Below are 55679 nucleotides of genomic sequence, written 5' to 3' on the forward strand. Positions count from 1 at the left end.
AGATGAGATTTCCCTTAGCGCAAGCTAGTAAGATCCCTGAAAGATGATCAGGTAGATAGGTTCGGGGTGGAAGCGTGGCGACACGTGGAGCTGACGAATACTAATCGATCGAGGACTTATCCTAAACGAAACGTTCAGGCATTGAACATGCCTGAACGGGACAAACGAATAACACCAAATGGCACGGTATTGCCGGTTACTTATACAACATATTATCCAGTTTTGAAAGAACAACTCTTTCAATTTTATACAGTCTGGCGGCGATAGCGAAGAGGCCACACCCGTTCCCATCCCGAACACGGAAGTTAAGCTCTTCAGCGCCGATGGTAGTTGGGGGTTTCCCCCTGTGAGAGTAGGACGCTGCCAGGCAAGTGATAAAGAACAGCGGAAGCTGTTCTTTTTTGTTATATAAACAAGTAGACGAGCATGATTAACTGCTTCAAAATGGCGATAAAACTTTGAAAGGAGAGATGGGGAACAAAACCCGCAAGTTGTCGAACAAGGCTCTTAAAGTGTCGAACAATCTCTCAAAGTCACCATGAAAATTCCGACATGTAAAATAATCGTCAAAGTATTGAGCTTCTCTTCAAGGCCTTAAAACTAGCAAAAAACGAAAAATATCCTCATGTTATTAAATAATATTCTGTTTTTTTTTGCATAGTTATAAGATATCATCTCTTGCTAAGGTTTAACTTCTTTTAACAGGTGGAATATAAAAATATATTTTAAAAGGATTAAAATTCTTGAAAAGCGTCAAAAATTAACATCAAGTACATACATTAAAATTGCCAATGGTTTGTGCTTTCATGTATAATTTATGTCAAATATAGTCAAAGTCAGAATTGGAGGAGGTTTGATGCGTAATATATCTGATATTATTGAGGACTATTTAAAAAAAGTTCTCGAAATGAGTGGAAGCGAAATTGTAGAAATTAAGAGAAACGAAGTAGCTGAAAAATTCCAATGTGTTCCCTCGCAGATTAATTATGTAATCAATACCCGCTTTACCATTGAAAGAGGATACGTAGTAGAAAGCAAAAGAGGCGGGGGAGGCTATATCCGAATTATAAAAGTGAAAGTGCATGACCAGTACGATTTAATCGATCAGCTCGTTTCACTGGTGGGGAATAAAGTTTCGCAATCAGCTGCTGAAAATTTGATTTACCGCTTGGTGGAAGAAGAAGTGATTTCAAGCCGGGAAGCAAAAATTATGATGAGTGTAATGGACCGTTCAGTTTTGTACATCGACCTTCCTGATAGAGATGAGCTTCGGGCAAGAATGATTACCTCTATGCTCATGGCTTTGAAATATAAATAACTAAAAGGGGGTGGTTCGTTTTGATTTGCCAGGAATGTAAAGAAAGGCCTGCCACACTGCATTTTACTAAAACATTAAATGGCGAAAAGACAGAGTTGCTTTTGTGTGAAAAGTGTGCGCAGGAAAAAGGGGAGCAGTATATGTTCAGCCATCACCCCGATTTTTCCATCGGTAATTTGCTTGGCGGTTTGTTTAATATTGAATCGTCATTTTCAACTAAACCTGCTCAATACCCCCAGCAGCAAGCTCTGAAATGTGAGAATTGCCAAACAACTTTTCAGCAGTTTGTAAACAGTGGAAAGTTTGGCTGTGCTCATTGCTATGAAGCATTTCGGGAGCAGCTTACTCCCATACTAAAAAGACTGCAAAATGGCAATAACATACACAGAGGAAAAATACCGGAAAGAATGGGCGGTACTCTGCACTTGAAAAAAGAAATAGAAGAATTAAAAACGAAACTTCAACAAGCCATTGCCCAGGAAGAATTTGAATTGGCAGCCGATATTCGCGATCAAATCCGCTCTCTCGAAAAAAAAATGATTTTTGAAGGAGGAGAGTCGTGATGTCTCTAGAAAGGTTTATTAATCAGGCTGTCAGCTCATGGATGAATAATGAAGGACCTCATTCGGATATTGTTTTAAGTTCGAGGATTCGTCTTGCAAGAAACTTAGCAGATTATCAATTTCCTTCGTTCTTAAAATCCGATGAAGCGGAAGAGATGACAAAGAAAATCAGTGAAGGGGCACAGAGAGAATATGCACTTGAGCTGCTCACGATGGAAAGTTTGTCTCAATTGCAAAAGCGGGTGCTTGTTGAAAAGCATCTAATTAGCCCCTACCTGGCCGATGCTTCCGCATACGGAGCAGTTCTTCTCTCAGAAACAGAAGATATCAGCATCATGATAAATGAAGAGGATCATATTCGTATTCAGTGTCTCTCTCCGGGCTTGCAGCTGAAAGAAACATTAGAGAAAACTAATGCTATTGACGATGCCATTGAAGCAAAAGTCAAATATGCTTTTGACGAACAGAGAGGTTATTTAACGAGCTGTCCGACAAACGTAGGAACTGGCTTACGGGCATCAGTCATGATCCATTTGCCGGGGTTAATGTTAACTCAGCAAATCAATCGTATTATCCCCGCAATCAGCCAGCTTGGTTTTGTAGTTAGGGGTATTTACGGTGAAGGCAGTGAAGTTTTGGGAAACATTTTTCAAATTTCCAACCAGTTAACACTTGGTAAGTCAGAAGCGGATATAGTGGAAGACTTGGTGAGTATAGTCCATCAAATTATTGCTCACGAAAAGTCAGCTAGAGAAGCTTTAGCCAACACGTCTTCCATCCATCTAGAGGATAAAGTATTCCGCTCTTATGGTGTATTAACAAACAGCCGAATTATTGAAACAAAAGAAGCAGCTCAGTGTTTATCTGATGTGAGGTTAGGAATTGATATTGGTTATATTAGCAATGTTTCCAAAAGTATTTTAAATGAATTGATGATTTTGACCCAGCCGGGCTTTTTACAGCAATATGCCGGAGGGCCGCTCCGTCCGGAAGAACGGGATATTCGGCGGGCTGCTTTAATTAGAGAGCGGTTAAAATTGGAAGAAAATTGTTGAGGTAAAGGAGAGGAATGGATATGATGTTTGGTCGTTTTACGGAAAGAGCACAGAAGGTATTGGCGCTTGCACAAGAGGAAGCACTTCGTCTAGGACATAGCAATATTGGCACAGAACATATTTTGTTAGGGTTAGTGCGTGAAGGAGAAGGCATCGCGGCAAAAGCTCTTTATGGCCTTGGGCTTAGTTCGGAAAAGATCCAGGAAGAAGTTGAGAACTTGATCGGCCGAGGAGAAGGAAATTCCCAAACTGTCCATTATACTCCCCGCGCAAAAAAGGTAACAGAGCTATCAATGGACGAAGCTAGAAAGCTAGGTCACTCCTATGTCGGTACAGAACACATTCTGCTTGGTTTAATCCGTGAAGGAGAAGGCGTGGCTGCTCGTGTTCTTAGCAATTTAGGTGTCAGCTTAAACAAAGCTCGTCAGCAAGTACTTCAGCTGCTTGGCAACAATGAATCAAACGGTCATCAAGGCGGCTCAACATCGAACGCAAATACACCTACGCTCGATGGCCTAGCGCGAGATTTAACAGTGATTGCCAGAGATGGCAGTCTGGACCCTGTCATTGGCCGCGGTAAGGAAATACAGCGTGTGATTGAAGTGCTAAGCAGAAGAACGAAAAACAACCCGGTGTTGATTGGTGAACCCGGTGTTGGTAAAACGGCAATTGCTGAGGGGCTTGCTCAGCAAATTATTAATAATGAAGTACCAGAAACACTCCGTAATAAGCGGGTTATGACACTAGATATGGGTACCGTTGTAGCGGGAACAAAATACCGGGGTGAATTTGAAGACCGCTTAAAGAAAGTGATGGATGAGATTCGCCAAGCAGGCAACATTATTTTATTTATTGATGAACTGCATACGTTAATTGGTGCAGGTGGAGCAGAAGGAGCCATTGACGCTTCTAACATTTTGAAACCATCTCTTGCCCGCGGTGAGCTGCAATGCATCGGCGCTACCACGCTTGATGAATACCGTAAGTATATTGAAAAAGATGCAGCCCTTGAACGTCGCTTCCAGCCGATTCAAGTGGATGAGCCAACGTTGGATGAATCGATTCAGATTTTAAAAGGGTTAAGAGACCGCTATGAAGCCCATCACCGTGTATCCATTACGGATGAAGCGATTGATGCAGCAGTGAAAATGTCAGACCGCTATATTTCAGACCGCTTTTTGCCGGATAAAGCGATTGATTTAATTGATGAAGCGGGCTCAAAAGTTCGGTTGCGCTCTTTTACTACACCTCCTAATTTGAAAGAGCTGGAAGTGAAGCTCGACGGCATTCGAAATGAAAAAGATGCGGCCGTTCAAAGCCAGGAATTTGAAAAAGCGGCTTCGCTTCGTGATGCTGAGCAAAAGCTTCGGGAAGAACTGGAGAAGACAAAGAATAATTGGAAAGAACAGCAAGGAAAAGAGAACAGTGAAGTAACAGTCGAAGACATTGCCAAAGTCGTATCAAGCTGGACGGGTGTTCCGGTTTCCAAGCTGGCACAAACGGAAACAGATAGATTGCTGAAGTTGGAAGAAATTCTTCATTCCCGCCTGATTGGCCAGGAAGAAGCAGTAAAAGCTGTTTCCAAAGCCGTCCGCCGGGCAAGAGCAGGATTAAAAGATCCGAAGCGGCCGATCGGCTCATTCATTTTCCTTGGGCCGACAGGTGTCGGTAAAACGGAACTGGCTAAAGCCCTCGCTGAATCCATGTTCGGTGATGAAGATGCAATGATTCGTATCGATATGTCTGAGTACATGGAGAAGCACTCAACGTCTCGTCTCGTTGGGTCGCCACCGGGCTATGTCGGTTATGAAGAAGGCGGTCAGCTAACTGAGAAAATTCGCCGTAAGCCATATTCTGTTATCTTGCTGGATGAAATTGAAAAAGCACATCCAGATGTGTTTAACATTTTGCTGCAAGTGCTCGAAGATGGTCGCTTAACCGATTCAAAAGGGCGGACAGTCGATTTCCGTAACACCGTGCTGATTATGACATCAAACGTAGGAGCTGATTCACTGCGACGCAACAAATTTGTCGGTTTTAATATTCAAGATGGTGAACAGGACTTCAAAGACATGAAGGGCAAAGTACTAGAAGAGCTTAAACGAGCTTTCCGTCCAGAATTCATCAACCGTATTGATGAAATCATTGTTTTCCATGCTTTAGAGAAAAAACACTTGAAGGAAATTGTTACTTTAATGTCTGATCAATTGTCAAGCCGTCTGAAAGAGCAGGACATTATTGTCGAATTATCCGATCGGGCAAAAGAAAAAATTACGGAAGAAGGCTACGATCCAGAATATGGAGCGCGTCCTTTGCGCCGTGCCTTACAAAAACAAGTGGAAGACCGCTTGTCAGAAGAGTTGCTGAAAGGCAAAGTTTTAACAGGTCAGCATATTTTAGTAGATGTTGAGGATGATGAATTTGTAGTGAAAACAAAAGAACCGTCAGCGGCACCATCTGCTACTTAAAACAACGAAAGGGCGCACACGCAATATATGTGTGCCCCTTTTTTTCAGAGAATAGATGAAGAGGTGTAATGAGCATGGCAAAGAAAAAAACGAAATTTATTTGCCAATCCTGCGGATACGAGTCGGCAAAATGGATGGGCCGGTGTCCTGGCTGCGGAGAATGGAACCAGATGGTAGAGGAAGTGGCCATTACAGGGACGCCTAAACGGACATTTATGCATTCTGAGCAAACGGTGACTTCTAAACCGGCAAAGATTACAGATATTGAGACTGTACAGGAACCGCGTGTGAAAACAAAGATGAAAGAATTCAATCGGGTACTTGGAGGAGGAGTTGTACCGGGGTCACTCGTATTGATCGGTGGAGATCCAGGAATTGGAAAGTCCACCCTGTTATTGCAAGTTTCTGCTCAACTGGCAGCAATTAAAAGCAGGGTATTATACATTTCCGGCGAAGAGTCTGTTAAGCAGACAAAATTAAGAGCAGAACGGCTGGCTGTAAAAGAAGAAGATCTGTTTATTTATTCAGAAACAAATTTGCAGCTGATTCATTCGGCAATTGAGCAGCTTTCGCCGTCGTTTGTTATTATTGACTCGATTCAAACAGTGTATCATCCAGAAGTAACGTCTGCCCCGGGGAGTGTTTCTCAAGTAAGAGAATGTACAGCCGAATTAATGAGAATAGCAAAAATGAATGGAATCGCCATTTTTATTGTCGGGCATGTGACAAAGGAAGGTTCGATTGCCGGTCCCAGATTATTGGAGCATATGGTGGATAGTGTGTTATATTTTGAAGGAGAGCGCCACCATACGTACCGTATTTTAAGAGCAGTAAAAAACCGTTTCGGCTCCACAAATGAGATGGGGATTTTTGAAATGAAGGAAGAAGGATTGGAGGAAGTAGAGAACCCTTCGGAAATCTTTTTGGAAGAGCGGTCGCAAGGTTCTTCGGGATCGACAGTGGTTGCTTCCATGGAAGCAACGAGGCCTGTGCTCGTTGAAATCCAAGCTCTTGTTTCTCCGGCTGTTTTTGGTAATCCCCGGCGCATGGCTACTGGCATGGATCATAATCGCGTAACGCTGTTGATGGCTGTACTGGAGAAGCGTGTCGGTCTTTTATTGCAAAATCAGGATGCCTATTTAAAAGTAGCTGGTGGCGTAAAGCTTGATGAACCGGCCATTGATCTTGCTATTGCCGTCAGTATTGCTTCTAGCTTTCGCGACCAAACGACGAATCCAACAGACTGTATTATCGGAGAGGTAGGTTTGACGGGAGAGGTGCGGAGAGTTTCAAGAATAGAGCAAAGAGTCTCTGAAGCTGCCAAGCTCGGTTTTACAAGAGTTATTCTTCCCGCAAATAATCTCGGAGGCTGGAAAGTGCCGGCAGGAATAGAAGTGGTCGGTGTTTCTACTGTTAATGAAGCGCTGCGGCTCATTTTTGGCAAATGATTTTACGGGCAGGTCAGAGGAACACATGTATACTTTTAGGATGTTTTTTCAAAAAAACGATTGCATGTGGAAAAAAGTGTTTATAATGATAGCAAGGAGGTGAAGTCAGAATGTTAAAACGTCTCGTACAGGCGGGTTTTATTATTTTAGGTGGAACGTTAGGCATTATTCTTATTCCGGACTTATTAACTTTAATCCATTTAGATCATCTGACTTTAATTAATAACCCGTATGCCGCGGTTATAATAGGAGCTATTATTTTCTATATGCTGACATTTTGGGCAGTGGATTATATTATTGATTTTGTTAAATGGCTGGAAGACCGAATTGTTACCGCGCCTTTGACGGACATTCTTTCTGGCAGTTTAGGGTTAATTTTAGGATTAATCGTCGCTTTTTTAGCAGGGAATACACTTAACTCAATTGAAATACCGATTGTTAATACGGTCGCACCAATTTTCTTGACGATCTTACTTGGCTACTTGGGCTTTCAGGTCGGTTTTAAAAAGCGTGATGAAATTACTGGTTTATTTTCGATGAACAAAAGCGGAAAAAAGAAAGAGTCAGATGTATCTGAAAGTCCCCAGTTTGTACAAAAGTCATTTAAAATCTTAGATACGAGTGTAATTATTGACGGCAGAATCGCTGACATTTGCCAAACTGGCTTCCTAGAAGGATGCCTAATTATTCCGCAGTTTGTTCTGGAAGAATTGCAGCACATCGCTGACTCTTCGGATACGCTGAAACGTACGAAAGGTCGAAGGGGACTCGACATATTAAACCGGATTCAAAAAGATATTCCGGTGGATGTGGAAATTATTGAGCGGGATTTTGAGGATGTTCAAGAAGTGGATAGCAAACTCGTCAAGCTGGCGAAAGAAATGAATGGAATCGTCGTTACGAATGATTTTAACTTAAATAAAGTATGTGAACTGCAAAAAGTGCAGGTTCTTAACATTAATGACTTGGCCAATGCTGTAAAACCATTAGTGATCCCTGGTGAGGAAATGCATGTTCTTGTTATTAAAGACGGGAAAGAGCAGCGGCAGGGTATTGCTTACTTAGATGATGGAACAATGATTGTCGTGGAAGAAGGCCGCGAGTATATCGGCAAGCAAATTGATGTGATCGTGACGAGCGTTCTGCAAACATCAGCAGGGCGGATGATTTTTGCCAAACCTAAGTTGATAGAAAAAGCGCTTTAAAGGGGCCCAAAAAGATGAATTATCAAGTGATTATTCCGGCAGCCGGTCGTGGAACTAGAATGAAAGCAGATAAAAATAAGCTTTTACTTTTGTTGCAGGACCGCCCGGTTATCATCCATACTTTGGAGGTTTTTGAGAAGGATCCGAATTGCAAGGGGGTTATACTCGTTGTTCAGCCAGAAGAAGTGAAGATGTTCTCTAATTTAGTTCGCGAATATGATGTCTCCAAAGTGCGCAAATTAGTTCACGGAGGCAGTGAACGCCAGCAGAGTGTTTATAACGGACTAAAAGAGGTGGATGATGCGGAAGTCGTTCTTATCCATGACGGAGCGAGACCATTTATAGAGGCTCCCATTATAAGCCGACTTGTTGAAAAAGCAGTAGAAAAGGGGGCTGCTATTGTGGCTGTTCCCGTAAAAGATACAATTAAGCGCGTTGAGAGCGGCACGGTTGCCGAAACAGTAGAACGCTCAAGCTTGTGGTCGGTTCAAACGCCACAAGCTTTTCGCGTGCCTTTGATTTTAAAGGCTCATGCACAGGCACAAACAGCCGGATACATCGGTACAGACGATGCATCATTGGCAGAAAGAATCAATATGCCGGTGCAAATTGTAGAAGGAGATTATGATAATATAAAGCTGACGACTCCGGAGGACCTTGTTTTTGCGGAGGCTATTATTCAAAAAAGAAAATCATCATAGATTGCGAAGGAGAAAAAATTATGTTTCGAATTGGACAAGGCTTTGATGTGCATCAATTTGCAGAAAATCGTCCGTTAATTATCGGAGGAGTAATGATCCCGCATGAAAAGGGGCTGATTGGCCACTCAGATGCCGATGTTTTGCTGCACACTGCAGCGGATGCTCTTCTTGGAGCTATTGGAGAAGGAGATATAGGACGCCATTTCCCAGATACAGACCCTGCCTTTAAGGATGCTGATTCCGCTGTATTGTTGCAGCGTGTATGGCAATTAGTGAAAGAGAAAGGTTTTTCTCTCGGAAATATCGACTGCACGATCATGGCGCAAAGACCAAAAATGGCTCCGCATATTGAGCGGATAGAACAAAGGATGGCAGAATTGCTGGATGCGGATGTGTCACAAATCAACGTGAAAGCAACGACAACAGAAAAGCTGGGATTTGTCGGAAGAGAAGAAGGAATTGCCGCACAGGCAGTTGTTCTATTGACAGCGGAAGAAAAGTAATCCACTTTCTTCTAGTAGCAGCAGGTGGTAAAATAAATAAAGTTATATGAACGACTTGAGGAGGAACGTGGAATGGCAAACGATATTCGTGTGCGCTATGCGCCGAGCCCAACAGGCCACTTACATATAGGCAACGCGCGTACAGCGCTTTTTAATTACTTATTTGCCCGCAGCCAGGGCGGGAAGTTTATCATCAGAATTGAAGATACCGATCAAAAGCGAAACATTGAAGGCGGGGAAGAAAGCCAGCTGAAATATTTGCAGTGGCTCGGAATCGATTGGGATGAAAGCGTCGACAGCGGGGGAGAATATGGTCCGTACCGCCAGTCAGAACGGAATGACATTTACAAAAAATATTACGATCAATTATTAGAAGAAGACAAGGCGTATAAATGCTACTGTACAGAAGAAGAGCTCGAAGCTGAACGGGAAGCGCAGCAGGCAGAAGGCAAAGACATGGCGGGTTATTCCGGCAAATGCCGTCACTTGACTGCAGAAGAGAGAGCGGAGAGAGAAGCAGAAGGGCGAAAGCCGAGCATCCGCATTAAAGTGCCGGCAGGGGAAATGTTGACATTCACTGATTTGGTCAAAGGTGAAGTTTCTTTCGAGTCGGAGGACATTAGCGATTATGTTATCGTGAAAAAAGACGGCACGCCAACGTACAACTTTGCGGTAGCTGTAGATGACCATTTAATGAAAATGTCGCACGTGCTGCGCGGAGACGACCATATTTCTAATACACCGAAGCAACTCTTAATTTATAATGCGCTTGGTTGGGAGCCGCCTGTTTTTGGCCATATGACGCTGATTGTTAATGAAAGCCGCAAAAAGCTGAGCAAGCGGGATGAATCTATTATTCAGTTTATTGAACAATATAAAGAGCTCGGGTATTTGCCGGAAGCATTATTTAACTTTATTGCTTTGTTGGGCTGGTCTCCAACTGGCGAAGAAGAAGTTTTCTCTAAAGAAGGGTTTATTGAGATGTTTGATGCCGGGCGGTTATCTAAATCTCCTGCGCTATTTGACCAGCAGAAACTGCTGTGGATGAATAACCAATACATGAAGAAGGTGGAGCTGGACCGAGTCGTGGGGCTAGCGCTTCCGCATCTTGTGAAAGCAGGCCGCGTCGATGCTGAGCGATCTGCTGAACAAGAAGAGTGGGTGCGTCAATTAATTGGCCTTTACCAGGAAAAAATGAGCTTCGGAGCAGAGATCGTTGAGATGTCAGAGTTATTCTTTAAAGGCGACATCAGCTATGAAGGAGAAGCAAAAGCGGTTCTTGAGGAGGAACAAGTACCTGAAGTAATGGCTTCTTTTCTTGAAAAAGTAGAAACAATGGATGAGTTTAAAGCAGACGAAATTAAGCAAGCGATGAAAGCTGTCCAAAAAGAAACAGGTCATAAAGGAAAAAAACTATTTATGCCGATCCGCGCTGCTGTCACTGGACAAACACACGGACCAGATTTGCCAAAAGCCATCGAATTGCTCGGCAAAGAAAAAGTTGTTGAACGGCTCCGCAAGATTAGCAGTTAACATTTTAGCAAAAATGTAATATATTAAAGATAGAAGAATTTTACTGAATCATAAATAAGTTAGCGTTGAAGAGGAGAAGTAAATAATTGAAGCTTTACAGAGAGAACCGTCACCGGCTGTAAACGGTTCAAGCCGCTCAATTATTGAAATGCCCCTCTGAGCCTGCCGCTGAAAGGCAACGAGTAAGCGGCGGCGGGAGCACCCGTTACCAGTTTAAAGTTGGAGAAATAGGCGTATGTCTATTTTTCAAACAGAGTGGAACCGCGTAAACATAACGTCTCTGTCTATACAGAGACGTTTTTTATTTTGTGAAAAATAAGTAAGTATAATTTTTTCGAATTAGGCAACTGTCTAGCTCCAGGCGCCATCGGCTCGAGGTCATAAGCCAATCCGTCAAGAAGGCTAAGAAGCAGCCTTCCCGCCGGCTCGTCTTATGCTTGTCGCCGATAAGCAGCGCCTTGCGCTTTTCTTATAAAAGGAGGATAGAAACAGGCATGTTTAAACTACTTAAAGAAGACATTGATACAATTTTTGAGCAGGATCCTGCTGCCCGAAGCTATCTGGAAGTCATACTAACTTACTCTGGATTGCATGCGATTTGGGGCCATCGGCTGGCTCACGGCTTTTACAAGAGGAAATTTTTCTTCCTTGCCCGAATTATTTCCCAAATAAGCCGCTTTTTCACTGGCATAGAAATCCATCCCGGCGCTAAAATAGGCCGCCGCCTGTTTATTGACCACGGGATGGGAGTTGTCATCGGAGAAACGTGTGAAATTGGTGATAATGTGACATTATACCAAGGAGTGACACTTGGCGGTACTGGTAAAGAAAAAGGAAAAAGGCACCCGACAGTACAGGACAATGCTTTAATTGCGTCAGGTGCCAAAGTGCTCGGTTCAATTACGATTGGGGAAAGCTCTAAAATCGGTGCCGGTTCGGTCGTCTTAAGAGACGTACCATCAAATTCAACCGTTGTCGGCATTCCAGGCCGAATTGTGATCCGCGACGGTAAGAAAATCCAAAAAGACTTTAATCACCGTGATTTGCCGGATCCGATTGCCGATCGTCTTTCTATTATGGAAAGAGAAATCATCCGGTTGAAACAGGAACTTGATGAAGCGAAGAAGGGAGAATATCAAAATGACCATTCGAGTTTATAATACATTGACACGAAAAAAAGAAGATTTTATTCCTCTTGAAAAAGGGAAAGTAAAAATGTATGTATGCGGTCCGACCGTATATAACTATATTCACATAGGTAATGCCCGCCCGGCCATCGTATTTGATACAGTCCGGCGTTATTTACAATACAGCGGGTACGATGTCACCTTTGTTTCCAATTTTACAGACGTCGATGACAAACTGATTAAAGCGGCAAATGAACTGGGAGAAGAAGTGCCGGTCATCGCCGATCGGTTTATTCAAGCTTATTTTGAAGATACGGGAGCTCTTGGCTGCCAAAAAGCGGATGTTCATCCACGCGTGACAGAAAATATTGATCTAATTATTGAATTTATTGACGCACTGATTGAAAAAGGCTATGCATACGTCTCAGAAGGTGATGTCTACTACCGTACGAGAAAGTTTGCAGACTACGGAAAGCTGTCCCAGCAATCAGTAGATGAATTGAAAGTCGGTGCAAGAATCGGAGTAGGGGAAAAGAAAGAAGATGAGCTCGACTTTGTTTTATGGAAAGCGGCAAAAGAAGGGGAAATTTCTTGGAACAGTCCATGGGGGAACGGGCGTCCGGGCTGGCACATAGAATGCTCAGCTATGGCACGAAAGTATTTAGGAGATACAATTGATATCCACGCAGGCGGGCAGGATTTAACTTTTCCGCATCACGAAAATGAAATTGCCCAATCAGAAGCACTGACCGAGCAACCGTTTGCCCGCTATTGGCTGCACAATGGCTATATTAATATTGATAACGAAAAAATGTCGAAATCACTCGGCAACTTTGTTCTTGTGCATGACATTATTCAACATATCGACCCGCAAGTGCTTCGCTTTTTCATGCTGTCCGTTCACTACAGACACCCGATTAATTATAACGAGGAACTGCTGGAAAACGCCAAAACGGCTCTTGACCGCTTGAAAACGGCTTATGAAAATTTAAAGCACCGCAAGCAGTCCAGTGCCAACTTAACTGATAACGATGAGAAATGGCTGGAAAAAATTAAGGAACTTCATGAGACATTCACGAAAGAAATGGATGACGATTTTAATACAGCCAATGCCATATCTGTCTTATTTGAACTTTCCAGACAGGCCAATTATTATCTAATGGAAAAAAATACATCTGAAAAAGTAATCGATACTTTTTTAAACGAGTTCGAAGACTTATTTTTTGTGCTTGGTTTGAAGCTGGAAGCGGAAGAAGCGCTGCTTGATGAAGAAATTGAAGCATTGATTGAACAGCGGATTCAAGCAAGAAAAGACCGCGATTTCCAGCTTGCTGATGATATTCGTGATAAGCTGAAAGAAATGAATATTATTTTAGAAGATACGCCGCAAGGCACTCGCTGGAAAAGAGGGTGACTATGCTGGAGTTTAAACCTTTAAAAGAAGCCAGGCTCATGAACAGTCTTGCCCTTGCTTATATGGGCGATGCTATTTATGAAGTTCACATCCGCCGCTACTTGTTGGAGCTTGGAAAAATCAAGCCGAATCAGCTTCACAAGGAAGCTACACGCTACGTTTCCGCAAAAGCACAGGCAAACGTTTTGTATCACATGATAGAAAGTGACTTTTTGTCGGAAGAAGAGCTGGCTGTTGTCAAAAGAGGGCGCAATGCGAAGTCAGGCACAATTCCGAAAAACACCGACGTCCAAACTTATCGGCACAGCACTGCTCTTGAAGCGCTGATCGGCCTGTTGTTTTTAACAGGAAATGAAAAGCGGCTCGCCGAAGTAATCGAATTTTGCCTTCAACAAAAAATTGAACAGAAAGGAGGAAATTGATGATGTCCAAAGAATTTATTGCCGGCAGAAACCCAGTGCTGGAAGCGTTACGGTCCGATCGGGAAATTAATAAAATTTGGATTGCGGAAGGAGCCCAAAGAGGATCGGTGCAACAAATCATTAAGGCAGCGAAAGAAAAAAATGTACTTGTCCAATTTGTGCCTAAGCAAAAAGTAGACCAAATGAGCGATGAAAATCATCAAGGTGTCGTCGCTTCTGTCGCTGCATATAATTATGCGGAACTGGATGATTTATTTGAGAAGGCTGAAAAAAGCGGAGAAGCGCCATTTTTTCTTTTGTTGGATGAAATTGAAGACCCGCATAACCTCGGGTCGATTATGCGGACGGCTGATGCTGTAGGCGCTCACGGCATTATTATTCCGAAACGCCGGGCGGTGGGATTGACTGCTGCAGTAGCAAAAGCGTCGACTGGAGCGATTGAATACATTCCAGTCGTGCGGGTCACGAACTTGTCGCGGACGATTGATGAATTAAAAGAGCGTGGTGTATGGATTGCCGGCACAGACGCCAAAGGAGCCGACGATTACAGACAGCTTGACGGGACAATGCCGCTCGGACTGGTTATTGGCAGCGAAGGAAAAGGCATGGGGCGCCTGATCAAAGAAAAGTGTGATTTTCTAATCCAGCTTCCTATGGCCGGCCGCGTGACTTCTTTAAATGCTTCCGTAGCAGCAGGCTTATTGATGTATGAAGTGTACAGAAGGCGGCATCCTTTAGGGGAGTAACTATGAACATCCTCATAGTCGACGGCTATAACATAATTGGGGCCTGGCCGGAACTTAGAAAGTTGAAGAATCATGATCTCGCATCCGCGCGCGACCGGCTGATTCAATTAATGGCTGAATATCAAGGTTTTACTGGTTACCGGGTCATCGTCGTTTTTGATGCCCATTATGTGAAAGGGACTGAAAAGAAATACCGGGATTTCAAAGTGGAAGTGATTTTTACTAGGGAAAATGAGTCAGCAGATGAGCGGATTGAAAAGTTGGCGATCGAATTGAGCAATATAAAAAATCAAATTTCAGTAGCGACTTCAGATTTTACAGAGCAATGGGTGATTTTCGGACAGGGGGCTTTGCGGGTTTCCGCACGAGAATTGCTTACAGAACTGGAACTGACAGGCAAAAAAATCGGCAAAAGCTTAAAGAAATTTCATGAAAGAAAGACGAATTCTAAAATTCCTCTTACGGATGAAGTGGCAGAAGTTTTTGAAAAATGGCGCCGCGGTGAAAAATGAATCATTGACGTTCAAAAAATTCGTACTGTATAATATTTCTATCTATGGTTTTGCAGGCGGAGGGGATGTGTGTGAGTTTGAACCGTTCAAATAGTACAGCATTGGAAACGCTTCAAGATGAGCAACTCATAGAACTTGTCCATAATGGTAATAGTGATGCTCTGGATTATTTGATTCATAAGTATAAAAACTTTGTCCGGGCGAAAGCACGTTCATATTTTTTAATTGGAGCCGATAGGGAAGATATCGTGCAAGAGGGGATGATCGGTCTCTATAAAGCTATTCGCGATTATAAAGAGGACAAGCTAACCACATTTAAGGCTTTTGCTGAACTTTGTATCACAAGACAAATTATTACTGCGATCAAGACAGCTACTAGGCAAAAACATATTCCATTGAATTCTTACATTTCGCTTGATAAGCCGATTTATGATGAAGAATCGGACCGAACGTTGATGGATGTGATCACAGGTGCAAAAATCATGAACCCGGAAGAATTGATTATTAATCGGGAGCAATTCAGCAGCATCGAAGATAAAATGAACGAATTGTTAAGTGATCTCGAACGGAAAGTATTAGCTTTATATTTGGATGGACAGTCGTACCAGGAAATATCGGAAGAACTTAACCGCCACGTAAAATCGATTGATAATGCCTTGCAGCGGGTCAAGAGAAAACTTGAACGCTATCTTGAGTTTAGAGAAATTACGATGTAGAGAAGGGCTTGACTAGTTTCGCTGATAATGTTACTTTTTACAATTGAGATAGATAAGGTGGTCTCATCACCGTGACAAACAAATTAATACTAGCTTGTTCAGAGTGCGGCTCTAGAAATTATTCCACTCACAGCAAAGCCAACAGTGAAGAACGTTTGGAAATAAAAAAATTTTGCCGCACATGCAACAGTCATACAATCCATAAACAGACTAAGTAAAAGCGGAAGTGGCTTTCAGCCGTGACAAGCATAAGCGAGCCGGCGAAATGGCGCTTTCTAGCCCATGCAGCAGGAAAAGACTTTACCTTTTGGAGGGTTCGAAATGTCGAGCATAACACAATTTTTCCGCAACGTAAGTTCGGAAATTAGAAAAGTCAGCTGGCCGAAGAAAAAAGAGCTGACGGGATATACAATGACGGTCCTTACGACTGTAGTCTTTCTGGCCATCTTTTTTGCGGTGGTTGACTTAGGTATCTCATCCATTGTACGGTGGGTTTTAGCTCTATAATTTGCAGCTTCATCGTTTCGGTTTGAATATACTGTTTTTCTATATGGTATAATGAAACATCATAGAGAAGAAAAAAAAGCCCGCTTCAACGGGTTTTTTCATTTGCTTTTCAAAAGTAAAGGAGGGAAGGACACTTAGTCCCTTTCTATGGAGAAGAATTGGTACGTGGTACACACATATTCAGGATATGAAAATAAAGTAAAAGCCAATCTGGAAAAGCGTGTAGAGTCAATGGGTATGCAAGACAAAATCTTTCGTGTCATTGTTCCTGAAGAAGAAGAAACTGATATTAAAAATGGCAAAAAGAAAGTTACGAAACGTAAAGTCTTCCCGGGCTATGTTTTAGTGGAAATTGTCATGACGGATGATTCTTGGTATGTGGTTCGCAATACACCAGGCGTAACTGGGTTTGTCGGTTCTTCCGGGCATGGATCAAAACCGACGCCGCTTTTGCCTGATGAAGTAAAAAACATTCTGAAACAAATGGGCATGGATGAAAAACGCAAAGAAGTTGACTTCGAAGTGAGTGAAACAGTAGTCGTGAACGAGGGGCCATTTGCCAACTTTGAAGGAACGGTCGAAGAAATCGACTTTGACAAAGCGAAGTTGAAGGTACTTGTGAATATGTTTGGCCGTGAAACTCCGGTTGAACTTGATTTTAATCAGGTGAATAAATTATAATGGAAAACAGCTTGAAATATTAAGTAAATAATGATAATATTTTTAAGTCAGTATGTCTTTAAGACAGACTAATTTTAATTGATCATCTTTATATATTAAAGATGTTATTGAGTGGGAGGGGGAAACCCCAAATACCACATCACGGACTTAAGGAGGTGTGTCTCGTGGCTAAAAAAGTTATTAAAGTTGTTAAGTTGCAAATCCCTGCAGGTAAAGCTAACCCTGCTCCGCCGGTAGGTCCTGCACTTGGTCAAGCTGGTGTTAATATCATGGGATTCTGTAAGGAATTTAATGCGCGTACAGCGGATCAAGCTGGTTTGATCATTCCGGTTGAAATTTCAGTTTTTGAAGACCGTTCATTTACATTCATCACAAAAACTCCGCCGGCTGCTGTTCTTCTTAAAAAAGCAGCAGGTATTGAGTCTGGTTCTGGTGAACCAAACCGCAATAAAGTGGCTACAGTGAAACGCGATAAAGTTCGCGAAATCGCTGAAACAAAAATGCCTGACCTTAACGCAGCTGATGTTGAATCGGCTATGCGCATGGTTGAAGGTACTGCCCGCAGCATGGGTATTGTGATCGAAGACTAATTGTTTGTAGATGTTGTTGTTCAAGGGTTGCGCTGTGAATGTATTTCCTATTACTTCACGCGCAACCTTTATTCGTGGGAGGTTATTCCGCTAAAACCACATAAGGAGGAAATTTTAACATGGCTAAAAAAGGTAAAAACTTTCAAGAAGCCGCGAAGCTTGTTGATCGTACAACAGCTTATGGACTTGATGAAGCAGTTGAATTAGTAAAGAAAACTAATTTTGCAAAATTTGATGCAACAGTAGAGGCAGCTTTCCGTCTCGGAGTTGATCCGAAGAAGGCTGACCAGCAAATCCGTGGAGCGGTTGTGCTTCCAAACGGTACTGGTAAAACACAAAAAGTTTTAGTGTTTGCTAAAGGTGAAAAAGCGAAAGAAGCAGAAGCAGCAGGTGCTGATTACGTAGGTGATGCTGATTTCATTACTAAAATCCAACAAGGTTGGTTTGAGTTTGATGTAATCGTAGCTACTCCTGACATGATGGGTGAAGTCGGTAAACTCGGCCGTGTGCTTGGACCTAAAGGTCTTATGCCAAACCCTAAAACTGGCACAGTTACATTTGATGTAACAAAAGCAGTGGAAGAAATCAAAGCAGGTAAAGTAGAATACCGCGTAGATAAAGCTGGAAACATTCATGTTCCGATTGGTAAAGTTTCTTTCGACAACGAAAAACTAGTTGAAAACTTTAACGCAATTTTTGAAACAATGTTAAAAGCGAAGCCGTCAGCAGCTAAAGGCACATACATGAAGAATGTTACAATCACTTCAACGATGGGCCCTGGCATTAAAGTAGATCCTTCTTCTGTAGTTGCTGTAAATTAAGTTGACAACAGATTTTATATGTGATATAATACATTCTGTTGTGAAATAATATGATCATTTATACCGTAGACAGCAGGAGCTGAAAAGCTTAATTTCCCGCCGAGGTAATACGAATATATATAGTGTGGCCGTTTGCCGTGCTTTTCGTAACCTCCATGTCTACCGGGCATGGAGGTTTTTTACTTGCATGTAAGGTATGAATGGACAGGCAGAATGGAAAAGTGCATACTTTTCCGCAGAAATCTACAGGAGGTGTAAAGATGAGCAATGTAATCGAGCAAAAGAAACAGTTAGTAAATGATATTGCTGATAAATTCAAGAACAGTGCTTCTACAGTAGTAGTAGACTACCGCGGTTTAACAGTGAGTCAAGTAACTGAGCTTCGCAAGCAGCTTCGTGAAGCGGGCGTTGAGTTTAAAGTATACAAAAACACTTTAACTCGCCGTGCAGCTGAAACTGCGGAAATTTCCGGATTAGATGAATTTCTAACTGGACCGAATGCGGTTGCTTTCAGTACAGAAGATGTAATTGCACCGGCAAAAATTCTTAACAGCTTTGCGAAAGAAAACGAAGCGTTAGAAATTAAAGCAGGTGTTCTTGAAGGGAACCTAGTATCGGCAGAAGAAGTGAAAGCTCTTGCTGAACTTCCATCCCGCGAAGGACTTCTTTCTATGCTACTCAGCGTGTTGCAAGCTCCAATGCGCAACTTCGCTCTTGCAACAAAAGCCGTTGCCGATCAAAAAGAAGAACAAGGCGCGTAAGCTGATTTTTTCAGAAGCCGCGTGAACGAATAAATTAGAATGTAAAAATAAGGAGGAAGTTTTAAAATGACTAAAGAGCAAATCATTGATGCGATTAAAGAAATGTCCGTTCTTGACTTAAACGACTTAGTAAAAGCTATCGAAGAAGAATTTGGTGTAACTGCAGCTGCTCCTGTAGCAGTAGCAGGCGGAGCTGCCGGCGGAGAGGCTGCAGCTGAGCAAACTGAATTTGACGTTGTGCTTACTGAAGCAGGCGCTCAAAAAATCAAAGTTATTAAAGTTGTTCGTGAAATTACAGGCCTTGGTCTTAAAGAAGCGAAAGAACTTGTTGATAACACTCCAAAACCAGTTAAAGAAGCTGCTTCTAAAGAAGAAGCTGAAGAAATCAAAGCTAAACTTGAAGAAGTTGGCGCTGGCGTAGAAGTTAAGTAATTTTGTATTAACAAACAACAAAAAGTCCGCTGGATCCAGCGGGCTTTTATTTGTTTGAATAAAAGTAAGGCTGTTGTCCAGCTGCAGCGCCTAGCCCTCGAGGCAAAACAGGCGCTTCCGCTTTTCTATTAAATTGCCGGAGTGGAGGAATGGGTGTGACTAACCATTATTTTTCGCAAACACCGGATAGTGAAAGTAACCCGGTATTTTGGGAGTATCCCCTGAAGGGCCGGACGTTCCGCTTTAAAACAGATGCTGGTGTTTTTTCTAAAAAAGAAGTAGACTTTGGCTCGCGCCTTTTGATTGAGACATTTCAAGCACCATTAGTTGAAGGGCCGTTTCTTGATGTTGGATGCGGTTATGGTCCGATAGGTCTGGCGGTTGCTGCTTCATCTGAAAGAGTGGTTCATATGATTGATGTGAATCAGCGGGCGCTTTCGTTGGCAAAGGAGAATGCCCGACTCAACAAAATAGGGAATGTTAAGATTTATGAAAGTGACCGGCTTGAAAGGGTCAGTGAGTCAGGTTTTGCAGCGGTGTTAACGAACCCGCCGATCCGGGCAGGGAAAAAAATTGTGTTTGATATTTTTCGCCAAAGTTATGAAAAGTTAACTGAAGGTGGAACGTTATGGGTCGTTATTCAGAAAAAACAAGGAGCTCCTTCTGCTATTAAAGAAATGGAATCGCTGTTTAAGGAAGTGGAAACGGTCCATCGCTCAAAAGGGTACTATATCATCAAAGCTGAAAAGCGTTGACTGGCAAAAGGCTCTATGGTATTATTATAAAATGCCAATATAATATTTGTGTCCATTTTTGCTAAAATAAATTAGTTTGTATAATTATTGGTTAAAATGGCTACGATGATAAAATAATAGTTCATCATGTGCAAAAATGAGGTTTTCTTTGAAAAACCCTTTTTCTTTTTGTCTTACAGCAAGACTAGCCGTCTGCTTAAGAGAGGTATATAGGCAACTAAAACGCTTGATTTGAGGGGTGAATCAGTTGATAGGTCAACTAGTTCAGTATGGACGACACCGCCAGCGCAGAAGTTATGCGCGCATTAGTGAAGTTTTAGAATTACCAAATCTTATTGAAATCCAAACATCCTCCTATCAGTGGTTTCTTGATGAGGGCTTGAGAGAAATGTTTCAGGATATTTCTCCTATCGAAGATTTCACTGGTAATCTTGCACTGGAATTTATCGATTACAGTCTCGGAGAACCGAAATATCCGGTGGATGAGTCTAAGGAGCGCGATGTAACTTATTCGGCTCCACTTCGAGTAAAAGTCCGTCTTTTAAACAAAGAGACTGGTGAAGTAAAGGATCAGGAAGTGTTCATGGGCGATTTTCCGCTTATGACTGAAACAGGAACATTTATTATCAATGGGGCAGAACGCGTTATTGTCTCCCAGCTTGTTCGTTCTCCGAGTGTGTATTACAGCGGAAAACTGGACAAAAACGGAAAGCGCGGCTTTACTGCTACTGTCATTCCAAACCGTGGAGCTTGGTTGGAATATGAAACAGATGCAAAAGACATTGTGTATGTTCGTATTGACCGCACGCGTAAATTACCAATTACGGTACTGCTGCGCTCTCTAGGGTTTGGCTCTGATCAAGAAATCATCGATCTTATCGGCGATAACGAATATATCCGCAATACACTTGAAAAAGACAACACGGAGAGCACGGAAAAAGCACTTATCGAAATTTATGAGCGGCTTCGTCCAGGTGAACCTCCAACGGTTGATAACGCCAAAAGTTTGCTTGTTTCCCGTTTCTTTGACCCGAAACGGTATGACTTGGCCAGTGTTGGGCGTTATAAAATGAATAAAAAGCTTCACACGAAAAACCGCTTGTTTGGACAGCGCCTGGCAGAGACGTTAGCTGACCCGGAAACTGGCGAAATTATCGCTGAGGAAGGGACGCTTCTTGACCGCCGTGCACTTGATAAAATCATTCCCAACCTGGAAAACGGTGTCGGCTTTAAAACATATCGCCAGTCAGGCGGGGTAGTGGAAGAAGACATCGTTGTCCAATCCATTAAGATTTACGCACCGAACAGTGAAGAGGAACGTGTTATTAACGTCATTGGAAACGGATTCCCTGAAGAAAATGTAAAACACATCACTCCAGCGGATATTATTTCATCCATTGGCTACTTTTTTAACTTGTTATATGGTGTTGGAGATACAGATGATATCGACCACTTAGGAAACCGTCGTCTTCGTTCGGTCGGAGAATTGCTTCAAAACCAGTTCCGAATCGGTTTATCCCGTATGGAACGTGTTGTTCGTGAGCGTATGTCCATTCAAGATACGAATACAATTACGCCGCAGCAGCTTATTAATATCCGGCCGGTTATTGCGTCCATTAAAGAGTTTTTTGGAAGCTCTCAGCTTTCGCAGTTCATGGACCAAACGAATCCGCTGGCGGAACTGACGCATAAGCGCCGTTTATCTGCTCTCGGACCTGGTGGATTAACGAGAGAGCGCGCGGGCTTTGAAGTCCGGGACGTTCACTATTCCCACTATGGCCGGATGTGTCCGATTGAAACGCCTGAGGGACCGAATATCGGGCTGATCAACTCGTTATCTTCTTACGCCAAAGTAAACCGTTTCGGCTTTATCGAAACACCATACCGTAAAGTAGATCCTGATACAGGAAAAGTAACGAGCCGGATTGATTATTTAACAGCTGATGAAGAAGACAATTACGTTGTAGCACAGGCAAATGTTCTGCTTAATGAAGATGGTTCATTCGTTGAAGAAGAGGTAGTAGCTCGCTTCCGAAGTGAAAACACAGTAGTTAAACGCGAGCGCGTGGACTATATGGACGTTTCACCAAAACAAGTAGTATCTGCTGCGACGGCTTGTATTCCATTCTTGGAGAATGATGACTCCAACCGTGCTTTAATGGGAGCGAACATGCAACGTCAAGCCGTGCCTTTAATGCAACCGGAATCTCCAATTGTCGGTACAGGGATGGAATATGTTTCAGGGAAAGATTCTGGAGCTGCAGTTATTTGTAAGCGCGAAGGAATCGTTGAGCATGTGGAATCCCGGGAAATCTGGGTGCGCCGCCTTGAGGAAGTGGACGGGAAAGAAGTGAAAGGTGATTTGGATAAATATCGCCTGCTCAAGTTCATCCGTTCTAACCAGGGGACATGCTATAATCAGCGCCCAATTGTCAGTGCTGGTGACCGCGTGACAAAAGGGGAAATCCTTGCCGATGGTCCTTCCATGGAAAAAGGTGAACTTGCTTTAGGACGCAACGTAATGGTTGCCTTTATGACGTGGGATGGTTACAACTATGAAGATGCCATCATCATGAGCGAAAGACTCGTGAAAGACGACGTATATACATCGATTCATATTGAAGAATATGAATCAGAATCCCGCGATACAAAGCTTGGACCGGAAGAAATCACTCGTGATATTCCGAACGTCGGAGAAGACGCGCTGCGCAACCTTGATGAGCGCGGAATTATCCGTATCGGGGCAGAAGTAAAAGACGGCGACTTGCTCGTCGGTAAAGTAACGCCAAAAGGTGTAACGGAACTAACTGCAGAAGAAAGGCTTTTACACGCCATCTTCGGTGAAAAAGCGCGTGAAGTGCGCGATACGTCCTTACGTGTACCACATGGAGGAGGCGGAATCGTTCTTGACGTAAAAGTATTTAACCGTGAAGACGGCGACGAACTGCCGCCTGGTGTGAATCAGCTCGTTCGTGTGTATATTGTTCAAAAACGTAAAATCTCTGAAGGGGATAAAATGGCCGGCCGACATGGGAATAAAGGGGTTATCTCCCGGATTTTACCGGAAGAAGATATGCCTTACCTTCCAGATGGCACTCCGGTCGACATCATGTTAAACCCATTAGGAGTACCTTCCCGTATGAACATCGGTCAAGTAATGGAGCTTCACTTAGGTATGGCAGCCCGCTATTTAGGGTTGCATATAGCGACCCCAGTATTTGACGGAGCGACAGAAGATGATGTTTGGGAAACAATTGAAGAGGCTGGTATGTCACGTGACGCCAAAACAGTCTTATACGATGGCCGCAGCGGGGAACCATTCGACAATCGTGTTTCTGTTGGTATCATGTATATGATCAAATTGGCGCACATGGTTGATGACAAGCTCCATGCCCGCTCAACAGGACCATATTCGCTCGTTACCCAGCAGCCGCTCGGCGGAAAAGCTCAGTTTGGCGGACAGCGTTTCGGTGAGATGGAAGTGTGGGCACTTGAAGCTTATGGTGCCGCTTATACACTGCAAGAAATTCTTACTGTAAAATCCGATGATATTGTTGGCCGTGTAAAAACATATGAAGCGATCGTCAAAGGTGAAAATGTTCCGGAGCCGGGAGTTCCAGAATCATTTAAAGTGTTGATTAAAGAACTTCAAAGCTTAGGGATGGACGTAAAAATTATGTCCGGAGACGATCAGGAAATTGAAATGCGTGATTTAGAAGATGAAGACGACATTCAGCAGGCAGATACATTAAATATTGCCCCTGAAGAAAATGTGTCTGAAAAAGTAAGTTCAACGGAGTAATTAACCAGCCGGCCGGAGAATTCCAAACAGCTTTCTCCGGCTGTCTTTAATAAACAGCAGTTTAAGCATACTGGGTAAAACCTGTAGACTAAAAGGGAGGTAGGCCCCTTGCTAGATGTAAACAACTTTGAATACATGAAAATCGGTCTGGCATCACCCGATAAAATTCGATCTTGGTCATATGGTGAAGTAAAAAAACCGGAAACGATCAACTATCGTACGTTAAAGCCAGAAAAAGACGGATTGTTTTGTGAGCGTATTTTTGGACCTACAAAAGACTGGGAATGTCATTGTGGGAAGTATAAGAGAGTTCGTTATAAAGGCGTCGTCTGCGACCGCTGCGGCGTGGAAGTAACTAAAGCGAAAGTTCGCCGTGAGCGTATGGGCCATATTGAACTAGCTGCTCCTGTTTCACATATTTGGTACTTCAAAGGCATTCCGAGCCGTATGGGGCTTGTATTAGATATGTCCCCGCGTGCGCTTGAAGAAGTGATTTATTTTGCTTCTTACGTAGTTACAGAAGCCGGTGATACAGCGCTTGAGAAAAAGCAGCTGCTTTCTGAAAAAGAATTCCGTGCTTACCGTGATAAGTACGGAAGTAAATTCCAGGCTTCGATGGGTGCAGAAGCAATTAAAAAGCTTCTTCAAGATATTGACCTGGAAAAAGAAGTGGAATTTCTTAAAGAAGAATTGAAGAGTGCACAAGGCCAGCGCCGGACAAGAGCAATCAAACGCTTGGAAGTCATTGAAGCATTCCGCCATTCAGGAAACAATCCGGATTGGATGATTCTTGATGTTCTTCCCGTAATTCCACCAGAACTTCGCCCGATGGTTCAGCTTGATGGCGGCCGTTTTGCGACTTCCGACTTGAATGATTTATACCGCCGCGTTATTAACAGAAACAATCGTTTAAAACGATTGCTTGATCTTGGTGCGCCAAGCATCATTGTTCAAAATGAAAAGCGGATGCTTCAAGAGGCAGTCGATGCATTAATCGACAATGGCCGCCGCGGCCGTCCTGTAACGGGACCAGGTAACCGCCCGTTAAAATCCCTTTCTCATATGCTAAAGGGAAAACAAGGGCGCTTCCGTCAAAACTTGCTAGGAAAGCGTGTTGACTATTCTGGCCGTTCTGTTATCGTCGTTGGACCAAACTTGAAAATGTATCAGTGTGGCCTTCCGAAAGAAATGGCACTTGAATTGTTCAAGCCTTTCGTTATGAAAGAACTTGTAGAAAAAGGCCTTGCCCATAATATTAAAAGTGCGAAACGCAAAATTGAACGCGTTCAGCCGGAAGTGTGGGATGTACTTGAGGAAGTAATCAGAGAACATCCGGTTCTTCTAAACCGTGCACCAACGCTTCACCGTCTCGGCATACAAGCATTTGAACCTACGTTAGTAGAAGGACGCGCTATTCGTCTTCACCCGCTCGTTTGTACAGCATACAATGCTGACTTTGATGGTGACCAGATGGCCGTTCACGTTCCGCTGTCAGCAGAAGCACAAGCAGAAGCACGGATGTTAATGCTGGCAGCTCAGAATATCTTGAATCCAAAAGACGGTAAACCAGTTGTTACTCCTTCCCAGGATATGGTATTAGGTAACTATTACCTAACCCTTGAGCGTGAAGAAGCTATTGGCGAAGGCATGGTATTTAAAGATGTGAATGAAGCATTGATTGCCTATCAAAGTGGCTATGTTCATCTTCACACTCGGGTTGCTGTGGCTGCTTCTTCATTAAATAACCAAACATTTACTGAAGAGCAAAACGGCAAGCTGTTAATTACAACTGTCGGGAAGTTAATTTTTAACGAAATTCTTCCGGATACCTTCCCTTATATTAACGAGCCGACAAATACGAATCTTGTAGTGAAGACACCAGAAAAGTATTTCGTTGAATTAGCTGAAAATGTAAAAGAATACATTCAAAAACAAGAGATTGTTGCTCCGTTTAAGAAGAAAATACTTGGAAACATCATCGCTGAAGTGTTTAAACGTTTTAAAATTACAGAAACGTCCAAAATGCTTGACCGCATGAAAGATCTAGGGTTTAAGTATTCGACAAAAGCTGGTATTACGGTCGGTGTTGCCGATATCGTCGTATTAGCTGAAAAAGAAACAATTTTGAAAGAAGCGCAATTAAAAGTGGATAACGTCATGAAGCAGTTCCGCCGTGGTTTAATTACGGAAGAAGAGCGTTACGATCGTGTCATCTCTATCTGGAGTGCAGCGAAAGACACCATCCAAGGCAAGTTAATGGCTTCTTTGGATAAGCGCAACCCAATCTTTATGATGAGTGATTCAGGCGCCCGTGGTAACGCTTCTAACTTTACCCAGCTTGCGGGTATGCGTGGTTTGATGGCCAACCCGGCCGGACGAATTATCGAGCTTCCGATCAAATCAAGTTTCCGCGAAGGATTAACTGTATTGGAGTACTTTATTTCGACACACGGAGCGCGTAAAGGTCTTGCCGATACGGCTCTTAAAACAGCGGATTCAGGTTACTTAACACGCCGTCTTGTCGATGTAGCCCAGGATGTCATTGTTCGTGAAGATGACTGCGGAACAGACCGCGGCCTTCTCATCGGTTCAATTACAGAAGGAACAGAGGTCATCGAACCACTGGATGAACGCCTGATTGGCCGTCACGCCAGAAAAACACTCGTACACCCTGAAACCGGCGAAATCATCGCCAGAGAAAATGACTTGATCGATGAAGACATGACGAATGTCATCATTGATGCAGGCATTGAAGAAGTGTGGATCCGATCCGCCTTTACTTGTAACACCCGCCACGGCGTGTGTAAAAAATGTTACGGCCGCAATCTTGCAACCGGACAGCAAGTTGAAGTGGGAGAAGCGGTCGGTATCATCGCTGCTCAATCGATCGGAGAACCAGGTACACAGCTGACGATGCGTACATTCCATACGGGCGGGGTAGCCGGAGACGATATTACTCAAGGTTTGCCGCGTATCCAGGAATTGTTCGAAGCGCGTAACCCTAAAGGGCAGGCCGTTATATCTGAAATTGAAGGTGTTGTTACAGCGATCAACGAAGGGCGTGACCGCCAGCAGGAAATCGTCCTGCAAAGCGATATCGAAAGCCGCACATATACGGCTCCTTACACAGCTCGCTTAAAAGTAGCCGTTAACGACCGAGTAACCCGTGGCCAGGAGTTGACGGAAGGGTCAATTGATCCGAAAGAATACTTGAAGATCACCGATGTCTCCTCCGTGCAGGAATACTTATTGCGGGAAGTCCAGAAAGTATACCGGATGCAAGGGGTAGAAATCGGCGATAAACATATTGAAGTGATGGTGCGCCAAATGCTTCGCAAAGTACGCGTGCTTGATGCAGGAGAAACGGATGTACTGCCAGGAAGCCTGCTTGAGATCCATCAGTTCAGGGATGCGAACGAAAAAGCATTGCTTGAAGGCAACGCGCCGGCAACGGGAAGACCTGTACTTCTTGGTATTACAAAAGCATCACTTGAAACAGACTCATTTTTATCCGCTGCATCGTTCCAGGAAACGACTCGTGTCCTGACAGATGCTGCGATTAAAGGAAAACGTGATGAACTGCTCGGTTTGAAAGAAAACGTGATTATCGGAAAACTTGTTCCAGCCGGAACAGGTATGCAGCGATACCGGAATTCAGAACCCGTTTTAGCTTCATCTGAAGAATCGGTACCAGTAGAATAGTTAAGTGTCCGCGAGTGGAACGAAGTGGTTGAAAGGCTGCTGCACTTCCAGTAAATTATTTGAACGGAGCCGACTTGTTCGGCTCCGTTATAATAATTTATTTTCACGGTTGACATTTAAAAACATGAATGATAATATAATCAAGGTGCTCCTATGAACCTTGTTACTTTGGAGGATATCTATATGTCTTACGATAAAGTAGCGAAGGCCCAAAGTTTGGCGATAGGAACAAAACAAACAGTGAAAGCTCTTGAAAGAAATCAAGCACAGCAAGTGATGATCGCTGCTGATGCCAGCCCTCTCTTAGTTAAAAAAGTGACGGAGTTGGCGGAACAAAAAGCAGTGCCTGTTACTTATGTGGATTCTATGCTGAAATTAGGAAAAACATGTGGGATTGATGTCAAGGCAGCAGCTGTTGCTATTATTAATGAATAATGTTTTTGCATTGAATTGCAAAGACTTTGTTTTTACTTTAAAATGGTCCACCTGGATGTGTGGGCTTAAGAAAAAAGGAAGGGAGGATCTTTACATGCCTACTATTAACCAGTTAGTGCGTAAACCTCGTAAATCAAAATCAGCTAATTCCAAATCACCAGCACTTAACAAAGGCTACAACAGCTTCAAAAAAGTGCAAACGGATATTAATTCACCACAAAAGCGTGGAGTATGTACACGTGTTGGTACGATGACTCCTAAAAAGCCTAACTCGGCTTTGCGTAAATATGCCCGTGTTCGTTTGAGCAACGGCATCGAAGTGAATGCTTATATTCCTGGTATTGGCCACAACCTTCAAGAACACAGTGTTGTTTTGATCCGTGGAGGAAGAGTAAAAGATTTACCGGGTGTACGTTATCACGTAGTCCGCGGTGCGCTTGATACTGCCGGTGTTGAAACTCGCCGTCAAGGCCGTTCTAAATACGGAATGAAGCGTCCAAAAGAAGCTAAAAAATAAATCGTTAATATAATGAAGGAATTACACGAAAGGAGGAAATCACATGCCACGTAAAGGTCCTGTAGCGAAGAGAGATGTACTTCCAGATCCATTGTACAACTCGAAGCTAGTTACCCGTCTCATCAACAAAATGATGGTTGACGGTAAAAGAGGTAAATCACAAGCCATTCTTTACGCATCATTTGATATTATCCGTGAGCGCACGGGTAAAGATCCAATGGAAGTATTTGATCAAGCCATTAAAAACATCATGCCAGTATTAGAGGTTAAAGCACGCCGTGTAGGTGGTGCAAACTACCAGGTGCCAGTTGAGGTTCGTCCTGAACGCCGCACAACTCTTGGTCTTCGTTGGTTAGTTAACTATTCTCGTCTGCGCGGCGAGAAAACAATGGAAGAACGCCTATCAGCTGAAATCCTTGATGCAGCTAACAACACTGGTGCTTCAGTTAAGAAGCGCGAAGACACGCACAAAATGGCAGAAGCAAACAAAGCATTTGCTCATTACCGCTGGTAAGATTATTTTTAAAATTAACCTAACTAAGGAAGGAGAAAGACATTCATGGCAAGAGAGTTCTCCTTAGAAAACACTCGAAATATCGGTATCATGGCTCACATCGATGCTGGTAAAACAACAACTACCGAGCGTATTCTCTATTATACAGGCCGTATCCATAAACTTGGAGAGACGCACGAAGGTGCTTCCCAAATGGACTGGATGGAGCAAGAACAAGAGCGCGGTATTACAATTACATCTGCTGCAACAACTGCACAATGGAAAGGGCACCGTGTTAACATCATCGATACACCTGGCCACGTAGACTTCACTGTTGAAGTTGAGCGTTCCCTTCGTGTTCTTGATGGTGCGGTAACTGTATTGGATGCCCAATCCGGAGTTGAACCGCAAACAGAAACTGTTTGGCGCCAAGCAACTACTTACGGAGTACCACGTATCGTATTCGTTAACAAAATGGACAAAATCGGTGCGGACTTCTTGTATTCCGTTGGTACAATTAACGATCGCTTAATGGCAAACGCTCATCCGATTCAACTTCCAATTGGAGCTGAAGATGAGTTTCGCGGCATTATCGATTTAATTGAAATGAAAGCTACTTTCTACGGCAACGACCTTGGAACTGATACCGAAGTGGGAGATATTCCTGAAGATATGCAGGCCAAAGCTGAAGAGTACCGTGAAAAGTTAATTGAGGCCATTTCAGAATTTGATGAAGAAATCATGGAGAAATACCTAGGCGGAGAAGAAGTAACGATTCCAGAAATCAAAGCTGCGATCCGTAAAGGTACACTCAATGTTGAATTCTTCCCTGTTCTTTGCGGAACAGCTTTCAAAAACAAAGGCGTTCAACTCGTACTTGATGCTGTCATTGACTACCTTCCAGCTCCAACTGACGTTGCTGATATTACTGGTATTCTCCCTGATACAGAAGAAGAAGTGACTCGTCCATCTTCAGACGATGCGCCATTCTCTGCGTTGGCATTTAAAGTTATGACTGACCCTTATGTTGGTAAATTGACGTTCTTCCGCGTATATTCCGGTACCCTTAATTCCGGTTCATACGTTCAAAACTCAACTAAAGGCAAGCGTGAGCGTGTAGGACGTATCCTGCAAATGCATGCGAACTCTCGTGAAGAAATCGCGATTGTTCATTCAGGCGATATCGCGGCTGCAGTTGGTTTGAAAGATACGGCAACAGGTGATACTCTTTGTGACGAGAAAAGCCTTGTCATCTTAGAGTCAATGGAATTCCCGGAACCGGTTATTTCCCTGTCTGTTGAACCTAAGTCAAAAGCTGACCAGGCCAAAATGTCAACGGCACTGCAAAAGCTTCAAGAAGAAGATCCGACATTCCGTGCGGAAACGAACCCTGAAACTGGGCAAGTTATCATTTCCGGTATGGGTGAGCTTCACCTTGATGTTCTTGTAGACCGCATGCGTCGTGAGTTTAAAGTGGAAGCCAACGTTGGTGCTCCACAAGTAGCTTACCGTGAAACGTTCCGTGGTTCTGCTCAAGTTGAAGGGAAATTTGCCCGCCAATCCGGTGGACGTGGACAATACGGACACGTATGGATCGAGTTTACACCTAACGAAGAAGGCGCCGGTTTTGAATTCGTAAACGGCATCGTTGGAGGGGTTGTTCCTCGAGAATATATTCCGGCTGTTCAAGCAGGTCTGGAAGATGCATTGCAAAACGGCGTATTAGCCGGCTATCCGCTAGTCGATATTAAGGCGAGACTGTATGATGGTTCTTACCATGATGTTGACTCCAGTGAAATGGCATTTAAAATTGCTGCATCCATGGCTCTAAAAAACGCTGCTTCTAAGTGTAATCCGGTTCTTTTAGAGCCAACGATGAAAGTAGAAGTTGTTATTCCTGATGAATACCTTGGAGATATTATGGGTGATATCACTTCCCGCCGCGGACGCGTGGAAGGTATGGAAGCCCGCGGTAACGCTCAAGTAGTAAAAGCATTTGTTCCACTTTCTGAAATGTTCGGCTACGCAACTTCATTGCGTTCCAACACACAAGGACGCGGAACGTATTCTATGCAGTTTGACCACTACGAAGAAGTGCCGAAATCAGTTTCCGAAGAAATCATCAAGAAAAACAAAGGCGAATAATTGATTTATACCTCTTAATCAAGTATAAATACAATGTAAGCTTTGGTACCTTTGGAGGCAGGGAAATTCCTGACTTCAAAGTCCCTATATAAATAAATTAATTTGACAATTCAAAGGAGGATTTCCTAATGGCTAAGGAAAAATTCGACCGTTCCAAAACACATGCGAATATCGGTACAATTGGTCACGTTGACCATGGTAAAACAACTTTAACAGCAGCAATCACAACTGTTCTTTCAAAAAAAGGCGGCGGTGAAGCTCGTGGTTACGATCAAATCGACGCGGCTCCAGAAGAGCGTGAGCGTGGAATCACAATCTCAACTTCTCACGTTGAGTACGAAACTGATACTCGTCACTATGCACACGTTGACTGCCCAGGACATGCTGACTACGTTAAAAACATGATCACTGGAGCTGCTCAAATGGATGGGGGCATCCTAGTAGTATCTGCTGCTGACGGCCCAATGCCACAAACTCGTGAGCACATCCTTCTTTCTCGTAACGTAGGTGTACCTTACCTTGTTGTATTTATGAACAAATGTGACATGGTAGATGACGAAGAGTTACTTGAATTAGTAGAAATGGAAATTCGTGATCTTCTTTCTGAATACGACTTCCCAGGAGATGACGTACCAGTAATCAAAGGCTCTGCTCTTAAAGCCCTTGAAGGCGAAGCTGAGTGGGAAGAAAAAATCATCGAGCTTATGAACGCTGTTGATGAGTATGTTCCAACTCCAGAGCGTGACACTGAAAAACCATTCATGATGCCTGTTGAGGATGTATTCTCAATCACTGGCCGTGGTACAGTTGCAACTGGACGCGTTGAGCGTGGACAAGTTAAAGTTGGTGACGTAGTTGACATCATCGGTTTAACTGAAGAGCCGAAATCTACTACTGTAACTGGTGTAGAAATGTTCCGTAAGCTTCTTGACTATGCAGAAGCAGGCGACAACATCGGTGCCCTTCTTCGTGGTGTTTCTCGTGAAGAAATCCAACGTGGCCAAGTTCTTGCTAAACCAGGAACAATCACACCACACACTAACTTCAAAGCTGAAGTTTACGTTTTATCTAAAGAAGAGGGTGGACGTCACACTCCATTCTTCTCAAATTACCGTCCACAGTTCTACTTCCGTACAACTGATGTAACTGGTATTTGTAACCTTCCAGAAGGCGTAGAAATGGTTATGCCTGGAGATAACGTTGAAATGACAATTGAACTTATTGCTCCAATCGCGATCGAAGAAGGAACTAGATTCTCTATTCGTGAAGGTGGACGTACTGTTGGTTCTGGCGTTGTGTCTACAATCCAAAAATAATAACCTTCCAAAAAAGCAGGCGGCTTCCCGCCTGCTTTTTTATTTGTCCAGCCGCAGCCCCTAGACCCTAGATGCTCGAAGACATAAGTTAAATGTCAGCCAAAATAGAATTCCATACTTCTATTGAAATGCAGCAATAATGTATGTATAATAGAAAAGGTGCGCTGGAGATAAAAATATTTTAAATTCAGTTGCATATGTCAAAAAACTCGTGTATAATTAACAACGTTGGTTTTTGACAGCGATGATGTGGAAGGTTGCTGACACACCCGGCCGCTTTGCCATGGCGAGTGTCGTCAGGATATTTTCACGGAGAATGTCTATTATCAAATAGGCGGAAAAGGAGGGAAAATAATGGCAAAAGAAAAAATTCGTATTCGTTTGAAAGCATATGACCACAGAATTTTAGACCAATCAGCAGAAAAGATCGTTGAAACAGCAAAACGTTCTGGTGCTAACGTATCGGGTCCAATCCCGTTGCCAACAGAAAAGTCTGTTTACACAATTTTACGTGCGGTTCATAAGTACAAAGATTCTCGTGAGCAATTCGAGATGCGTACACACAAACGTTTAATCGATATCGTGAACCCAACACCACAAACTGTTGATTCATTAATGCGTTTAGACTTGCCGTCAGGCGTTGACATTGAAATTAAACTTTAATTCAATATAAAAAATTATTAATTCAGGAGGTGTGACTCATGACCAAAGGAATCTTAGGAAGAAAAATCGGTATGACTCAAGTGTTTGCTGAAAACGGTGAATTAATTCCAGTTACTTTAATTGAAGCAGCACCAAACGTTGTACTGCAAAAGAAAACAATCGAAAGCGACGGCTATGAAGCAATTCAGTTAGGTTTTGACGACAAGCGCGATAAGCTTGCGAACAAACCGGCTAAAGGTCACGTTGCGAAAGCTAACACTGCACCTAAGCGCTTCATTCGTGAGTTCCGTAACTTCGATGGAGAAGTAGAAGTTGGTCAAGAAGTCAAAGTAGATATTTTCGCCGAAGGAGATATCATTGACGTAACAGGAGTATCAAAAGGTAAAGGATTCCAAGGCTCAATCAAACGCCACGGACAAAGCCGCGGCCCAATGACGCACGGTTCCCGCTACCATCGTGGACCAGGTTCAATGGGACCAGTTGCTCCTAACCGCGTATTCAAAAACAAATTACTTCCAGGCCGTATGGGTGGCGAACAAATCACTATCCAAAACCTGCAAGTGGTAAAAGTTGATACAGATCGCAACGTTATTTTAGTAAAAGGAAACGTTCCTGGACCTAAGAAATCTTTAGTGAAAATCCAAAGTGCGTTAAAAGTAAAATAATTAATTTTTTCTAGAAAGGAGGAAACAAGAATGCCAAAAGTTACAGTATTAAACCAAAGCGGAGCTGAAGTTGGTGAAATCGAACTGAACGATTCTGTTTTTGGTATTGAACCTAATCAACATGTCTTATTCGAAGCAGTAATGATGCAACGCGCGTCTTTACGCCAAGGAACAAGCAAAGTAAAAACTCGTGCAGAAGTGCGTGGCGGCGGCCGCAAACCGTGGCGTCAAAAAGGTACTGGACGTGCTCGTCAAGGATCTATTCGTTCTCCGCAATGGCGTGGGGGCGGAACAGTATTCGGACCAGTTCCACGCAGCTACAGCTACAAAATGCCGAAAAAAGTTCGCCGCTTAGCGATTAAATCTGCTCTTTCTTCTAAAATGGCAGAACAAAACATTGTTGTGTTGGAAGCATTATCTTTAGATGCTCCAAAAACAAAAGAATTCGCAAGCGTATTGAAAAATCTTTCTGTGAACAGCAAAGCGCTAATTGTAACAGAAGCATTAAATGAAAATGTTGCTTTATCTGCCCGCAATATCCCGGGTGTAACAGTAATAGATGCAAGCGGCATTAGTGTTTTAGATGTTCTTGGACACGAAAAACTAATCATCACTAAAGCAGCTGTTGAAAAAGTAGAGGAGGTGCTTGCATAATGGATGCTCGCGATATCATTAAGCGCCCCGTCATTACAGAACATTCAACTGAAATTATGGCTGATAAAAAGTATACGTTCGAAGTTGATGTAAGAGCGAATAAAACTCAAGTTAAAGATGCGGTTGAACAAATCTTTGGCGTGAAAGTAGCAAAAATCAACATCTTGAACTATAAAGGCAAGTTCAAACGTATGGGTCGTTATGCAGGTTATACAAACAAACGTCGTAAAGCGGTTGTTACATTAACTCAAGACAGCAAAGAAATCGAACTATTTGAAGTTTAATTCAACAATATAAGAAGAGGAGGGAAATGACATGGCGATTAAAAAGTATAAACCAACCACAAACGGCCGTCGTAACATGACGACGTTGGATTTTTCTGAACTGACAACAGACACTCCAGAAAAATCGTTGCTGGCGCCTCTTAAAAAGAAAGGCGGTCGTAACAACCACGGTAAAATTACTGTTCGTCATCATGGTGGCGGCCACAAGCGTCAATACCGCATTATCGACTTTAAACGCGATAAAGATGGTATACCTGGACGCGTTGCCACAATCGAGTATGATCCGAACCGTTCAGCAAATATTGCTTTAATCAATTATGTTGACGGTGAAAAACGCTACATTTTAGCACCGAAAAACCTTAAAGTCGGAATGGAAGTTATGTCCGGACCGGAAGCAGATATCAAAACAGGTAACGCTCTTCCTTTAGTTAACATTCCTGTAGGTACAGTTGTTCACAACATCGAGTTGAAACCTGGTAAAGGCGGACAATTAGTTCGTTCTGCAGGAACATCTGCACAAGTGTTAGGTAAAGAAGGAAAATACGTTCTTGTTCGTTTGAACTCCGGAGAGGTTCGTATGATTCTTGCTACTTGCCGCGCATCTGTCGGTCAAGTTGGTAATGAGCAGCATGAACTCGTTAATATCGGTAAAGCAGGCCGCTCCCGCTGGTTAGGCAAGAAACCAACTGTCCGCGGATCTGTAATGAACCCGAACGATCACCCGCACGGTGGTGGTGAAGGACGTACGCCAATCGGACGTAAGTCACCTGTTACACCTTGGGGCAAACCAACTCTTGGTTACAAAACTCGTAAGAAAACAAACAAAAGCGACAAGTTTATCGTTCGTCGTCGTAAAAAATAACGTAATTGCACTACGGTTCCTTTTGCGAACCGTAGACCAATTGCGAAGGGAGGTACCAAAATGGGCCGCAGCTTGAAAAAAGGACCTTTTGTTGATGATCACTTATTCAATAAAATTGAAAAGTTAAATGAAACTGAAAAGAAACAAGTTGTGAAAACTTGGTCTCGCCGTTCAACAATCTTCCCGGCTTTCATTGGACACACAATCGCTGTGTATGATGGTCGTAAGCATGTTCCTGTATATGTAACAGAAGATATGGTAGGACACAAACTTGGTGAATTCGCACCAACACGTTCGTACAGAGGTCACGGCAGTGACGACAAGAAAACAAGACGCTAATGAGAGGAGGGTATCCTAATGGAAGCAAAAGCTGTTGTTAGAACAGTTCGTATTGCTCCTCGTAAAGCACGTTTAGTGATTGACTTGATTCGAGGAAAGCAAGTGGGAGAAGCTGTAGCTATTTTGCGCCACACGCCAAAAGTTGCATCTCCTGTCATTGAAAAATTACTTAACTCTGCGGTTGCCAATGCAGAGCATAATTATGATATGGACGTTAACAACCTTGTTATTAAACAAGCATTTGTTGACGAAGGTCCAACTTTAAAACGTTTCCGTCCACGTGCAATGGGACGCGCAAGCGCAATTAACAAACGCACAAGCCACATTACAATCGTGGTATCAGAAAAGAAGGAGGGATAATTCGTGGGTCAAAAAGTACATCCTAATGGTTTACGTGTCGGTATTATTCGTGACTGGGATTCAAAGTGGTATGCAGAGAAAGATTATGCAAGTCTTTTACATGAAGACCTTAAAGTTCGTGAATATATCGAAAACCGTTTAAAAGATGCTTCTGTATCTCGAGTTGAAATTGAACGTGCTGCTAACCGCATTAACATTACTGTTCATACGGCGAAGCCTGGTATGGTTATCGGTAAAGGTGGATCTGAGGTTGAAGCACTTCGTAAATCTTTAAACGAACTAACTAGCAAACGTGTTCACATTAACATCGTTGAAATTAAAAGAGCTGATTTGGATGCTAAGCTTGTAGCGGAAAACATTGCTCGTCAATTAGAAAACCGTGTATCTTTCCGTCGTGCGCAAAAGCAAGCGATCCAACGTACAATTCGTTCTGGAGCAAAAGGGATTAAAACACAGGTTTCTGGACGTCTTGGCGGCGCAGATATCGCTCGTGCTGAACACTACAGTGAAGGAACAGTTCCACTTCATACTCTTCGCGCGGACATCGATTATGCGCATGTTGAAGCTAACACTACTTATGGTAAGCTCGGCGTGAAAGTATGGATTTACCGTGGAGAGGTTCTTCCTGTGAAGAAGAAGTCTGAGGAAGGAGGAAAATAATATGTTATTGCCTAAACGTGTAAAATATCGTCGTGTACACCGTGGAAAAATGCGCGGTCAAGCAAAAGGCGGCACAGAAGTAGCATTCGGTGAATACGGTCTGCAAGCTGTTGAAGCTTCATGGATCACTAACCGTCAAATCGAATCTGCTCGTATTGCTATGACTCGTTACATGAAACGTGGCGGTAAAGTATGGATTAAAATTTTCCCGCATAAACCTTACACAGCTAAGCCTCTTGAAGTTCGGATGGGTTCCGGTAAAGGTGCTCCTGAAGGATGGGTGGCTGTAGTAAAGCCTGGAAAAATCATGTTTGAAATTGCTGGTGTTTCTGAAGAAGTAGCGCGTGAAGCACTTCGTCTTGCAGCACACAAGCTGCCAGTTAAATGCAAATTCGTAAAACGAGAAGAAATTGGTGGTGAATCAAATGAAGGCTAATGAAATTGTTGAATTAACCACTGCCGAAATTGAACAAAAACTTAAGTCTTTAAAAGAAGAGCTTTTCAACCTTCGCTTCCAACTAGCGACTGGCCAACTTGAAAACACTGCTCGCATCCGTGAAGTACGCAAAGCGATCGCTCGTATGAAAACTGTAATTCGTCAAAGAGAGATCGATGTTAACAATCGATAATTGAGAGGAGGTTTGCACAATGAGTGAACGTAATCAACGTAAAGTTTATACTGGACGGGTCGTGTCTGACAAAATGGATAAGACTGTCACTGTTCTCGTAGAAACTTACAAAAAGCACTCACTTTACGGCAAACGCGTTAAGTACTCTAAAAAATTCAAAGCTCATGATGAGCTGAATGAAGCAAAAATTGGTGATGTTGTCCGCATCATGGAAACACGCCCATTATCTGCTACAAAACGCTTCCGTTTAGTTGAAGTTGTAGAAAAAGCAGTTATTATCTAATTCATTATTGTTCGGATAGAAAGTGAATCCGAAGGGAGGTAACATAAATGATCCAACAAGAATCTCGTTTAAAGGTAGCTGACAACTCAGGTGCACGTGAAGTTTTAACGATCAAAGTTCTTGGTGGCTCTGGCCGTAAAACTGCAAACGTCGGAGACATCATCGTCTGCACAGTGAAACAAGCAACACCAGGCGGCGTTGTCAAAAAAGGTGATGTAGTGAGAGCTGTTATTGTTCGTACAAAACGTGGAATGCGCCGTAACGACGGATCTTATATCCGTTTCGATGAAAATGCTTGTGTGATCCTTAAAGATGACAAGAGCCCGCGCGGAACCCGTATCTTTGGTCCAGTTGCACGTGAATTGCGTGACAGCAACTTTATGAAAATCATTTCTCTTGCTCCAGAAGTAATCTAATGAAAGCAAATTTTATCAACTTGACCATTCAAGGAGGTGCGATAAAATGAATGTTAAAAAAGGCGATAAAGTAATGGTCATCACGGGCAAAGACAAAGGAAAAACAGGCATCGTGCTTGCAGCATTTCCTAAAAAAGACCGTGTGCTTGTAGAAGGAATTAATATCGTGAAAAAACACGCGAAGCCTTCACAAGTAAATCCGCAAGGCGGAATTATTAGCCATGAGGCACCTATTCACGTTTCTAACGTAATGCTTTTAGACCCGAAATCAAATGAACCTACTCGCGTAGGATTCAAAACGGTTGACGGCAAAAAAGTACGTGTAGCAAAAAAATCCGGTGAAACTTTAGATAAATAATAAGCCTGTTAATGAAGGGAGGTACACTATATGAACCGCCTTAAAGCAAAGTTTAATGAAGAAATTACACCTGCTTTAATGAATAAATTCAATTACGACTCAGTAATGCAAGTACCGAAAGTTGAAAAAATCGTAGTTAATATGGGGATTGGCGACGCTGTTCAAAACGCAAAAGCTCTTGATACAGCTGTTGAAGAGTTGGCATTGATCACTGGCCAAAAGCCAATGGTTACTCGTGCGAAAAACTCTATCGCGGGCTTCCGCCTTCGTGAAGGCATGCCGATCGGAGCGAAAGTTACATTACGCGGCGAGCGTATGTACGAGTTCCTTGATAAATTAGTTTCTGTATCACTTCCACGTGTACGTGACTTCCGTGGTGTTTCTAAAAAAGCATTTGACGGACGCGGCAACTACACACTTGGTGTGAGAGAGCAATTGATCTTCCCTGAAATTGATTACGATAAAGTAAGCAAAATCCGCGGTATGGATATCGTAATTGTTACAACTGCGAACACTGATGAAGAATCTCGCGAATTGTTAACTCAACTTGGAATGCCGTTCCAAAAGTAATCGCTATAAAAGGGAGGCGAAAACGTGGCTAAAAAATCAATGATTGCGAAACAAAAACGCACACCTAAATTTAAAGTACAAGAGTACACACGCTGCGAACGTTGCGGACGTCCACACTCTGTATACCGCAAATTTAAGCTTTGCCGTATTTGTTTCCGTGAACTTGCATATAAAGGACAAATTCCTGGTGTTAAAAAAGCCAGCTGGTAATACCCCGACTTGGGAAGGAGGTAAATAGAATGGTTATGACAGATCCGATTGCAGATTTGCTTACTCGCATCCGTAATGCGAACATGGTGCGTCACGAAAAATTAGAAGTACCTGCTTCTAACATCAAAAAGGAAATCGCTGAAATTTTAAAACGTGAAGGTTTCGTACGTGACGTTGAATTTATTGAAGACAATAAGCAAGGCATGATCCGTATTTTCTTAAAATATGGAGCGAAAAACGAACGGGTTATCACTGGTTTAAAACGTATCAGCAAACCTGGTTTGCGCGTGTACGCAAAAGCCGATGAAATGCCAAGAGTACTTAACGGTTTAGGTATCGCTCTTGTATCAACATCCAACGGTGTGTTAACGGATAAAGAAGCTCGCGCTAAACAAATTGGCGGCGAAGTATTAGCATACGTTTGGTAATATTCTTGTAATGAATGGAGGTGCAACATTATGTCTCGCGTAGGAAAAAAACCTATTGAGCTTCCTGAAGGCGTAACAGTGACGGATAATAACAACACTGTTACTGTAAAAGGCCCGAAAGGTGAGCTTGTTAATACATTTAACAAAGATATGAAAATTGAAATCGAAGGCAATGTTATTACAGTCGTTCGTCCTTCTGATTCTAAAGAACACCGTACTAACCACGGTACGACTCGTGCGCTCTTAGCGAACATGGTTGAAGGTGTATCTAAAGGTTTTGAAAAGTCTCTTGAATTGATCGGTGTCGGATACCGTGCGCAAAAACAAGGTAACAAACTTGTTTTAAACGTTGGTTATTCTCATCCGGTTGAAATGGAGCCGGAAAAAGGCGTAGAAGTAGAAGTTCCTTCTAACACAAAAATAATTGTTAAAGGCATCAACAAAGAGCGCGTAGGAGCTCTTGCTGCTAACATTCGCGCAGTACGTCCTCCAGAGCCTTACAAAGGCAAAGGGATTCGTTATGAAGGCGAATACGTACGCCGTAAAGAAGGTAAAACAGGTAAGTAATGTCGCTTAAGTAAACGAAAGGAGTGACCACGATGATTACGAAGCTAGATAAAAATAAAACGCGTAAGAAGAGACATTTCCGTGTTCGTGCAAAAATCAACGGTACAGAATCTCGTCCACGTTTAAATATTTTCCGTTCTAACCAACATCTTTATGCACAAGTAATCGATGACATGAACGGTGTAACTCTTGCCAGTGCTTCTACAATTGAAAAAGATTTCGGTTTAGAAAAAACAGGCAACGCTGAAGCAGCTGCCAAAGTTGGCGAACTAGTTGCAAAAAGAGCGAGTGAAAAAGGAATCAAATCCGTAGTATTTGACCGCGGAGGTTACTTATACCATGGACGCGTAAAAGCATTAGCAGATGCAGCACGCGAAAATGGCTTAGAATTCTAATAAAGAAGGAGGGACAAATTAATGCGTCGCATTGATCCAAATAAACTTGAACTTGAAGAACGCGTAGTTACGGTCAATCGTGTAGCGAAAGTAGTAAAAGGCGGCCGTCGTTTCCGTTTTACTGCTCTTGTGGTTGTCGGTGACAAAAACGGACACGTAGGCTTTGGAACTGGTAAAGCGCAAGAGGTGCCTGATGCCATTCGCAAAGCAATTGAAGATGCAAAGAAAAACCTGATTACTGTTCCGATCGTTGGAACAACGATTCCACATGAAGTTATTGGCCGTTTTAGCGGCGGCGAAATCCTATTAAAACCTGCTTCTGAAGGTACTGGGGTTATCGCTGGCGGACCAGTTCGTGCGGTACTAGAGCTTGGCGGAGTAGAAGATATTCTTTCTAAATCCCACGGTTCAAGTACGCCAATTAACATGGTACGTGCTACTCTTGAAGGAATTAAACAGCTGAAGCGTGCGGAAGAAGTTGCTAAATTGCGCGGGAAATCAGTAGAAGAACTGTTAGGATAAGGAGGGATTTACAATGGCTGAAAAATTAACAATTACCCTCACTCGCAGCGTGATCGGACGTTCAAAAGATCAACGTGAAACAGTTAAAGCTCTTGGTCTTCGCAAAATGCATCAAACAGTGGAGCATCAAGACAATGCAGCAATCAGAGGCATGATCAACAAAGTTGCTCACTTAGTGACTGTAAAAGAACAATAATTTTAATCTAGAGAATAAGGAGGTGCACGAACATGAAACTTCATGAATTAAAACCTGCTGAAGGTTCTCGCAAAGCTCGCAACCGTGTTGGACGCGGTACTGGTTCTGGTAACGGTAAAACGGCCGGCAAAGGGCATAAAGGACAAAACGCTCGTTCTGGCGGGGGTGTACGCTTAGGATTTGAAGGTGGTCAAACTCCTTTATTCCAACGCTTACCGAAACGTGGTTTTACTAACATCAACAGAAAAGAGTATGCGATCGTTAACCTTGATTCATTAAATCGCTTTGATGAAGGCACAGAAGTCACACCGGAGCTTCTTATCGAAACTGGTGTTGTCCGCAACGAAAAAGCAGGAATCAAGATTCTTGCTAAAGGCAACGTTGAGAAGAAATTGACTGTAAGAGCTCATAAATTCTCTTCTGCTGCCCAAGAAGCAATTGAAGCTGCCGGCGGTAAGACTGAGGTGATTTAATGTTTCGCACAATCTCCAATTTTATGCGTGTGGGTGATATAAGAAGAAAAATTATATTCACCCTTCTTATGTTAATCGTTTTCCGTATCGGTACGTTTATTCCTGTTCCGAACGTCGATGCTAACGTATTGAAAATGCAGGAACAGGCAGGACTGATCGGTTTCCTTAATACTTTCGGAGGGGGAGCGCTCCAGAACTTCTCCATTCTTGCTATGGGGATTATGCCTTACATTACAGCTTCCATTATCGTCCAGCTCTTGCAAATGGATGTAGTTCCTAAGTTTACTGAATGGTCAAAGCAAGGAGAAGTGGGACGGCGCAAATTGGCGCAGTTTACGAGATATTTCACGATCGTTCTTGGATTTATCCAGGCGCTCGGAATGTCTTACGGCTTTAACCGCTTATATGGCGGCATGCTTGTCGAGAGTAACAGCGTAGGTGCTTACCTTCTGATTGCCCTCGTATTAACTGCCGGTACGGCTTTTCTTATGTGGCTCGGGGAACTAATCACTTCCAAAGGTGTTGGAAACGGTATTTCGGTTATCATTTTTGCTGGGATTGTTGCAGCTGTTCCAAATGCCGTCAATCAGATTTATGCACAGCAAATCGAAGGAGCAGGTGATCAACTGTTCTTGCGAATTGTCGTGTTATTGCTGATTGTGCTGGCGATCGTTGCTATTACAGTAGGGGTTATCTTTGTTCAGCAGGCATTGCGCAAAATTCCAATTCAATATGCTAAGCGGGTGACTGGAGAAAGCGGTATTGGCACACCTGGTGCCCAATCGACTCATTTGCCTTTAAAGGTAAATGCGGCTGGTGTTATTCCTGTCATTTTTGCAATAGCGTTTTTGATCACGCCTCAGACGCTTTCGTCGTTCTTTGGCTCAAACGATGTTACAACGACGATTCAAAACATTTTTGATTATACGAAACCAGTAGGTATGGTTATTTATGTGGCGTTAATCGTTGCTTTTACTTATTTCTATGCGTTTATTCAAGTCAATCCGGAGCAATTGGCCGATAATTTGAAGAAACAAGGTGGGTATATCCCGGGCATCCGTCCTGGGAAAAACACGCAGGATTATTTAACAAGCGTTTTATACCGCTTAACATTTGTTGGAGCAATATTCCTGTCTGTCATCTCCATTCTTCCTGTATTTTTTATAAAGTTTGCAGGTCTTCCACCGGCTGCACAAATTGGCGGCACGAGCTTGCTGATTGTGGTTGGGGTTGCATTGGAAACGATGAAACAACTGGAAGCCCAGCTTGTCAAGCGCCATTATAAAGGCTTTATTAAATAATGACAGGCTGTCGCACGTCTCGAATCAGACTGAGGGGGTATACAAATGAATCTAGTATTAATGGGGCTGCCAGGTGCCGGAAAAGGCACGCAGGCCGAACGAATTGTTGAAAAATATGGCATTCCGCACATTTCTACAGGCGATATGTTTCGTGCAGCAATGAAAGAAGGTACGGAGCTTGGGCTGAAAGCTAAATCCTTTATGGATGAAGGTGCTCTTGTCCCTGATGAAGTGACGATCGGAATTGTTCGCGAAAGATTGAGCAAGCCGGATTGTCAAGGCGGCTTTCTTCTCGATGGATTTCCAAGAACGGTTGCCCAGGCGGAAGCGCTTGAAAGCATTTTAGAAGATCTCGGAAAGAAAATCGATTATGTGATCAACGTCGATGTTGATAAAGATATCCTCATGGCACGTTTAACTGGACGCCGTATTTGCAAAAGCTGCGGAGCTACTTACCATCTCGTATTTAACCCGCCGGCTGTTGAAGGCAAATGCGACCGTTGCGGCGGCGAACTTTATCAGCGCGCAGATGACAATGAAGAAACTGTCCAGAACCGTCTGGATGTCAATTTAAAACAAACCGAACCATTACTAGATTTTTACCGGCAAAAAGGTTATTTAAAAGATATTAACGGCCAGCAGGAAATTCATACAGTGTTTGAAGACATTGATGAACTTTTGAAAGGCTTGAATAAATGATTATTTGCAAAACCCCTCGAGAGATAGAGATTATGAAGGAAGCAGGACGGATTGTTGCTTTGGCACACAAGGAGTTACAGCAGTTTATCTCTCCCGGTATAAGCACGAAAAAGTTAGATGAAATTGCGGAGAAATTTATTAGACAGCATAATGCAATTCCTTCTTTTAAAGGGTATAATGGTTTTCGTGGCAGCATTTGTACATCTGTTAATGAAGAGCTCGTCCACGGCATTCCTGGAGACCGGGTTTTAAAAGAAGGGGACATCATCAGTCTAGATATTGGTGCTAACTATCGAGGCTATCATGGTGACTCGGCCTGGACCTATCCTGTCGGCACCATCACTTCTGAAACTCAGAAGCTGCTGGAAGTGACAGAAGAATCGCTTTTTACCGGTTTAGAGGAAGCGAAGCCAGGCGAACGTCTTTCAAACATCTCCCATGCGATTCAAACATATGTAGAATCTTATGGCTTTTCAATAGTGCGTGAGTATGTAGGACACGGCATTGGTCAAAACTTGCATGAGGACCCGCAAATTCCTCATTATGGTCCGCCTGGCAAAGGTCCAAAGCTCAAACCTGGAATGGTGCTTGCAATCGAACCGATGGTGAATGCTGGAAACCGCTATGTAAAAACACTTGAGGATAACTGGACAGTCGTCACTCAAGACGGGAAAATGTGTGCTCATTTCGAACATACAATTGCGATAACCGAAACAGGTTTTGAGATCTTAACTAAAGCCTAAAACATATGGTGCTTCTCCAGAAGTTGATTCAAGTCTAGCTTAATAACCAGGCCCGCCTGTTTTGCAGCGGGGTTCTGTATGAAAAGAGAAGGGAGAGTAAAGAATGGCGAAAGACGATGTTATTGAAATTGAAGGTACAGTAGTTGAAACCTTGCCTAACGCTATGTTTAAAGTAGAATTGGAAAATGGACATACGATTCTTGCCCACGTTTCTGGGAAAATTCGCATGCACTTTATTCGGATTCTACCCGGAGATAAAGTCACAGTTGAACTTTCTCCGTACGACTTAACACGCGGCCGTATTACTTACCGCTATAAATAACTTATGCACTCCGGACTATTAAGGAGGTTGGAAAAATGAAAGTTAGACCATCAGTAAAGCCAATTTGCGAGAAATGTAAAATCATTCGCAGACGCGGCAAAGTAATGGTTATTTGTGAAAACCCTAAACATAAACAAAAACAAGGATAATTAAAAAGGGAGGTGCACATTTATGGCACGTGTAGCAGGTGTTGATATTCCACGCGACAAGCGTGTAGTTATCTCATTAACTTACATCTATGGTATTGGCAGTTCAACTGCTCAAAAAATTCTGGCGGAAGCTGGTGTTTCTGAAGACACTCGTGTACGTGATCTGACAGAAGACGAATTAAACAAAATCCGTGAAGTCATCGACAAATTGAAAGTTGAGGGTGACCTTCGCCGTGAAATATCTCTTAACATTAAACGTCTGATGGAGATCGGTTCTTACCGTGGTATCCGTCATCGCCGTGGTTTACCAGTTCGCGGACAAAACACGAAGAACAACGCTCGTACTCGTAAAGGTCCTCGTAAAACTGTAGCTAACAAGAAAAAATAATCGGTAAAGGAGGTCAATTTTAGACATGGCTCGTAAACAACAATCTCGTAAGCGTCGTGTGAAAAAGAATATCGAATTAGGTATTGCACATATTCGCTCAACATTTAACAATACAATCGTAACAATTACAGACGTTCATGGTAATGCTCTGGCTTGGTCTAGTGCAGGTGCGCTTGGATTCAGAGGTTCTCGTAAATCTACTCCATTCGCTGCCCAAATGGCTGCTGAAACAGCTGCAAAAGCATCAATCGAACATGGTATGAAATCTCTTGAAGTAACAGTTAAAGGTCCTGGTTCCGGCCGTGAAGCTGCGATCCGCGCTCTTCAAGCTGCAGGTCTTGAAGTAACTGCTATTAAAGACGTTACTCCTGTTCCTCATAACGGATGCCGCCCTCCAAAACGTCGCCGTGTTTAATTTTCCTGTATAATAATTATATCTTTGGCAATAATGGGATATAATTGAATGTTGCGTTCGGTATAGGAATGATAAACCAGTTGTAGTGCACAATCGGGAACGTAAACATGGGGGAATTTCGGTTGGACAATTCAGACCGAGGTTTCGACGTATTGAAGGAGGTATAGTTGAATGATCGAAATTGAAAAGCCAAAAATTGAAACGGTTGAGATCAGCGATGATGCCACTCATGGAAAATTCGTCGTAGAACCACTTGAGCGTGGGTATGGTACAACTTTGGGTAACTCCTTACGTCGTATACTGTTATCCTCACTCCCAGGTGCTGCTGTCACATCTATTCAGATTGACGGAGTATTGCATGAGTTCTCAACAATTGAAGGCGTCGTGGAAGATGTCACATCTATTATCTTAAATATTAAGAAACTGGCGTTGAAGATCTATTCAGATGAAGAAAAAACGCTGGAAGTAGATGTGCAGGGAAATGGCGTAGTGACAGCTGCTGATATTACGCATGACAGCGATGTGGAAATTTTAAACCCTGATTTGCATATTGCTACATTAGGAGAGAATGCCCATTTTCGCATGCGTCTCACCGCTCAGCGTGGAAGAGGTTATAATCCAGCCGATCAAAACAAAAAGGAAGATCATCCAATTGGTGTCATTCCAATTGACTCCATCTACACTCCGGTTGCCCGTGTAAACTATCAAGTAGAAAGCACTCGCGTGGGGCAGTTAACAAACTATGATAAATTATCATTGGATGTGTGGACTGATGGCAGCATTGGCCCGAAAGAAGCCATTTCATTAGGTGCCAAAATTTTAAATGAACACTTAAACATCTTCGTTGGTTTAACAGATGAAGCTCAAAATGCGGAAATTATGGTAGAAAAAGAAGAAGACCAAAAAGAAAAAGTTCTGGAAATGACGATTGAAGAACTTGATCTTTCCGTCCGTTCTTACAACTGCTTAAAGCGTGCCGGCATTAATACAGTGCAGGAACTCGCCAATAAGAGTGAAGAAGATATGATGAAGGTCCGAAATCTTGGCCGTAAATCACTTGAAGAAGTGAAAGCGAAGCTGGATGAGCTTGGGTTAGGCTTGAAAAAAGAAGATTGATAACCGAATAAAAGCAGAATTCAACAAAGGAGGGTATCTTCATGGCTTACAGAAAGCTAGGACGTACAAGCGCTCAGCGTAAAGCGATGCTTCGTGATTTAGCGACTGACTTAATCATCAGCGAGCGTATTGAAACCACTGAAGCACGTGCGAAAGAACTTCGCTCAGTTGTGGAAAAAATGATTACACTTGGTAAACGTGGTGACTTGCATGCTCGCCGTCAAGCAGCTGCATTCCTTCGTAACGAAGTAGCATCAACTGTTGAAGTTGAAGGCGAAAACGGCAAAAAGAAGGAAACACCTGTTTACGCAGTACAAAAACTTTTCTCTGATGTGGCTCCTCGTTATACCGAGCGCCAAGGCGGTTACACGCGCATCATGAAAACCGGTCCTCGTCGTGGTGACGGTGCACCAATGGTTATTATTGAACTCGTTTAATTTTCGATAAAACCGCAAAAAGGGCAGAACCTTCCAGCGCGGCTGTGTTTTGCCCTTTTTTTAATAACTTTCGCTGAAGACTGAATAATTTGAAGCTTGAGCGTTACGATGAGCATCTCTGTTAGGGTGACTCGTCTAGCTCATGCACCCCTTCCTCTCTTAATTGATTTAAGAGGCCGCATTGTTGGCAGAAAAATTTTTCTTTGGAATGGGGTGCGGGCTTTTTTTATATGTAGAACTTTTTGGCGGCTGTTCAGCTGAGAAGAGGAAGAAAAGAGGGAAGATCATGAAAGAGCCTGTTATTTCGATTCGCCACGTCAATTTTCGTTATCCTGAACAAACTCAATATGCGTTAAAAGATATTTCATTAGATGTCGCTAAAGGAGAGTGGCTCGCTATTGTCGGACATAACGGCTCAGGGAAATCGACACTTGCGAAAATGCTGAATGGTTTGCATTATCCGGAAGAGGGACAAGTAACCATTTGCGGTTTTTCCTTAAAAGAGGAGTTTGTCTGGGAGGTACGCAAACGTCTCGGCATGGTATTTCAAAATCCTGATAATCAGTTTGTCGGCACGACAGTACAAGATGATGTGGCTTTTGGGTTAGAAAATAATGGAGTGCCGCATGAAGTGATGACAGCGCGGGTGAAAAACTCACTTCAGCGAGTGGGTATGCTCGATTTTCTGAATCAAGAGCCGCACCATCTATCCGGCGGGCAAAAGCAGCGGGTAGCGATCGCAGGGGTTATCGCGCTGCAGCCGGATATTATTTTGCTGGATGAAGCGACATCCATGCTCGACCCGCGCGGACGGGAAGAAGTTTTGTCAACGGTCCGCCAGTTAAAAGAAGAGCAGGATTTGACTGTTATTTCAATTACACATGACTTGGAGGAAGCTTCTCGCGCCGACCGGATCATTGTGTTAAACGAAGGAACTGTTTATCGAGAAGGAACGCCTGAAGAAATTTTTCAATTGAATGAAGAATTAATCGGGCTTGGGCTTGATGTTCCTTTTCCCGTAAAACTGAGCCGAGTACTCCGTTTAGAAGATTTCAAGATTGTGAGCAATCATTTAACAGAAGAAGAGCTGGTGAGAGAGCTATGGACATCCAACTTCAAGAAGTAGAATATCGCTATGCTGCGGGAACCCCTTTTGAACGCCTCGCCATTCAACATGTCAGCTTTGCGATTCCGGAAGGAGCTTTCTTAGCGGTAATTGGTCATACCGGCTCAGGCAAGTCGACAATTATTCAGCATTTAAACGCACTGTTGCAGCCGACAAAGGGAAAAGTCATTATTGGAGATCGGGTGATTTCCGCAGGAAAAAAAGAAAAAAATTTAAAAGCAGTACGCAAAAAAGTAGGCATTGTCTTTCAGTTTCCAGAACATCAGTTATTTGAAGAAACTGTTGAAAAAGACATAAGCTATGGACCGATGAACTTTGGGGTACCGGAAGAAGAAGCAAAAAGGCGGGCGCAAAAGTTAATTCGCCAAGTAGGGCTGTCTGAAGAGGTACTGCAAAAGTCTCCTTTCGATTTGTCAGGCGGGCAGATGAGGCGAGTCGCGATTGCCGGTGTTCTTGCCATGGAACCGGACGTGCTTGTGCTCGACGAGCCGACGGCAGGTCTGGACCCGCGGGGCAGAAAAGAAATTATGGACATGTTCTATGACTTGCATCAAAAGCGGGGCCTTTCCACTGTATTAGTCACCCATAGCATGGAAGATGCTGCTCTTTATGCAGATGAAATGGTTATTATGCATAAAGGAAAAGTTTATAAACAAGGCAAGCCGCGGGAGCTGTTTTCACAGCCCGATGAACTGGCGGGCCTCGGGCTCAGCGTGCCGGATGTTGTGAGATTTCAGCATCGTTTTGAAGCATTGTCCGGTATTCAGCTGACGAAAACGTGTTTAACGATTGATGAGCTGGCCGAAGAGCTGTCGCATGCGAAAAAGCGGGGTGGCTTGTCATGATGGAAAAAATGATTTTTGGCCGTTACTTGCCTCTTCAATCTGCCGTCCATCAGCTGGACCCCCGGGCAAAGCTTTTATTTATTTTCGGATTTGTTATCGTCGTTTTCCTGGCAAACAATGCGTTGTCTTATGCGGTATTAGCTGCTTTCACCTTTGTTTTAATTTATTTGTCCAAAATCAATATCCGTTTTTTATTCGCTGGACTGAAACCAGTTATCTGGCTCATCGCTTTTACTTTTCTGCTGCATATTTTTTTGACAAAAGAAGGCGATTTATTAGTGGAAGTTGGTTTTTTGAAGGTGTATGAAGGTGGTGTAAGGCAAGGGGCTTTTATTTCTCTCCGCTTTTTGCTGCTTATCTTTGTGACGTCTCTGCTCACGCTGACAACATCGCCTATTTCGATTACAGATGGGCTTGAAAGCTTGTTGAATCCTTTTAAGAAACTAAAGCTGCCGGTACACGAACTCGCATTAATGATGTCAATTTCGCTGCGCTTCATTCCAACACTGATGGATGAAACCGATAAAATTATGAAAGCTCAAATGGCGAGAGGAGCAGATTTCTCAAGCGGACCGATCAAAGACAGAATAAAAGCAGTTGTGCCCTTACTGATCCCGTTGTTCGTCAGTGCTTTTAAACGAGCCGAAGAACTTGCCGTAGCGATGGAAGCGAGAGGATACCGCGGTGGAGAAGGCCGGACGAAATACCGTTTGCTGCATTGGAAGTGGAAAGATACAGTTGCTCTTTCTCTACTTTTTGTTCTGGCAGCCGTTCTGTGGCGGCTAAGAAGTTGATGGAGTCGATTAATATGAAACGATTAAAATGTATCATTTCCTATGACGGTTCTTTATTTGCCGGTTATCAAATTCAGCCGAACGGCCGGACTGTTCAGGAAGAGCTGGAGAAAGCACTCGCCCGGATGCATAAAGGCAGCCAAGTGAAAGTGACAGCATCTGGCCGGACAGATGCGGGGGTTCATGCGGAAGGGCAAGTGATTCACTTTGATACGCCGCTTGCGATTCCGGGAGACCGCTGGCCGACCGCTCTTAATAGCCAGCTTCCGAAGGACATATTGGTTAGGAAAGCTGAAATCGTGCCTGAATCGTTTCATGCCCGTTTCTCAGCTGCAGGCAAAGAATACCGTTACAAAATTTATCAGGACCCTTTCCGCAATCCGTTTAAGCGGATGTATTCGTGCCACTGTCCGTATGAGCTCGATCTCCAAGCGGTGGAAGAGGCAGCAGGCTTTTTGATCGGCACACATGACTTTACGAGTTTTTGTTCAGCAAAAACCGATGTACAGGACAAAGTAAGAACGATTACCAAACTTGAAGTCATCCACTGTGGGAAAGAAATCGAGCTGCGGGTGGCGGGCAGTGGGTTTTTATATAATATGGTCCGGATTATTGCAGGCACGTTAATTGAAGCAGGAAAAGGGAAGGTAGCCCCGAATGATATTCACACGATATTAGCGGGGCGGGACCGGGCGCTGGCAGGGAAAACTGCACCGGCAGAAGGCTTGTATTTGTGGGAAGTTTTCTATGGCAACTAGCCCGGGTGTCACATTTTTTCTTGACATTGATTTACGAAAGTTATATTATATCCTATGGTACGTTATTTAACCCCACGATAAGCCCCGGAAACTTATTCGTGATATAAATACAATAAAAATGAAACAATTAATTAATTTTAGGAGGGTAAAACCAATGCGTACGACTTATATGGCGAAAGCAAGCGAAATCGAACGTAAATGGTACGTCATCGACGCTGCAGGCAAAACATTAGGCCGTCTTTCCAGCGAAGTTGCGTCTATCTTACGCGGTAAACATAAACCAACATTCACACCACACGTTGATACTGGTGATCACGTAATTCTTATCAATGCAGAAAAAATTGAATTAACAGGTAACAAATTGGCGGATAAAATTTACTACCGTCACAGCATGTATCCAGGCGGTTTGAAAACACGCACTGCAAATGAAATGCGTACAAAATATCCTGAAAGAATGCTTGAGCTTGCGATTAAAGGCATGCTTCCAAAAGGTTCTTTAGGCCGCCAAATGGCTAAAAAATTACACGTATACGCTGGTCCTGAACATAAGCACCAAGCCCAACAACCGGAAGTTTACGAACTTCGCGGCTAATTATTAAGAGGAGGTTATTATCTTGGCACAAGTTCAATATATCGGAACAGGCCGCCGCAAGAGCTCTGTTGCTCGTGTGCGCTTAGTACCTGGAGACGGAAAAATCGTCATTAATGGACGTGACGTAGAAAACTATATTCCATTCGAAGCATTACGTACAGTAATCAATCAGCCGCTTGTAGCAACTGAAACAACTGGCAGCTATGATGTACATGTAAATGTAAACGGAGGCGGCTATACAGGGCAAGCAGGAGCTATTCGCCACGGCATCGCACGTGCGCTTCTTCAAGTAGATCCTGAGTACCGTGTGACGTTAAAACGCGCTGGCTACTTAACTCGTGATGCCCGCATGAAAGAACGTAAAAAATACGGTCTTAAAGGCGCTCGTCGTGCACCTCAGTTCTCAAAACGTTAATTATCAATATTTGGAAGGCTCTCAACCAATTTGGTTGGGGGTCTTTTTTATGTGTGGAAAGTGGTTTTGACCACATATCATAGCTCAATATACATTTGGGCTCTCTCCACTGTCTGCTCTTTTACGTGAGCAGTAACGTGTGTATAGATGTTCATGGTCAAATAATATGTTCAATAAGCTTAAGAATGGGAACAAGCCTTTAACTAATGAAGAGTTATAGGAAATTAAATCAATGGAAGAAGAATTTCCTTGTAGGTTATCCTAACATTAAAGGCAAAAGCAGCCGGGCTTTCATAAACGCCTATTAGATCTATCGTTTGAGGGGAACCGTCAAAGACTGGAGGTAAGCTAAAATTCTTTTCTACTATACCTATGAAAGTGAAAGAATAGATCTCGTTGTCGATGTCTTTGAATGTCATAGATTACTTTATATAGGATAAAAGGTAGTTAGTGAAAAGGAACGGTTTTTCTTTTCTATAGCGAAAAATCGACACAAATCCTTCGTCATATGTTATTAATAAAAGATACATAACTTTGGATTTGGGAGGAGGTGAACTGATGCACCTTCAGCGATTCGTTTTAAATGGCTTAATTATAGGGGCAGCTTTGTTTTTACCAACCAATGTATTTGCCGATAAAGCTGATCTTGCTAAGAAACAGCCCGTTATAAATGAATTAGCAGCTAATGCAGCTGCTGTCGCACAAAAACCGGTCAACGGGAATGCAAATAACGATTCTCAAAAACAAGTCGATGGGACCGAAAATAAAGGCTCTCATATTCAGGCAAAAGTTGAAGAGAAAATTGCCATCAAGAAAGATCCTGCTGTTTCACATTCTTCTCAATCGAGTACTGCTAAACCTGCTCAATTGATAAAAACGCTGCCAGAACAGGCGAGCAAACGAGCGGAGAAAGCTGTACAAGAAGCTGTTGAGAAAATTGATAAACAGCCCGGTAAAAAGGCTATACCTGAGAAGGCAGTGACTAATCCGGGGGAAAAGAAAGGGCTAACCGAGAAGGAAAATCAATTTGTTCATGAAAAACCTCCTGCTCAACAGGATGAGTCCATGAAAATTGAGGAACCGATTAAACCGGTTGTAACTGAAAAACCTTCTGAACAGACCGTACAAAGCATGGAACCTGAAGAAAAACCGAAACACCAGGTTTCAAAAGGTGATCTATCTGCTAATGAAATCAAAGATGCACCTGTTAGTACAGTCAAAAATGAGCCTGTTAATAAAACGAAAGACAAGCCTGTATTAAACAAGGAAAGTAATGCTCAATCCCTGCCTGTTTTCGGTGGCCCGCCAAAGGATAGCAATTCGTCTGGAACGGATAAAAGTATTCCACACGAAAAACAGGCGACCACCCCGACACAATCAAATCAACATTCGGGGGGAGCTTCTAAGGATCGGTCAAATAAAGATCGGACAAAAGTAGGGCAGGGCTTTGTCAATTATACAGACAAATGGTTGGATTGGGGGCATTATTGGGCACTAGAAATCAGCCAGACGTATATGTCCCGAATCGACGAACTTAGCAGTCAGTGGACGAACGCACCCCCATCACAGCCTCCAAAATCGTTCCTTTTTCTTACCATACAAAATCAAAAAAATTGATAAGTAGAAGAAAAAAGGAGCGAACAAAAAATGAAAAAACATATTACAGGAAATAAAGTGGTTAAATCTATCGTGTTAGCAGGAGTACTTTCAGTTGGCGTTTTAGCCGGAGGACAAATTAGTGAAGCGGCCCAAAACGACCATGCAAAAGCAGTTTCTGTTAAAGCACAAGCAAATGCACATGCATCTTTAACAGCTAAAGACCATGCTGCTTCTAATTCTGCCGTACAAGTAAAAGCAGAAGTTAGAGAAGTACAGGTGAAGGCACATAAAGAGCAGGTGAAACCAGTAAAACCTGTAGTAGAGAAAAAACAGCCAAAAGTAATAACTGAAGTTAAGGAAAAGCAGAATAAATCAGCAGTAAACAAGGCTAATTCTCAAGCAAGTGCACATGCGAGTGAGACAGCCAAAGCAAATGCTTCTCTAAACTCAGCTGTTTTAGCAACTGGAACAAAAGAAACTGTGGAGAAAAAGACTGATGCAGTGACTGAAGGAACAGAAGAAGTTGTAGAGAAAACAACTGACGTAGTAACTGAGGGAACAGAAGTTGAAGTAAAACAAAATAAATCAGCAGTAAACAAGGCTAACTCTCAAGCAAGTGTACATGCGAGTGAGACAGCTAAAGCGAATGCTTCTCTAAACTCAGCTGTTTTAGCAACTGAAACAAAGGAAACTGTAGAAGAAACAACAGATGCAGTGACTGAAGGAACAGAAGAAGTTGTAGAGGAAACAACAGATGCAGTGACTGAAGGAACAGAAGAAGCTGTAGAAGAAACAACAGATACAGTGACTGAAGGAACAGAAGAAGTTGTAGAGAAAACAACTGACGTAGTAACTGAGGGAACAGAAGTTGAAGTAAAACAAAATAGATCAGCAGTAAACAAGGCTAGCTCTCAAGCAAGTGTACATGCGAGTGAGACGGCTAAAGCGAATGCTTCTCTAAACTCAGCTGTTTTAGTAACTGAAACAAAGGAAACTGTAGAAGAAACAACAGATACAGTGATTGAAGGATCAAAAGAAGCTGTAGAGGAAACAACAGATGCAGTAACCGAAGATGAAAAAGAGATTAAGGAAAAAGTAAATGTATCTGTGACTAACAAATTCAACTCTCAAGCTGGTGAACAAGCAAGTGAAAAAGCCAAAGCAAATGCTTCCGTAAATTCAGCTGTTCTTGCAACTGAGATTGAAGTGGTTGCTGTAGCAGAAACAGATACTACAGTAGAATAATCATTGTTAATTAATCAACCGCTATTTAACCTTGATATGATAAGGATAACTTTATTTTGTGTTTCTGCATATTAGATGCATAAATAAAAGAACGTAAAAAATACGGACTTAAAGGCGCTCGTCGTGCACCTCAGTTCTCAAAACGTTAATATGTCTTTCCAAACCCCAGCCATCTGGCTGGGGTTTTTTGATTTTGGAGACTCATATTTCCCTCCCTTGTCCCATATGATGGCAACAAGAGGGGGAAAAGGGGGAGTCGGATGAGAGGATGGAAAAGGATGCTTGCTGTTTTACTCGGCAGTGCCATCCTTATTTTTGTCATTCAATCGTGGGGAGCCGAGCGTGAATCATGGAAGCCCTGGAATTTGCCGCTTTCGGGGAAAATTGTTTATTTAGATGCTGGGCATGGCGGACCAGATGGGGGAGCAGGGGACAAGGAGGCACTTGAAAAAGATATTGCGCTGGTCGTCACTAAAAAGGTCCGTGATTATTTACAGGGGCAGGGAGCCCTTG

Annotated in this window: 69 protein-coding genes, 2 rRNA genes, 1 pseudogene and 2 other annotated features (1 of these 74 running past the window's edge); all 72 genes and pseudogenes read left to right on the forward strand. The window is 43.0% G+C overall.

Going from position 1 to position 55679, the window contains the following annotated elements; all coding sequences use genetic code 11:
* A 23S ribosomal RNA gene (locus tag F9802_RS16810) occupies positions 1-124 on the forward strand; the annotation flags it as partial.
* A gap of 129 nt (positions 125-253) precedes the next feature.
* A 5S ribosomal RNA gene (gene rrf, locus F9802_RS16815) occupies positions 254-369 on the forward strand.
* A gap of 484 nt (positions 370-853) precedes the next feature.
* The gene (locus tag F9802_RS16820) at positions 854-1318 is read left to right on the forward strand and encodes a CtsR family transcriptional regulator (protein ID WP_404799179.1); all 465 of its coding nucleotides are present in this window, start codon (positions 854-856) and stop codon (positions 1316-1318) included.
* A gap of 20 nt (positions 1319-1338) precedes the next feature.
* A complete protein-coding gene (locus F9802_RS16825) occupies positions 1339-1881 on the forward strand; it encodes a UvrB/UvrC motif-containing protein (RefSeq protein WP_152154043.1) in 543 nt (180 codons plus the stop codon).
* A complete protein-coding gene (locus F9802_RS16830) occupies positions 1881-2936 on the forward strand; it encodes a protein arginine kinase (protein WP_152154045.1) in 1056 nt (351 codons plus the stop codon). The genes F9802_RS16825 and F9802_RS16830 overlap by 1 nt, the downstream gene beginning before the upstream one ends.
* Before the next feature lie 20 nt (positions 2937-2956).
* Positions 2957-5404 (forward strand): ATP-dependent protease ATP-binding subunit ClpC, encoded by a 2448-nt coding sequence (clpC, locus tag F9802_RS16835; RefSeq protein ID WP_152154047.1) that lies wholly within the window; start codon positions 2957-2959, stop codon positions 5402-5404.
* A 74-nt stretch (positions 5405-5478) separates the two neighbouring features.
* Positions 5479-6852, forward strand: a complete 1374-nt coding sequence (gene radA, locus F9802_RS16840; protein ID WP_152154049.1) for a DNA repair protein RadA — start codon at positions 5479-5481, stop codon at positions 6850-6852.
* Positions 6853-6962: 110 nt separating this feature from the next.
* Positions 6963-8057 (forward strand): PIN/TRAM domain-containing protein, encoded by a 1095-nt coding sequence (locus tag F9802_RS16845; protein WP_152154051.1) that lies wholly within the window; start codon positions 6963-6965, stop codon positions 8055-8057.
* 14 nt (positions 8058-8071) lie between these two features.
* The gene (gene ispD, locus F9802_RS16850) at positions 8072-8758 is read left to right on the forward strand and encodes a 2-C-methyl-D-erythritol 4-phosphate cytidylyltransferase (RefSeq protein WP_152154053.1); all 687 of its coding nucleotides are present in this window, start codon (positions 8072-8074) and stop codon (positions 8756-8758) included.
* Between the two features lie 20 nt (positions 8759-8778).
* Positions 8779-9261 carry a 2-C-methyl-D-erythritol 2,4-cyclodiphosphate synthase gene (ispF, locus tag F9802_RS16855; RefSeq protein WP_152154055.1) on the forward strand — a complete coding sequence of 161 codons (483 nt, stop codon included), beginning with the start codon at positions 8779-8781 and terminating at the stop codon, positions 9259-9261.
* A 72-nt stretch (positions 9262-9333) separates the two neighbouring features.
* Positions 9334-10794 carry a glutamate--tRNA ligase gene (gltX, locus tag F9802_RS16860; RefSeq protein WP_152154057.1) on the forward strand — a complete coding sequence of 487 codons (1461 nt, stop codon included), beginning with the start codon at positions 9334-9336 and terminating at the stop codon, positions 10792-10794.
* Positions 10795-10850: 56 nt separating this feature from the next.
* Positions 10851-11079: a binding site (T-box leader), on the forward strand.
* Positions 11080-11288: 209 nt separating this feature from the next.
* On the forward strand, positions 11289-11954 hold the full coding sequence (epsC, locus tag F9802_RS16865) for a serine O-acetyltransferase EpsC (RefSeq protein ID WP_152154059.1): 666 nt from the start codon (positions 11289-11291) through the stop codon (positions 11952-11954).
* Entirely contained in the window at positions 11935-13335 is a 1401-nt protein-coding gene (cysS, locus tag F9802_RS16870) for a cysteine--tRNA ligase (RefSeq protein ID WP_152154061.1), read from the forward strand. The genes epsC and cysS overlap by 20 nt, the downstream gene beginning before the upstream one ends.
* A gap of 2 nt (positions 13336-13337) precedes the next feature.
* Positions 13338-13757, forward strand: coding sequence for a Mini-ribonuclease 3 (locus F9802_RS16875; RefSeq protein ID WP_152154063.1), 420 nt, complete (start codon positions 13338-13340; stop codon positions 13755-13757).
* A gap of 2 nt (positions 13758-13759) precedes the next feature.
* On the forward strand, positions 13760-14503 hold the full coding sequence (gene rlmB / locus F9802_RS16880) for a 23S rRNA (guanosine(2251)-2'-O)-methyltransferase RlmB (protein WP_152154173.1): 744 nt from the start codon (positions 13760-13762) through the stop codon (positions 14501-14503).
* Between the two features lie 2 nt (positions 14504-14505).
* On the forward strand, positions 14506-15015 hold the full coding sequence (locus F9802_RS16885) for an NYN domain-containing protein (RefSeq protein ID WP_152154065.1): 510 nt from the start codon (positions 14506-14508) through the stop codon (positions 15013-15015).
* A gap of 71 nt (positions 15016-15086) precedes the next feature.
* Entirely contained in the window at positions 15087-15731 is a 645-nt protein-coding gene (sigH, locus tag F9802_RS16890) for an RNA polymerase sporulation sigma factor SigH (RefSeq protein ID WP_404799180.1), read from the forward strand.
* Between the two features lie 71 nt (positions 15732-15802).
* Positions 15803-15949: a 50S ribosomal protein L33 gene (gene rpmG / locus F9802_RS16895; protein ID WP_152154069.1), complete on the forward strand. Its 147-nt coding sequence runs from the start codon at positions 15803-15805 to the stop codon at positions 15947-15949.
* Between the two features lie 103 nt (positions 15950-16052).
* A complete protein-coding gene (gene secE / locus F9802_RS16900) occupies positions 16053-16238 on the forward strand; it encodes a preprotein translocase subunit SecE (protein ID WP_152154070.1) in 186 nt (61 codons plus the stop codon).
* Between the two features lie 147 nt (positions 16239-16385).
* Positions 16386-16919: a transcription termination/antitermination protein NusG gene (gene nusG, locus F9802_RS16905; protein ID WP_152154072.1), complete on the forward strand. Its 534-nt coding sequence runs from the start codon at positions 16386-16388 to the stop codon at positions 16917-16919.
* A 164-nt stretch (positions 16920-17083) separates the two neighbouring features.
* Positions 17084-17509, forward strand: a complete 426-nt coding sequence (gene rplK, locus F9802_RS16910; RefSeq protein ID WP_046180700.1) for a 50S ribosomal protein L11 — start codon at positions 17084-17086, stop codon at positions 17507-17509.
* 119 nt (positions 17510-17628) lie between these two features.
* The gene (rplA, locus tag F9802_RS16915; protein WP_152154074.1) at positions 17629-18330 is read left to right on the forward strand and encodes a 50S ribosomal protein L1; all 702 of its coding nucleotides are present in this window, start codon (positions 17629-17631) and stop codon (positions 18328-18330) included.
* Between the two features lie 45 nt (positions 18331-18375).
* Positions 18376-18520: a sequence feature (ribosomal protein L10 leader region), on the forward strand.
* Positions 18521-18590: 70 nt separating this feature from the next.
* On the forward strand, positions 18591-19091 hold the full coding sequence (gene rplJ / locus F9802_RS16920) for a 50S ribosomal protein L10 (RefSeq protein ID WP_152154076.1): 501 nt from the start codon (positions 18591-18593) through the stop codon (positions 19089-19091).
* A 66-nt stretch (positions 19092-19157) separates the two neighbouring features.
* The gene (rplL, locus tag F9802_RS16925) at positions 19158-19523 is read left to right on the forward strand and encodes a 50S ribosomal protein L7/L12 (protein WP_152154078.1); all 366 of its coding nucleotides are present in this window, start codon (positions 19158-19160) and stop codon (positions 19521-19523) included.
* 155 nt (positions 19524-19678) lie between these two features.
* Positions 19679-20278, forward strand: coding sequence for a class I SAM-dependent methyltransferase (locus F9802_RS16930; protein ID WP_152154080.1), 600 nt, complete (start codon positions 19679-19681; stop codon positions 20276-20278).
* Between the two features lie 247 nt (positions 20279-20525).
* On the forward strand, positions 20526-24080 hold the full coding sequence (gene rpoB, locus F9802_RS16935) for a DNA-directed RNA polymerase subunit beta (protein WP_152154082.1): 3555 nt from the start codon (positions 20526-20528) through the stop codon (positions 24078-24080).
* 108 nt (positions 24081-24188) lie between these two features.
* Positions 24189-27782 carry a DNA-directed RNA polymerase subunit beta' gene (rpoC, locus tag F9802_RS16940; RefSeq protein ID WP_152154085.1) on the forward strand — a complete coding sequence of 1198 codons (3594 nt, stop codon included), beginning with the start codon at positions 24189-24191 and terminating at the stop codon, positions 27780-27782.
* Positions 27783-27965: 183 nt separating this feature from the next.
* On the forward strand, positions 27966-28217 hold the full coding sequence (locus F9802_RS16945) for a 50S ribosomal protein L7ae-like protein (protein WP_152154087.1): 252 nt from the start codon (positions 27966-27968) through the stop codon (positions 28215-28217).
* Positions 28218-28311: 94 nt separating this feature from the next.
* Positions 28312-28734, forward strand: a complete 423-nt coding sequence (gene rpsL / locus F9802_RS16950) for a 30S ribosomal protein S12 (RefSeq protein WP_152154089.1) — start codon at positions 28312-28314, stop codon at positions 28732-28734.
* A gap of 43 nt (positions 28735-28777) precedes the next feature.
* Entirely contained in the window at positions 28778-29248 is a 471-nt protein-coding gene (gene rpsG / locus F9802_RS16955) for a 30S ribosomal protein S7 (RefSeq protein ID WP_152154091.1), read from the forward strand.
* 45 nt (positions 29249-29293) lie between these two features.
* Complete coding sequence (gene fusA, locus F9802_RS16960) at positions 29294-31372, forward strand: elongation factor G (protein WP_152154093.1); 2079 nt, start codon at positions 29294-29296, stop codon at positions 31370-31372.
* A gap of 128 nt (positions 31373-31500) precedes the next feature.
* Entirely contained in the window at positions 31501-32688 is a 1188-nt protein-coding gene (gene tuf, locus F9802_RS16965) for an elongation factor Tu (protein WP_152154095.1), read from the forward strand.
* 354 nt (positions 32689-33042) lie between these two features.
* Positions 33043-33351, forward strand: coding sequence for a 30S ribosomal protein S10 (gene rpsJ / locus F9802_RS16970; RefSeq protein ID WP_019394071.1), 309 nt, complete (start codon positions 33043-33045; stop codon positions 33349-33351).
* Positions 33352-33389: 38 nt separating this feature from the next.
* Positions 33390-34016 (forward strand): 50S ribosomal protein L3, encoded by a 627-nt coding sequence (gene rplC / locus F9802_RS16975; RefSeq protein WP_152154097.1) that lies wholly within the window; start codon positions 33390-33392, stop codon positions 34014-34016.
* Between the two features lie 30 nt (positions 34017-34046).
* Positions 34047-34670, forward strand: a complete 624-nt coding sequence (gene rplD, locus F9802_RS16980) for a 50S ribosomal protein L4 (RefSeq protein ID WP_152154099.1) — start codon at positions 34047-34049, stop codon at positions 34668-34670.
* Positions 34670-34954 (forward strand): 50S ribosomal protein L23, encoded by a 285-nt coding sequence (gene rplW / locus F9802_RS16985; protein WP_152154101.1) that lies wholly within the window; start codon positions 34670-34672, stop codon positions 34952-34954. The genes rplD and rplW overlap by 1 nt, the downstream gene beginning before the upstream one ends.
* Before the next feature lie 31 nt (positions 34955-34985).
* Positions 34986-35816: a 50S ribosomal protein L2 gene (gene rplB, locus F9802_RS16990; RefSeq protein WP_152154103.1), complete on the forward strand. Its 831-nt coding sequence runs from the start codon at positions 34986-34988 to the stop codon at positions 35814-35816.
* 60 nt (positions 35817-35876) lie between these two features.
* On the forward strand, positions 35877-36155 hold the full coding sequence (rpsS, locus tag F9802_RS16995) for a 30S ribosomal protein S19 (RefSeq protein WP_152154105.1): 279 nt from the start codon (positions 35877-35879) through the stop codon (positions 36153-36155).
* A gap of 18 nt (positions 36156-36173) precedes the next feature.
* Complete coding sequence (gene rplV, locus F9802_RS17000; protein WP_152154107.1) at positions 36174-36515, forward strand: 50S ribosomal protein L22; 342 nt, start codon at positions 36174-36176, stop codon at positions 36513-36515.
* A gap of 3 nt (positions 36516-36518) precedes the next feature.
* A complete protein-coding gene (gene rpsC / locus F9802_RS17005; RefSeq protein ID WP_152154109.1) occupies positions 36519-37175 on the forward strand; it encodes a 30S ribosomal protein S3 in 657 nt (218 codons plus the stop codon).
* 1 nt (position 37176) lies between these two features.
* Positions 37177-37611: a 50S ribosomal protein L16 gene (gene rplP / locus F9802_RS17010; protein ID WP_152154111.1), complete on the forward strand. Its 435-nt coding sequence runs from the start codon at positions 37177-37179 to the stop codon at positions 37609-37611.
* Positions 37601-37804, forward strand: a complete 204-nt coding sequence (gene rpmC / locus F9802_RS17015; RefSeq protein WP_120035866.1) for a 50S ribosomal protein L29 — start codon at positions 37601-37603, stop codon at positions 37802-37804. Before rplP ends, rpmC begins: the two co-directional genes overlap by 11 nt.
* Before the next feature lie 19 nt (positions 37805-37823).
* Positions 37824-38087: a 30S ribosomal protein S17 gene (gene rpsQ / locus F9802_RS17020; RefSeq protein ID WP_041101764.1), complete on the forward strand. Its 264-nt coding sequence runs from the start codon at positions 37824-37826 to the stop codon at positions 38085-38087.
* Positions 38088-38134: 47 nt separating this feature from the next.
* Positions 38135-38503 (forward strand): 50S ribosomal protein L14, encoded by a 369-nt coding sequence (rplN, locus tag F9802_RS17025; protein WP_152154113.1) that lies wholly within the window; start codon positions 38135-38137, stop codon positions 38501-38503.
* Between the two features lie 46 nt (positions 38504-38549).
* Positions 38550-38861: a 50S ribosomal protein L24 gene (rplX, locus tag F9802_RS17030; protein ID WP_152154115.1), complete on the forward strand. Its 312-nt coding sequence runs from the start codon at positions 38550-38552 to the stop codon at positions 38859-38861.
* A 30-nt stretch (positions 38862-38891) separates the two neighbouring features.
* Positions 38892-39431 carry a 50S ribosomal protein L5 gene (gene rplE, locus F9802_RS17035; RefSeq protein WP_152154117.1) on the forward strand — a complete coding sequence of 180 codons (540 nt, stop codon included), beginning with the start codon at positions 38892-38894 and terminating at the stop codon, positions 39429-39431.
* Positions 39432-39455: 24 nt separating this feature from the next.
* A complete protein-coding gene (gene rpsN, locus F9802_RS17040) occupies positions 39456-39641 on the forward strand; it encodes a 30S ribosomal protein S14 (RefSeq protein WP_001085700.1) in 186 nt (61 codons plus the stop codon).
* A gap of 29 nt (positions 39642-39670) precedes the next feature.
* A complete protein-coding gene (gene rpsH / locus F9802_RS17045) occupies positions 39671-40069 on the forward strand; it encodes a 30S ribosomal protein S8 (RefSeq protein ID WP_152154119.1) in 399 nt (132 codons plus the stop codon).
* A gap of 30 nt (positions 40070-40099) precedes the next feature.
* Positions 40100-40636 (forward strand): 50S ribosomal protein L6, encoded by a 537-nt coding sequence (rplF, locus tag F9802_RS17050; RefSeq protein ID WP_152154121.1) that lies wholly within the window; start codon positions 40100-40102, stop codon positions 40634-40636.
* Between the two features lie 32 nt (positions 40637-40668).
* A complete protein-coding gene (gene rplR / locus F9802_RS17055) occupies positions 40669-41031 on the forward strand; it encodes a 50S ribosomal protein L18 (protein WP_152154124.1) in 363 nt (120 codons plus the stop codon).
* A gap of 21 nt (positions 41032-41052) precedes the next feature.
* Entirely contained in the window at positions 41053-41553 is a 501-nt protein-coding gene (rpsE, locus tag F9802_RS17060) for a 30S ribosomal protein S5 (protein ID WP_152154125.1), read from the forward strand.
* 13 nt (positions 41554-41566) lie between these two features.
* Positions 41567-41749: a 50S ribosomal protein L30 gene (gene rpmD / locus F9802_RS17065; RefSeq protein ID WP_152154127.1), complete on the forward strand. Its 183-nt coding sequence runs from the start codon at positions 41567-41569 to the stop codon at positions 41747-41749.
* Positions 41750-41781: 32 nt separating this feature from the next.
* Positions 41782-42222: a 50S ribosomal protein L15 gene (rplO, locus tag F9802_RS17070; RefSeq protein WP_152154129.1), complete on the forward strand. Its 441-nt coding sequence runs from the start codon at positions 41782-41784 to the stop codon at positions 42220-42222.
* Positions 42222-43523: a preprotein translocase subunit SecY gene (gene secY / locus F9802_RS17075; protein WP_152154131.1), complete on the forward strand. Its 1302-nt coding sequence runs from the start codon at positions 42222-42224 to the stop codon at positions 43521-43523. The genes rplO and secY overlap by 1 nt, the downstream gene beginning before the upstream one ends.
* 45 nt (positions 43524-43568) lie before the next feature.
* Positions 43569-44222, forward strand: coding sequence for an adenylate kinase (locus F9802_RS17080; protein ID WP_152154133.1), 654 nt, complete (start codon positions 43569-43571; stop codon positions 44220-44222).
* Positions 44219-44965, forward strand: coding sequence for a type I methionyl aminopeptidase (gene map / locus F9802_RS17085; RefSeq protein ID WP_152154135.1), 747 nt, complete (start codon positions 44219-44221; stop codon positions 44963-44965). The genes F9802_RS17080 and map overlap by 4 nt, the downstream gene beginning before the upstream one ends.
* 103 nt (positions 44966-45068) lie before the next feature.
* On the forward strand, positions 45069-45287 hold the full coding sequence (infA, locus tag F9802_RS17090) for a translation initiation factor IF-1 (RefSeq protein ID WP_039234460.1): 219 nt from the start codon (positions 45069-45071) through the stop codon (positions 45285-45287).
* Between the two features lie 35 nt (positions 45288-45322).
* Positions 45323-45436: a 50S ribosomal protein L36 gene (gene rpmJ / locus F9802_RS17095; RefSeq protein WP_152154137.1), complete on the forward strand. Its 114-nt coding sequence runs from the start codon at positions 45323-45325 to the stop codon at positions 45434-45436.
* 22 nt (positions 45437-45458) lie between these two features.
* On the forward strand, positions 45459-45824 hold the full coding sequence (gene rpsM, locus F9802_RS17100; protein ID WP_152154139.1) for a 30S ribosomal protein S13: 366 nt from the start codon (positions 45459-45461) through the stop codon (positions 45822-45824).
* Between the two features lie 25 nt (positions 45825-45849).
* Entirely contained in the window at positions 45850-46239 is a 390-nt protein-coding gene (rpsK, locus tag F9802_RS17105) for a 30S ribosomal protein S11 (protein ID WP_152154141.1), read from the forward strand.
* A 171-nt stretch (positions 46240-46410) separates the two neighbouring features.
* Positions 46411-47355 (forward strand): DNA-directed RNA polymerase subunit alpha, encoded by a 945-nt coding sequence (locus tag F9802_RS17110; protein ID WP_152154143.1) that lies wholly within the window; start codon positions 46411-46413, stop codon positions 47353-47355.
* A 41-nt stretch (positions 47356-47396) separates the two neighbouring features.
* Positions 47397-47792 carry a 50S ribosomal protein L17 gene (rplQ, locus tag F9802_RS17115; RefSeq protein WP_152154145.1) on the forward strand — a complete coding sequence of 132 codons (396 nt, stop codon included), beginning with the start codon at positions 47397-47399 and terminating at the stop codon, positions 47790-47792.
* Positions 47793-48078: 286 nt separating this feature from the next.
* On the forward strand, positions 48079-48918 hold the full coding sequence (locus tag F9802_RS17120) for an energy-coupling factor ABC transporter ATP-binding protein (RefSeq protein WP_152154175.1): 840 nt from the start codon (positions 48079-48081) through the stop codon (positions 48916-48918).
* Positions 48894-49763, forward strand: coding sequence for an energy-coupling factor ABC transporter ATP-binding protein (locus F9802_RS17125; RefSeq protein ID WP_152154147.1), 870 nt, complete (start codon positions 48894-48896; stop codon positions 49761-49763). The genes F9802_RS17120 and F9802_RS17125 overlap by 25 nt, the downstream gene beginning before the upstream one ends.
* Positions 49760-50557, forward strand: coding sequence for an energy-coupling factor transporter transmembrane component T family protein (locus F9802_RS17130; protein WP_152154149.1), 798 nt, complete (start codon positions 49760-49762; stop codon positions 50555-50557). The genes F9802_RS17125 and F9802_RS17130 overlap by 4 nt, the downstream gene beginning before the upstream one ends.
* Positions 50558-50571: 14 nt before the next feature.
* Positions 50572-51315: a tRNA pseudouridine(38-40) synthase TruA gene (gene truA / locus F9802_RS17135; protein ID WP_152154151.1), complete on the forward strand. Its 744-nt coding sequence runs from the start codon at positions 50572-50574 to the stop codon at positions 51313-51315.
* A 154-nt stretch (positions 51316-51469) separates the two neighbouring features.
* Positions 51470-51907 (forward strand): 50S ribosomal protein L13, encoded by a 438-nt coding sequence (gene rplM / locus F9802_RS17140; protein ID WP_152154153.1) that lies wholly within the window; start codon positions 51470-51472, stop codon positions 51905-51907.
* Positions 51908-51929: 22 nt separating this feature from the next.
* Positions 51930-52322 (forward strand): 30S ribosomal protein S9, encoded by a 393-nt coding sequence (rpsI, locus tag F9802_RS17145; RefSeq protein ID WP_152154156.1) that lies wholly within the window; start codon positions 51930-51932, stop codon positions 52320-52322.
* A gap of 534 nt (positions 52323-52856) precedes the next feature.
* Complete coding sequence (locus tag F9802_RS17150; protein ID WP_191992030.1) at positions 52857-53939, forward strand: hypothetical protein; 1083 nt, start codon at positions 52857-52859, stop codon at positions 53937-53939.
* 30 nt (positions 53940-53969) lie between these two features.
* Positions 53970-55166: a hypothetical protein gene (locus tag F9802_RS17155; protein ID WP_152154159.1), complete on the forward strand. Its 1197-nt coding sequence runs from the start codon at positions 53970-53972 to the stop codon at positions 55164-55166.
* A gap of 83 nt (positions 55167-55249) precedes the next feature.
* Positions 55250-55315, forward strand: a pseudogene (rpsI, locus tag F9802_RS17160) (30S ribosomal protein S9); the annotation flags it as partial.
* A gap of 111 nt (positions 55316-55426) precedes the next feature.
* Positions 55427-55679 carry the 5' end (the start) of an N-acetylmuramoyl-L-alanine amidase CwlD gene (cwlD, locus tag F9802_RS17165; protein ID WP_152154161.1) on the forward strand. The gene runs 452 nt beyond the window's last position, so only the first 253 of its 705 coding nucleotides appear in the window; it begins with the start codon at positions 55427-55429; the stop codon falls past the right edge of the window.

Origin of the sequence: Bacillus aerolatus (assembly GCF_009183655.1) — a bacterium.
In the GTDB taxonomy this organism is placed as follows: domain Bacteria; phylum Bacillota; class Bacilli; order Bacillales; family Domibacillaceae; genus Pseudobacillus; species Pseudobacillus aerolatus.

What these genes read in the sequence shown, in the direction of transcription:
- rpmJ (WP_152154137.1), top strand. Translation starts at nt 45,323, where the DNA reads ATGAAAGTTAGACCATCAGTAAAGCCAATTTGCGAGAAATGTAAAATC.
- F9802_RS17080 (WP_152154133.1), top strand. Translation starts at nt 43,569, where the DNA reads ATGAATCTAGTATTAATGGGGCTGCCAGGTGCCGGAAAAGGCACGCAG.
- rplF (WP_152154121.1), top strand. Translation starts at nt 40,100, where the DNA reads ATGTCTCGCGTAGGAAAAAAACCTATTGAGCTTCCTGAAGGCGTAACA.
- rplL (WP_152154078.1), top strand. Translation starts at nt 19,158, where the DNA reads ATGACTAAAGAGCAAATCATTGATGCGATTAAAGAAATGTCCGTTCTT.
- rplW (WP_152154101.1), top strand. Translation starts at nt 34,670, where the DNA reads ATGGATGCTCGCGATATCATTAAGCGCCCCGTCATTACAGAACATTCA.
- rplN (WP_152154113.1), top strand. Translation starts at nt 38,135, where the DNA reads ATGATCCAACAAGAATCTCGTTTAAAGGTAGCTGACAACTCAGGTGCA.
- rpsQ (WP_041101764.1), top strand. Translation starts at nt 37,824, where the DNA reads ATGAGTGAACGTAATCAACGTAAAGTTTATACTGGACGGGTCGTGTCT.
- fusA (WP_152154093.1), top strand. Translation starts at nt 29,294, where the DNA reads ATGGCAAGAGAGTTCTCCTTAGAAAACACTCGAAATATCGGTATCATG.
- rpmC (WP_120035866.1), top strand. Translation starts at nt 37,601, where the DNA reads ATGAAGGCTAATGAAATTGTTGAATTAACCACTGCCGAAATTGAACAA.
- rplR (WP_152154124.1), top strand. Translation starts at nt 40,669, where the DNA reads ATGATTACGAAGCTAGATAAAAATAAAACGCGTAAGAAGAGACATTTC.
- rpsK (WP_152154141.1), top strand. Translation starts at nt 45,850, where the DNA reads ATGGCTCGTAAACAACAATCTCGTAAGCGTCGTGTGAAAAAGAATATC.
- rpsL (WP_152154089.1), top strand. Translation starts at nt 28,312, where the DNA reads ATGCCTACTATTAACCAGTTAGTGCGTAAACCTCGTAAATCAAAATCA.
- F9802_RS17110 (WP_152154143.1), top strand. Translation starts at nt 46,411, where the DNA reads ATGATCGAAATTGAAAAGCCAAAAATTGAAACGGTTGAGATCAGCGAT.
- F9802_RS16885 (WP_152154065.1), top strand. Translation starts at nt 14,506, where the DNA reads ATGAACATCCTCATAGTCGACGGCTATAACATAATTGGGGCCTGGCCG.
- rplQ (WP_152154145.1), top strand. Translation starts at nt 47,397, where the DNA reads ATGGCTTACAGAAAGCTAGGACGTACAAGCGCTCAGCGTAAAGCGATG.
- rplA (WP_152154074.1), top strand. Translation starts at nt 17,629, where the DNA reads ATGGCTAAAAAAGGTAAAAACTTTCAAGAAGCCGCGAAGCTTGTTGAT.
- map (WP_152154135.1), top strand. Translation starts at nt 44,219, where the DNA reads ATGATTATTTGCAAAACCCCTCGAGAGATAGAGATTATGAAGGAAGCA.
- rlmB (WP_152154173.1), top strand. Translation starts at nt 13,760, where the DNA reads ATGTCCAAAGAATTTATTGCCGGCAGAAACCCAGTGCTGGAAGCGTTA.
- rpsJ (WP_019394071.1), top strand. Translation starts at nt 33,043, where the DNA reads ATGGCAAAAGAAAAAATTCGTATTCGTTTGAAAGCATATGACCACAGA.
- rpsM (WP_152154139.1), top strand. Translation starts at nt 45,459, where the DNA reads ATGGCACGTGTAGCAGGTGTTGATATTCCACGCGACAAGCGTGTAGTT.
- F9802_RS17130 (WP_152154149.1), top strand. Translation starts at nt 49,760, where the DNA reads ATGATGGAAAAAATGATTTTTGGCCGTTACTTGCCTCTTCAATCTGCC.
- F9802_RS16830 (WP_152154045.1), top strand. Translation starts at nt 1,881, where the DNA reads ATGTCTCTAGAAAGGTTTATTAATCAGGCTGTCAGCTCATGGATGAAT.
- secY (WP_152154131.1), top strand. Translation starts at nt 42,222, where the DNA reads ATGTTTCGCACAATCTCCAATTTTATGCGTGTGGGTGATATAAGAAGA.
- clpC (WP_152154047.1), top strand. Translation starts at nt 2,957, where the DNA reads ATGATGTTTGGTCGTTTTACGGAAAGAGCACAGAAGGTATTGGCGCTT.
- rplJ (WP_152154076.1), top strand. Translation starts at nt 18,591, where the DNA reads ATGAGCAATGTAATCGAGCAAAAGAAACAGTTAGTAAATGATATTGCT.
- gltX (WP_152154057.1), top strand. Translation starts at nt 9,334, where the DNA reads ATGGCAAACGATATTCGTGTGCGCTATGCGCCGAGCCCAACAGGCCAC.
- F9802_RS16875 (WP_152154063.1), top strand. Translation starts at nt 13,338, where the DNA reads ATGCTGGAGTTTAAACCTTTAAAAGAAGCCAGGCTCATGAACAGTCTT.
- ispF (WP_152154055.1), top strand. Translation starts at nt 8,779, where the DNA reads ATGTTTCGAATTGGACAAGGCTTTGATGTGCATCAATTTGCAGAAAAT.
- rplB (WP_152154103.1), top strand. Translation starts at nt 34,986, where the DNA reads ATGGCGATTAAAAAGTATAAACCAACCACAAACGGCCGTCGTAACATG.
- infA (WP_039234460.1), top strand. Translation starts at nt 45,069, where the DNA reads ATGGCGAAAGACGATGTTATTGAAATTGAAGGTACAGTAGTTGAAACC.
- nusG (WP_152154072.1), top strand. Translation starts at nt 16,386, where the DNA reads ATGGAGAAGAATTGGTACGTGGTACACACATATTCAGGATATGAAAAT.
- F9802_RS17155 (WP_152154159.1), top strand. Translation starts at nt 53,970, where the DNA reads ATGAAAAAACATATTACAGGAAATAAAGTGGTTAAATCTATCGTGTTA.
- rplE (WP_152154117.1), top strand. Translation starts at nt 38,892, where the DNA reads ATGAACCGCCTTAAAGCAAAGTTTAATGAAGAAATTACACCTGCTTTA.
- rplM (WP_152154153.1), top strand. Translation starts at nt 51,470, where the DNA reads ATGCGTACGACTTATATGGCGAAAGCAAGCGAAATCGAACGTAAATGG.
- secE (WP_152154070.1), top strand. Translation starts at nt 16,053, where the DNA reads ATGTCGAGCATAACACAATTTTTCCGCAACGTAAGTTCGGAAATTAGA.
- cysS (WP_152154061.1), top strand. Translation starts at nt 11,935, where the DNA reads ATGACCATTCGAGTTTATAATACATTGACACGAAAAAAAGAAGATTTT.
- rplO (WP_152154129.1), top strand. Translation starts at nt 41,782, where the DNA reads ATGAAACTTCATGAATTAAAACCTGCTGAAGGTTCTCGCAAAGCTCGC.
- radA (WP_152154049.1), top strand. Translation starts at nt 5,479, where the DNA reads ATGGCAAAGAAAAAAACGAAATTTATTTGCCAATCCTGCGGATACGAG.
- rplC (WP_152154097.1), top strand. Translation starts at nt 33,390, where the DNA reads ATGACCAAAGGAATCTTAGGAAGAAAAATCGGTATGACTCAAGTGTTT.
- F9802_RS17120 (WP_152154175.1), top strand. Translation starts at nt 48,079, where the DNA reads ATGAAAGAGCCTGTTATTTCGATTCGCCACGTCAATTTTCGTTATCCT.
- F9802_RS16845 (WP_152154051.1), top strand. Translation starts at nt 6,963, where the DNA reads ATGTTAAAACGTCTCGTACAGGCGGGTTTTATTATTTTAGGTGGAACG.
- epsC (WP_152154059.1), top strand. Translation starts at nt 11,289, where the DNA reads ATGTTTAAACTACTTAAAGAAGACATTGATACAATTTTTGAGCAGGAT.
- rpsE (WP_152154125.1), top strand. Translation starts at nt 41,053, where the DNA reads ATGCGTCGCATTGATCCAAATAAACTTGAACTTGAAGAACGCGTAGTT.
- rpsH (WP_152154119.1), top strand. Translation starts at nt 39,671, where the DNA reads ATGGTTATGACAGATCCGATTGCAGATTTGCTTACTCGCATCCGTAAT.
- tuf (WP_152154095.1), top strand. Translation starts at nt 31,501, where the DNA reads ATGGCTAAGGAAAAATTCGACCGTTCCAAAACACATGCGAATATCGGT.
- F9802_RS16945 (WP_152154087.1), top strand. Translation starts at nt 27,966, where the DNA reads ATGTCTTACGATAAAGTAGCGAAGGCCCAAAGTTTGGCGATAGGAACA.
- rplV (WP_152154107.1), top strand. Translation starts at nt 36,174, where the DNA reads ATGGAAGCAAAAGCTGTTGTTAGAACAGTTCGTATTGCTCCTCGTAAA.
- truA (WP_152154151.1), top strand. Translation starts at nt 50,572, where the DNA reads ATGAAACGATTAAAATGTATCATTTCCTATGACGGTTCTTTATTTGCC.
- rplP (WP_152154111.1), top strand. Translation starts at nt 37,177, where the DNA reads ATGTTATTGCCTAAACGTGTAAAATATCGTCGTGTACACCGTGGAAAA.
- rpsS (WP_152154105.1), top strand. Translation starts at nt 35,877, where the DNA reads ATGGGCCGCAGCTTGAAAAAAGGACCTTTTGTTGATGATCACTTATTC.
- ispD (WP_152154053.1), top strand. Translation starts at nt 8,072, where the DNA reads ATGAATTATCAAGTGATTATTCCGGCAGCCGGTCGTGGAACTAGAATG.
- F9802_RS17125 (WP_152154147.1), top strand. Translation starts at nt 48,894, where the DNA reads ATGGACATCCAACTTCAAGAAGTAGAATATCGCTATGCTGCGGGAACC.
- rplD (WP_152154099.1), top strand. Translation starts at nt 34,047, where the DNA reads ATGCCAAAAGTTACAGTATTAAACCAAAGCGGAGCTGAAGTTGGTGAA.
- rplX (WP_152154115.1), top strand. Translation starts at nt 38,550, where the DNA reads ATGAATGTTAAAAAAGGCGATAAAGTAATGGTCATCACGGGCAAAGAC.
- rpsG (WP_152154091.1), top strand. Translation starts at nt 28,778, where the DNA reads ATGCCACGTAAAGGTCCTGTAGCGAAGAGAGATGTACTTCCAGATCCA.
- rpmD (WP_152154127.1), top strand. Translation starts at nt 41,567, where the DNA reads ATGGCTGAAAAATTAACAATTACCCTCACTCGCAGCGTGATCGGACGT.